Raw genomic sequence first — 44,940 nt, 5'->3', positions numbered from 1 at the left:
TGCCTCAGCGCCGAAACGTCACGACACGGTCCAGCCCCAACTGCACGCAGAACGTCCGCTGCGAGTCCGGAACCGACAGCCAACCCGATCGCTGGACGACGTTCCGAGGCCGGCTCGATGCAAGCTGGCGATGCCCGCACCGGCTTCGGCATGTCATCGAAGGGTCATGCGCCGGTCATTGCCATGACGCCCGATTTGCCGAGAATGGCCGCTCACTCACCACAAGAGGAGACAGGCCCATGGACCCCATCCGCTCGAATGCCGGGACGCCCCGCGTCGCCACCGTGCTGGCAACCACCCTGCTCGGGGCCGCGGCCCTGCTGGCCGGCTGCGGCGGAAGCGACGAGGCGCCGTTCGGCTCGGCCGAGGCCCGGCCTCTGGTCATCGGCCACCGCGGTGCCAGCGGCACGGTGCCCGAGCACACGCTCGAGTCCTACCGCCGTGCCATCGAGATGGGTGCCGACGTCATCGAGCCCGACCTGGTGTCCACCAAGGACGGCGTGCTCATCGCACGCCACGAGCCCAACATGATCGCCACCACCGACGTGGCCGACCGGCCCGAGTTTGCGACGCGCCGCAAGACCATCAAGGTCGATGGTGTCGACGACACCGGCTTCTTCGCCAGCGACTTCACGCTCGCCGAGATCAAGACCCTGCGCGCCAAGCAGGCTTTCGCCGACCGCGACCAGACGCAGAACGGCAAGTACCAGATCCCCACCTTCGACGAGGTGATCGCCCTGGCGCAGGAGCGCGGCAATGCGCTCGGCCGCACGATCGGCATCTACCCCGAGACCAAGCATCCCACCTGGCACGTCGAGCAGGGCCTGCCGCTCGAGGACAAGCTGCTGGCCTCGCTCGACAAGGTGGGCTGGAACCGCGCCGATGCGCCGGTGTTCATCCAGTCCTTCGAGACGGCCAACCTGAAGGCGCTGCGCCAGCGCACCAAGGTTCGTCTGGTGCAACTGGTGGACGCCGACGACGTGAACCCGCGCACCGGCGCCATCACCTACGCCGCGCCCTTCGACCGGCCCTACGACTGGACCAAGGCGGGTCGCACCGGCTTCTTCGGCGACCTGCTCACGCCCGCCGGCCTGGACGAGGTGAAGACCTACGCCGACGGCATCGGCCCGTGGAAGCGCTACCTCGTCACCGTGAAGGCCACGCTGAATGCGGCGGGCAACCCGGTCGACGCGAACGGTGACGGCGCCATCAACGAGGCCGACTTCGCGGCGGTGGCCGACGACACCATCGTCCGCAACGCCAAGGCCCGCGGCCTGATCGTGCACACCTGGACCTTCCGCAGCGAGCCGCGCCGCCTGGCGGCCACCTACGCCAACGACCCGGCGAAGGAATACGAGCAGTTCTTCACGCTGGGTGTGAATGGTGTGTTCAGTGATTTCCCGGATGCCGCCGTCGCGCAGCGCAACGCGTGGTGGGCGCGTCGCAACTAGTGTGTGAATGAGTGGGTGAGCAGGGCGCGTGCCACGACCCGTGGAACCGCCCTGTCAACCCCGCGACCCGGTGCCCGACATCGATGCAAGCGCCCCCCGCGCGCGCCGGCAACAAATCAGAATCGGCCATCGCCAACCCACCACAGGACCTCCCATGCGAACTTCTCTTCTGCGCTGCCTCGGCACCGCGTCGCTGCTGTGCTTCACCACCCTGGGCCTGCAGGCCGCGCCGCTGACGCTGGCGGGCTCGGGCGCCACCGTCGATTTCTATTACGACGCGGCTTACTGGGGTGCTGCGCCCAGCTTCACCATCAGCGGCGACAACATCACTTTCAACCGCATCGGCCTGACCGCGTTCACGCCGGGCGAGAAGGATTTCGGCGGCGACGACGCGCAATCGCGCGACGCCGCGCTTGGCGAGGCGGCACTGATCGCCGTGGCCCGCGCCGGCTTCAGCTTCGCCGGCGGCTACAGCGCCAGCCTCGGCTTCAGCGGCAGCTACGAACTGGACGGCAGCGGCCTGGTGGCGGCCGTCCACGGTTCGGACCTGCACGCCGGCAGTTTCGGCGGCGGCGTGTTCAGCACGGCCAGCGTGCTGGGCAGCCTGTTCTCTGATGCGGTCGAGGCGTCCAGCGGCGCTGGCCCGCTCAGCGGCACCAGTGCCGCGCTGGCCGGCACCGCGGGTGCGGGCCAGGTGCTGGCCCTGGTCGACCTCTTCGCCAATGTCGCGGCCTTTCAGGACGACCTGGGCGACACCGGCGCCACGATCGACAGCCTCAACTACACGATCAGCGCGGCCCGGCTGAATGCCGTGCCCGAGCCGGCATCGTTGTTGCTGGTGCTGACGATGCTGGCCGGCCTGGCCGCCGTGCGGCGTCGCTGACGCTGACGCTGCGGCCGCCGCCGCCCCTTTCCTTCACCGTCCACCCGATCGGAACCCCCCATGGCAGGCCCTACCTCCGTCCGCATCACCACGCTGCGCGCCATCCTGGCCGAATCCACGCTCGTCGCGCCCAGCACCACGGTGGCGCTGATCAGCCTGCTGGGCCCGGTCGGCCCGAACAACATCGTCACGCTGTCGGGTGACGATGCGGCGCTGTTCGACGTGAAGTTCCTCACCACCCGCAGCTGGAGCCTGGTGCTCAAGCAGGGCGTGGTGCTCGACTTCGAGACGAACCCGAGGCTGGATGTGACGGTGAGCGCACGCGACGCCGCGGCGCCGCCGACGGCGGCCGTCAGCGCCAGCTATGCGGTGGCCATCACCGATGTGAACGAGGCGCCGGTCATCACCCATGCCGGCGGCGGCGATCAGGCGCTCGTCGCCGTCGACGAGAACACCGCGGCCACGCTCGCGTTGACGGCGGTCGACCCCGAAGGCGGCGCCATCGCCTGGTCGCTGTCGGGCGCCGACGCGGCGCTGTTCTCGGTGGACGCCGCAGGCGCGCTGAGCTTCATCGCGCCGCCCGATTTCGAGACCCCGCTCGACGCCGACGGCAACAATGTCTACCAGGTCGCCGTCACGGCCACCGACCCCACCGGCCTGGCCGACACGCAGGCGCTGTCGGTGCAGGTGAACGACGTCATCGACGCCAACCAGATCACCCGCATCTCGGCCATCCAGGGCGACGGCGCGGCCTCGCCGCTGGTGGGCCAGACCGTCAACGTGCAGGCCCGCGTCACCGCGTGGCTGCCGAACTCTCGCCTGTTCTTCGTGCAGGAGGAGGCCACCGACCAGGACGGCAACGTGGCCACCTCCGAAGGCGTGGCCGTGTTCTACGGCAACGGCGCCTCGCCGGTGAATGCCGACAGCGTGGGCGACATCGTGCGCTTCGGCGCCCGCATCGCCGAGTTCAACGGCCTCACCGAGCTGACCACGCTCAGCGGCTTCACCGTGGTGCGCGATGGCACCGCGGCCGATCTGGACGCACCGGTGTCGGTCACGCTGCCGCTGGCCAGCGCCGCGGTGCTCGAGCAGGTCGAGGGCATGCACGTCACGGTGTCGGCGGGCGGCGGCGGTGCGCTGCACGTCGGCGACACCTTCACCTTCGCCCGCTTCGGCGAGATGACCCTGCACGCCGGCGGCGTGCCGGTGCAGTACACGCAGACGAACCTGCCCAGCGTCGCCGGCTATGCCGCCTTCAACGCCGCGCTGACGCTGAACACGCTGCAGATCGATGATGGCAACACCGCGCAGAACCCCACGCTGGCGGCGCTGAACAGCGGCACCCGCATCCTGCGCGACGCCACCGACGACGGCATCGCCAACGGCGCGCCGCTGGCCGCCGGCAACTTCCTGCGCGTGGGCGACACCACAGATGCCGTCACCGGCGTGCTGAGCTTCGCCTTCAGCGCCTACGAGCTGCACCCCACCGACACGCTGGCCCTCACCGCCACACCGCGGCCGGCTGCGCCCGACACCGCGGCCCTCAACGCCACTGGCGTGGCCGAGATCAAGGTGGCCAGCTTCAACGTGCTGAACTACTTCACCACGCTCGACGCGGGTGGCGCCACCTTCACCAACCCGCTGGGCACCAGCCACCAGCCGCGCGGCGCCAACACGGCCGCCGAATTTGCGCAGCAGCGCGACAAGGTGGTGGCCGCCATCCTGGGCACCGGCGCGCAGGTCTTCGGCCTCAACGAGATCCAGAACAACGGCTTCGGCGACGAGACCAGCGCCATCGACGACCTGGTCGACGCGTTGAACGCGGCCGTCGGCTCCGCGCGCTTCGCCTATGTGGCCGGGCCCTACGGCACCGGCAGCGGCAGCGTGGCCACCGCGGGCGACGACGCCATCATGGTGGGCATCCTCTACGACGCCACCGCGGTGCAGCCGCTGGGCAGCGCCCAGGTGCCCGACACGGCCATCTACACCGCCTTCCAGGATTCGAGCCGCGTGCCGCTGGCGCAGACCTTCGGCTACGCCGACGACCCCAGCAAGCAGTTCACGCTGGTCGTCAATCACCTGAAGAGCAAGGGCTCGCTGTCGAGCAACTTCGGCGGCGACCTCGATGCTGGCGACGGCCAGGGCAACAACAACCCGACGCGGCTCGAAGCCGTGGTCGACCTGGCCCGCTGGCTGGACACCGACCCTACGGGTTATGACGACGGTGACGTGCTGCTGGTCGGCGACTACAACAGCTACGCGATGGAAGACCCGGTGCGCTTCCTCAGCGACGCTGCGTTCGATGCCGCAGCCGTGTACGGCGGCTATGACATCCCTGCCGCGGCCGAGGGCCTGGCCGGCCGCTACACCGACCTCAGCCATGGCGGCGACTACGGCTATGTCTTCGACGGGCAGCGCGGCTCGCTCGACCACGCCTTCGCCAGCGCCGGCCTGTCCGGCGAGGTCACCGGCATCACCCACTGGCACGTCAATGCCGACGAGCAGGTGGCCACCGACTACAACGACGAATTCAAGCCCGCCGACGTGCAGGGCCTGGCCGGCTCCGACGCCTTCCGCTCGTCCGACCACGACCCGGTGATCATCGGCCTGCGGCTGAACAGCGAGGCTGTCACGCCGCCCGGCGACAGGCTGGCGCCCACGCTGGGCAGCAGCACCCCGGCCGACAACGCCACCGGCGTGGCCGTGGGCGCCAACCTGGTGCTGGCCTTCAGCGAGGCCATCCGCGCGGTGGGCGGCAATGTCGAGATCCGCTCGCTCGACGGCGGCACCAGCCTCGTTATTGCGATCGACGACCCGCAGATCACGATCGCCGGCAACCAGCTCACCATCGACCCGGTGGCCAACCTGGCCGTGGGCGGCGACTACGCGGTGCGCATCGCCCCCGGCGTGCTGGAAGACCTGGCCGGCAACGACTTCGCCGGCCTGCTCGACGACGCCGTGTTGAACTTCAGCACCGTCGAGCCGGTGGTGGTGCAGCCGGTGCGCATCGACGAGGGCTTCGCGGCCTTCACCGGCACGGGCTTCGCGCCGGTGCCGGCCGCTGGGCAGCTGGATTCCGACCTGTGGCGCGTCACCGGCCTGAGCGACGGCGCGATGGCCTTCGGCGACACCCGCACCGCCGGCGACTTCGCGCGCGGCGCGGCCACCAACGCGGTCACCACCGGCGGCGTCTATGCCTTCCAGGTGGAAGCCGGCAACGTGGCCTTCGGCTTCCAGCCCGGTGGCGACGACGTCACCCCGGGGGCGCTGCAGTTGCGCCTGGTCAACACCACCGGCGCCAGCGTGGGCGAGCTGCGCCTCGACTACGACCTGTGGGTGCGCAACGACCAGCCGCGCGGCAACAGCGTGGCGGTGCAGTACTCGCTGGACGGCGGCGCCAGCTTCGTCACCGTGCCGGGCCTGGGCGCCACGTCGCCGGCCGCGGCACAGGCCGGCGCCACGTTTGCGCGCACGGCCTTCGACCTGCAGGTGATCGGCGGCCTCGACATCGCCCCCGGCGCTGCCGTCATCGTGCAATGGCTCACCGACGACGCCGGTGGCGCCGGCGCGCGCGATGAGTTCGCCTTCGACAACATCCTGGTCGAGCTGGCGGGGTTGCCGGCGGTGCAGCCGCTGGCCGACGCCGTGGGAGGCCTGGTCTGAGCCGCTGAAGGGTCGGTCGGCGGGCTCGGGCCGTGGAGGTCCGGGCGCCTGGGCGCGTGCAGGCGCTCAGGCGGGGCCCACCCCGCGCACCGCCGCAAAGAACGCCCGCAGCCGCCCCTCGTCGAGCCGACCGTCGCGGCGCACGCCGCTGCAGATGTCCAGGCCGTGGGGCTGCACCTGCGCGATGGCCTCGGCCACGTTGCCGGCGTTCAGGCCACCGGCCAGGTACACCGGCCGGTCGACCGCGCGGCACAGCCGGCGGCTGACCGACCAGTCGTGCGTGCGGCCGGTGCCGCCCAGCTCCTTCACCGCCGCGGCCGGGTTGCCCGAATCGAGCAGCAGCGCGTCGACCCAGGGCGCGGCGGCCAGCGCCTCGTCGATCGAGGCCTCGCCGGTGACGTGGATCACCTGCACCAGGCGCACGTCGGGCAGGGCGTCGCGCAGCCGCGGCAGTTCGTCGCCCGGCAGCGCGTCGACCAGTTGCAGCGTCGTGGTGCGGCAGCGGTGGTGCTGGTCGACGATCTCGCGTGCGCTCAGTTTGCAGGTCAGCAGGAAGGTGTGCACCGTGGGCGGCACCTGCGCCGCGATGGCGGCGATCAGCGCCTCGTCGATCACGCCCGGCCCGCTGGGCATGGCCGACACCAGCCCCAGCGCGTGCGCGCCCGCGTCGACGGCCAGGCGCGCCTCGTCGGCGCTGGCAATGCAGCAGATCTTGACCTGGGGCACCGTGGCCATCGTGCCGCCCTCAGCGCCGCGTCACCATCTCGCCGGGTTCGTAGTCGGCCACCTTCAGCGGGCTGCGGCGGGCGATGTAGGCGCGCAGCACGTCGGCGTCGACGAAGCCCGAATCGACATAGCCCGGGTGGCCGGTGATGCGCGGGTAGCCGTCGCCGCCGGTGGCGGTGAAGTTGGTCAGCGCCATGCGGTACAGGCGCCGCGGGTCGATCGGCTCGCCGGCGATGCGCGCTTCACTGAGCTGCCCGCCGACGATGCGCATCTGCACGCCCGCCGTCTGCGGGAAGGCGCCCGAGCCGGGGGTCATCGCCGCGGCGGCCTGCAGGTAGGCCAGCAGTTCGGCGCCAGGCATCTGCACCACCGCCACGGTGTTGCCGAAGGGCTGCACCTTCAGCACGTCGCGGTAGCTGATGGCGCCGGCCGGCAGCGAATCGCGCACGCCGCCCGAGTTGACCAGGGCCAGGTCGGCGCCGGTGCGGTCCATCATCGCGCGGGCCACCAGCACGCCCAGCGTGGTGGGCTGCGCGCGCACGCGGGCGCGGTCGCCGTCGAGCACGCCGTCGGACGATCCCACCGGCACGTTCAGCCGCGCCTCGCCGTTGGCCTGGAAGGGCTGCAGGAAGGCGCGCACGCCGGCGTCGGGCGCGATGGCCTCGGTGTAGGGCAGCTTGCTGCCGTCGGCCTGCTTCTTCACCAGGTTCACCGGCATCAGTTGGTACTTCACCAGTTCCACCTTGCCTGCGTCGATGACGAAATCGGCCCGGCCCACGTACTTGCCCCACTCGTGGGCCTGCACGATCCAGGTGCCGTTCTGGCGGTCGGGCGCGCAGGGCTGGCCGGGCACGTAGGCCTCGTTGCGCTGGTTTTCCGCGCGCATGCACACCGGGTTCTGGCTGTGGCCGCCCACCACCAGGTCGAGCCCGCGCACGGCGCGCGCCATCTCCACGTCGCCGGGGGCGTTGACGCCGCGCTGGCCGTCGGGGTAGTGGCCCATGTGCGTGACGGCGATCACCATGTCGGCCTGGTCGCGCACCTCGGGCAGCACCCGCGCCACCTCGTCGATGGGCTTGCGGAACTCGATGCCGCGGATGTTGTCGGGCAACACCATCTTCTGCGTGTCGTCGGTGGTCAGGCCGATCACCGCGATGCGGTGGCCGCCACGCTCGAAGACACGGTAGGGCTCGAACATCCGGGCGCCGTCGCGGTAGATGTTGGCCGACAGCAGCGGGAACTTGGCCCACTGGCGCTGCTTGGCCAGCACCGCGGGCGGCTTGTCGAACTCGTGGTTGCCCACCGCCGAGGCGTCGTAGCCCAGCAGGTTCATGCCCTTCACGTCGGGCTCGGCGTCCTGCAGATCGCTCTCGGGCACGCCGGTGTTGATGTCGCCGCCGTCCAGCAGCAGCGTGTGGCCGCCGGCCGCGGCCACCTCGGCGCGCACCCGCTCGACCAGGGTCTTGCGCGCGGCCAGGCCGTACTCGCCGTCGGCGTTGGGCCAGAAGCGGCCGTGGTGGTCGTTGGTGTGCAGGATGGTCAGCTTCAGCGGCTCGCGCGGGGCGAGGCCGGCGCAGCCGGCCAGCGCCAGCAGCGCGGCCAGGCCCAGCAGCGTGGCGGCCGGGCGCGCGGGTGAGGGACGGACAGGGCAGGGACGGGATGGCTTCACGGCGGCCTCGGGACAGGGACGGTGCACAGCCGGCCAGCATGCCACAGCGGCATGGCGCCGCCATGGCCGCGCGCCGCCACGGGCCCGCCGATCCGGGGACGCCCGCAGGGCCGCCCCGTGGCCCGGCCTGCCGCGCCGGGCGCTTGCGCTAGAGTCCTGGGGCGCCGGGGCCGTTGCGCGGCAAGCCGATGCCGTGCCGTGGCCCGTGCACCGCCGCCGTCGGCGACCGGCAGTGGCACCGCCCGTGGCGCGCCACTGTCCCGAGCCCCATGCCCACCGGGCTGCCACCGCGGCCCCCAGGAGCCCACCATGACCCTCGCTGCCCGCTGCACCGACCCCCTCGCTCAACCCGCTGCCGTGCTGCCCCGGCGCCAGCTGTTGGCCGCCGCGCTGGCCTCGCTGGCCGCACCCTGGGCGGCACAGGCCGCCCCGTCGCCGCTGGTCGAAGTCTGGAAAGGCCCCACCTGCGGCTGCTGCAACGACTGGATCGCCTACCTCGAAGCCAATGGCTTCACCGTGCGCGCCTTCGACACCGGCAACACCGACATGCGCGTCAAGCTGGGCATGCCGCTGCTCTACGGCTCGTGCCACACTGCGCGGGTGGACGGCTACGTGCTCGAGGGCCATGTGCCGGTGCGCGAGATCCGCCGCCTGCTGGCCGAGCGCCCCAAGGCGGTGGGCCTGGCGGTGCCGGCGATGCCGGTGGGCTCGCCGGGCATGGACGGCCCCGAATACCGCGGCCGGCGCGACCCCTACGACGTGCTGCTGGTCCGCAAGGACGGCAACGCCGCGGTCTACCAGGCCTATCGGTGAAAAGGAGCGATCGCATGATCCGTCACCCCCTGGCCGCTGCGCTGCTGGCCATGCTGTGCGCCGCAGGCGGCACGGCCGCCGCCCAGACCGCGGCGCCGGCCGCCCCTGCGAGCGCCGCGCAGGAGCTGACGGCCGGCGAGGTGCGCAAGATCGACAAGGCCGCGCGCACCGTGACGTTGAAGCACGGCGAGATCCGCAACCTCGACATGCCGCCGATGACCATGGTCTTCAAGGCCCGCGACGTCGCCATGCTGGCCAAGCTGAAGGTGGGCGACAAGGTGCGCTTCCACGCCGAGAAGTCGAAGGACGACCTGCTGTTGACGGTGCTGGAACCTGCCCGCTGACCCGGCGACGCGGCCCGACGACTTCCGCCGCAGCGGGCCAACGCGTCAGGCCGAAGCGTCAGGCCGTCCGCGCCGCGTGCCTGGCCGAGGCCCGGCGCCGTGGTGTCGGGTCTCGCAGCGCCCCCACGTCGTCCTTCACCGCCGCGAACAGGTCGTACAGCGGTTGCGCCGCCGGCGACAGCGTGCGCCCGGTGCGGCGGATCAGGCCGACGCGGCGGGTGACCACCGGCTGATCCAGCGGCACGCTCACCAGCAGCGGGTGGTCGGGCCCCGGCATCGCCAGCGAAGGCACGGCGGCCACGCCCAGGCCGGCCTCGACCATGCCCAGCAGCGTGGTCACGTGCTCGGCCTCGCAGACGATGCGCGGGGGGTCGGGCAGGCCGGCCAGCGCCTGGTCGAGCAGCAGGCGGTTGCCCGATGACTTGCCCACCGAGATGAAGTCGACCTCGGCCAGGTCGCGCCAGGCCACGCGGCGGCGGCGCGCCAGCGGGTGGTCGCGCCGGCAGGCCATCACGAAGCGCTCTTCGAGCAGCGTGTGGAACTCGAGCCCCGGCTCCTGGCTGCCGATGAAGTTGATGCCGAAATCGGCCTCGCCGCGCGACACCGCGTCCAGCACCGCCGCGGCGTTGGCGTCGAACACCTTGACGCGGATGCGCGGGTAGCTCTCGCGGTAGCGCTGGATCACGCGCGACGCGTGGTAGTACACGGCCGACGGCACGCTGGCGATCGTCACCTCGCCCATGCGCGTGGCGGCCACGCCGCGCATCGCCATCAGCGTGCCGTCCAGGTCGTCCAGCAGCGACTGCACCTTGTGCGCGAAGTCGCGGCCCACCGCGGTGAGGCTGACGCGCCGCGTGGTGCGGTCGAGCAGCCGCACGCCCAGTGCCTGTTCGAGCTTGTCGATGCGCCGGCTGAACGCCGGCTGCGAGATGTGCACCGCCTCGGCGGCGCGGCGGAAGTTGGACAGCTCGGCCACGGCCCGGAAGGCCAGCAGGTCGTTGAGGTCGAAGTTGATCGCCATGGGCGTGCTCCCGGCTGCACCTGGGCGCCGCGCACTGATGTGCCTGGCGCATCAATCGATCATAACTGTGCAATTCCCATGCATCGGTGGCATCGACATCATCCCGGCCATGGGTTCATTCACCATTCCTTGCGTCCTGATGCGTGCCGGCACCTCGCGCGGCCCGTTCTTCCTGCGCCACTGGCTGCCCGCCGACGAGGCCGAGCGCGACCAGGCGCTGATCGGCGCGATCGGCGCGTCCGACCTGCTGCAGGTGGACGGTGTCGGCGGCGGCAGCACGCTGACCAGCAAGGTGGCGATCGTCTCGCGCTCGGCGCAACCCGACTGCGATGTCGACTACCTGTTCGCGCAGGTCGGCGTCGGCCAGAAGTCGGTCGACACGCGGCCCAACTGCGGCAACATGCTGTCGGGCGTGGCGCCGTTCGCGATCGAGCAGGGGCTGGTCGACGCGACCGACGGCGAGACGACCGTGCGGGTGTTCAACGTGAACACCTCGTCGCGCATCGACGTCACCGTGTGCACGCCCGGCCGGCGCGTCACCTACGACGGCCTCACCGGCATCGACGGCGTGGCCGGCACCGCGGCGCCGATCCGGCTGAACTTCCTCGATGCCTGGGGCGCGGTCACCGGCTCGGTGTTCCCCACCGGCCAGCGCATCGACACGATCGACGGCACGCCGCTGACCTGCATCGACGCGGCCATGCCGCTGATGATCGTGCGCGCCGCCGACCTGGGCCTGGGCGGGCGCGAGTCCCCGGCCGAACTGGACGCCGACCGCGCACTGCTGGAACGGCTGGAGGCGCTGCGCCTGGCCGCCGGCCGCCTGATGGGGCTGGGCGACGTGGCGGGCAGCGTGATCCCCAAGCCGGTGATCGTGAGCCGCGGCGACGACGACGACAGCCTCACCTCGCGCTACTTCACGCCGCGGCGTTGCCATGCCTCGCACGCCGTCACCGGCGCCATCGGCGTGGCCACCGCCTTCGCGCTGCCCGGCACGGTGGCCAGCGGCCGTGATGGCGGGCCCGGTACGCGCCGCATCGCGGTGCTGCACCCGCAGGGCCGCATCGACGTCGAGGTGACGCTCGACGGCGAGGGCGAGGCCGCCCGCATCGAGCGCGCGGCGCTGGTGCGCACCGCCCGAAAGATCCTGCAGGGCGACCTGCACATCCCGGACTACGTGTTCTCGAAACCGATCGAAGGAGACCCCACCATGAAGCGACTCATCGCCCCGGCCCTGGCCGCCACCCTGGCCGCCGCCGCCCCCGCCGCGATGGCCTGGCCCGACAAGACCATCACCATCGTCGTACCCACCGCCGCCGGCGGCGGCAACGATGCAATGGCCCGCACCATCGCGCAGAAGCTGGGCCCGCTGCTGGGCCAGACCATCATCATCGACAACCGCGCCGGCGCCAACGGCTCCATCGCCAGCGAGTTCGTCGCCCGTGCGCCGGCCGATGGCCACACCATCATGTTCGGCTACATCGCCACGCACGGCATGAACCCGGCCCTGCAGAAACTGCGTTATGACCCGGTGGCCGACTTCGCGCCCGTGGGCCTGGTGGGCTATTCGCCGACGCTGATGGTGGCCAACGGCACCGTGCCGGTGAAGGACGTGAAGGACCTGGTGGCCCAGCTCAAGGCCAAGCCCGACAAGTACACCTACGCCTCGGCCGGCAACGGCACGGCGCCGCACTTCGCGGCCGAGCTGTTCAAGCTCAACGCCGGCGTGGTGATGCTGGGCATCCCCTACAAGGGCGCCGCGCCGGCCGTCAGCGACACCATCGGCGGGCAGACGCAGTTCATGTTCCCCAGCCTGTTCACCGCGATGCCGCACGTCAAGTCCGGCAAGCTCAGGGCGCTGGCGGTGGCGGGGTCCAAGCGCAGCGCGCTGCTGCCCGACGTGCCCACGCTGAAGGAGGCCGGCGTCGACGGCGTCGACGTGTCGCAGTGGTACGGCCTGTTCGTGCCGGCGAAGACGCCCAAGGCCGTGGTCGACCAGCTCAACAAGGCGCTGAACCAGGTGCTGGCCGACAAGGACATCGTCAAGCGCATCGAGGACCACGGCGCCGATGTCGAGGGCAGCACGCCCGAACAGCTGGGCGCACTCGTCAAGGGCGAGCTCGTGAAGTGGAAGCGCGTCGTGCAGCAAGCCAGGCTGACGGCCGACTGAGCGCGCAGCCAACCCAACACCCCAAGGAGACGACCCATGAACACCCCCCGCATCGCCAGCCTGCTCGGCCTGGCACTGCTGGCCGGCGCCGCCTCGGCGCAGGAAGTGACGCTGTTCGGCATCGCCGATGCCGCCTTCCGCCACGTCGACAACCAGGGCCGCGGCTCGGTCAACTCGGTGGTCAGCGGCTCCAATTCCACCAGCCGGCTCGGCCTGCGTGGCCGCGAAGACCTGGGCGGTGGCCTGTGGGCCGGCTTCCACCTCGAGCATGGGCTGCTGCTCGACACCGGCACGCCGGCCTCGGCCACGCAGTTCTGGGACCGCCGCTCCACCGTCAGCGTCGGCGACGCGCGCTGGGGCGAAATCCGCATCGGCCGCGACTTCGTGCCCAGCTACACCAACTGGTCGCGCTACGACCCGTTCTCGTACGTCGGTGTCGGCGGGGCCAACAACTTCGTCTCGGCCACGCCGGCCGGGCCCATCCGCTCGGCCTTCGGCACCTCGCCCAACACCACGGTGCGATCGAGCAACTCGGTGCAGTGGGTGATGCCATCGGGTTGGGGCGGCCTGGAAGGCGAGGTGATGTGGGCCGCGCGCGAGGGCGGCACCGCGGCCAACGGCCAGCACGACCTGCGCGGCCTGCGCGTGGGCTATGCCACCAAGGCCTGGGGCGTGTCGGCGGCCTCCACCCGCAGCACCAACGACCTCACCACGACCGGCGCCTTCAACGACAGCGCGGTGGGTGGCAACGTCGACCTCGGTGTCGTGCGCCTGTCGGCGGTGCTGCGGCGCTTCTCGCAGAACGCGGCGCGCCAGAACCACCTGCTGGTCGGTGCACGGGTGCCGATGGGCGTCGGCGAGATCAAGCTGTCGTACCACCGGGTCGACCTGTCCGGCCGCGTCGGCACCACCGCGATCGACGGCAACGATGCGCGCCAGTTGGCGCTGGGCTACGTCTACAACCTGTCCAAGCGCAGCGCGCTGTACGCCACGCTCTCGCGCATCGACAACAGCGGCGGCGCCACCTTCGTGGTGCCCGGCGGTCCCACGGGCCTGGCCGGCGGTGCCTCGTCCACCGGCACCGAGTTCGGCGTGCGCCACAACTTCTGATGGCCATGGACGACCTCAGTGCCTGGATCGGCCGCAGCGAGACCGTGCGCGACCCCATCGGCGCCACGCCGGTGCGCGCCCTCGCCGCCACGCTCGATCACCCCGCCGCCGAGGTGCCCGACGGCAGCGTGCTGCCGCCGCTGTGGCACTGGCTGTACTTCCTGCCGCTGCACCGCCAGTCGGCCATCGGCCCCGATGGCCACGCGAAGCGCGGAGGCTTCCTGCCGCCGGTGCCGCTGCCGCGGCGCATGTGGGCCGGCAGCCAGTTCGAATGGCACGCGCCGATCCGGGTCGGCGACGCGGTCGAGCGCACCTCGACCATCGCGCGGGTCAGCGCCAAGTCGGGCCGCACCGGCGAGCTGGTGTTCGTCACCGTGCGACATGACCTGCGCTGCAACGGCGCGGCCGAGCCGGCGCTGGTGGAGCACCACGACATCGTCTACCGCGGGCCGAAGCGGCCGGACGATGTGGAGCCGCCACCACAGAGCCCGCCCGCTGGTGCCGCGTGGCACCGCGAGCTGCTGCCCGACGACGTGCTGCTGTTCCGCTACTCGGCGCTCACCTTCAACGGCCACCGCATCCACTACGACCGGCGCTACGTCACCGAGGTCGAGGGCTACCCCGGCCTGATCGTGCACGGCCCGCTGATTGCCACGCTGCTGCTCGACCTGCTGCGGCGCGAGCAGCCCGCGGCGCAGGTGGCGAGCTTCCGCTTCAAGGCGCTGCGCCCCACCTTCGACGGCCGGCCGATGGCCGTGCACGGCCTGCCTGCCGCCGACGGCTGCAGCGTGCGCCTGTGGGCCACCGACCACGAGGGCTGGCTGACCATGGACGCCGAGGCCCAGCTGTGCTGAACGACAGGAGACGATCGCCATGCAACCCTTGAAGGGCCTCACCGTGGTCACGCTCGAACACGCGATCGCCGCGCCGTTCGCCACCCGGCAGCTCGCCGACCTGGGCGCCCGCGTCATCAAGGTCGAGCGGCCCGGCACGGGCGATTTCGCCCGCGGCTACGACGCCCGCGTGCGCGGCCTGGCCTCGCACTTCGTCTGGACCAACCGCAGCAAGGAAAGCCTCTCCCTCGACCTGAAGCACCCGCAGGCCGCCGCGCTGCTGCGCCGGCTGGTGGTCGAGCAGGCCGACGTGCTGGTGCAGAACCTCGCGCCCGGCGCCGCCGCGCGCATGGGCCTGTCGCACGAGGCGCTGGCCGCCGACCGGCCCGGGCTCATCGTCTGCGACATCTCGGGCTATGGCGACGACCCCGTCCACCCCGGGCCCTATCGCGACAAGAAGGCCTACGACCTGCTGATCCAGAGCGAGGCCGGCTTCGTCTCGGTCACCGGCACGCCCGACGAGCCCAGCAAGGCCGGCCCGTCGATCGCCGACATCGCCGCCGGCATGTACGCCTACAGCAGCATCCTGGCGGCGCTGCTGGAGCGCCAGCACACCGGCCGCGGCCGGCGCATCGACATCTCGATGCTCGAGTCGCTGGGCGAGTGGATGAGCTACCCGATGTATTACGCGTTCGACGGCGCCCAGCCGCCGCCGCGCACCGGCGCCAGCCACGCCACGATCTACCCCTATGGCCCGTTCCCGGCCGGCGACGGCGGCACGGTGATGTTGGGCCTGCAGAACGAACGCGAATGGCAGTCGTTCTGCCAGGGCGTGCTGCAGCAGCCGGCACTGGCCACCGACCCGCGCTTTGCGGGCAACGCCCGCCGGGTGGCCGAGCGCGCGGCGCTGCGCGCGCTGATCGTCGAGGCCTTCTCGTCGCTCACCACTGCGCAGGTGGTCGAGCGGCTCGAGGCGGCGCAGATCGCCAATGCCCAGGTCAACACCATGGCTGGCCTGTGGGCGCACCCGCAGCTGGCCGCCCGCCAGCGCTGGCGCGAGATCGGCTCGCCGGCCGGCCCGCTGCCTGCGATGCTGCCGCCCGGCAGCTGGGACGACGGCGACCCGCGCATGGACCCCGTGCCGGCGCTGGGCCAGCACACCGACGCGATCCTCGGGGCCCTCGGCGTCGACGCCGCCGGCCTGGCGGCGCTGCGCGCCGACGGCGCGATCTAGCCGCGATCCTGGCCTGTCCACCGATACCATCCCACCGAACCGCGACGCAAGGACCTCACGCCATGGCCGCCAGCATCATCGACTCCAGCATCTTCCAGGGCATCTTCTCCAGCGACGCGATGCGCGCCGTGTGGAGCGACGAGAACCGCACCCGCAAGTACATCGACGTGGAGCGCGCGCTGGCCATCGTGCAGGCGCGGCTGGGGCTGATCCCGCAGGAGGCGGCCGACGAGATCGTGAGCCACTGCCAGCTCGAGCAGATCGACATGGCGCGGCTGCGCCAGCAGACCGAGCGCATCGGCTACCCGATCCTGGGCGTCGTCACGCAGCTCAACCAGCTGTGCCGCGACCAGCTGGGCGAGTACGTGCACTGGGGCGCCACCACGCAGGACATCACCGACACCGCCACGGTGCTGCAGATCCGCGAGGCGCTGGTGCTGGTGGACGACGAACTGGCCGCCATCGCCGCCGCGCTGGCCAAGCTGGCGCGTGAACACCGCCTGACGCCCGTCATCGGCCGCAGCAACCTGCAGCAGGCTATTCCCGTGACCTTCGGCTACAAGATGGCGGGGCTGCTGAGCGCGGTGCTGCGCCACCGCGAGCGCCTGGCGCAACTTCGCGAACGGGTGCTGGTGGGCGAGTTCGCCGGGGCGGCCGGCACGCTGGCCTCGCTGGAGCGCGGCGCGATGGAGACGCAGGCGGGCCTGTGCGCCGAACTGGGCCTGGCCCAGCCGGTGATCGCCTGGCACACCATCCGCGACAACATCGCCGAGGTGGGCGCGGTGCTGGGGCTGATCGGCGGCACGCTGGGCAAGCTCAGCATGGACGTGAAGCTGATGATGCAGACCGAGGTGGCCGAGGTCTTCGAGCCCTACCACCATGGCCGCGGCAGCAGCAGCACGATGCCGCAGAAGCGCAACCCGATCGCCAGCTGCTACATCCACGCCGCCATCTCGGTGGTGCGCCAGCACGCCGCCTCCCTGATGGACGCGATGGTGGCCGACCACGAGCGCAGCACCGGCCCCTGGGAGATCGAATGGATCGTGCTGCCCGAGGCCTTCTGCCTGATGGCCGGCGCGCTGAAGCAGTCGCGCGCGGTGCTCGAGGGGCTGGAGGTGGACCCGGTGGCCATGCGCCGCAACATCGACATGACCGGCGGCCTGGTGATGAGCGAGGCGGTGATGATGGGGCTGGGCCCTTACATCGGCCGCGAGCACGCGCACGATCTGGTCTACGACCTGTGCCGCGAATCGCTGGCGCAGCGGCGCCCGCTGATCGACCTGCTGGCCGAGCACCCCGAGATCCGCGCCCATGTCGACCGGGCCGCGCTCGAACGCATGCTCGACCCGGCCCACTACCTGGGACAGAGCGGCGTGATGGTCGACCGCGTGCTCGCGCGCATGTAGGGCTCTCGCGGAGTGCCACGGCGCCCGGGCCACCGTACAGTGCCCGACAGAAGACCACCTGGAGACGAGCGCCATGACACTGACCCGCCGCACCGCGATGAGCGCGCCGATCGCCCTGCTGCCCGGCTGGGCCGCGGCGCAGGCCGCCTGGCCGAGGCAATCGGTGCGCTTCGTCGTGCCCTTCGCGCCCGGCGGCACCAGCGAGATCGTCGCCCGCACGGTCGCGCATGAGCTGACCAAGCAGCTGGGCCAGACGGTGTTCGTCGACAACAAGGGCGGCGGTGCCGGCCTGCCGGCGATGACCGAGGTGGCCAAGGCCGTGCCCGATGGCCACACCATCATCCTGGGCCATGTCGGCTCGCTGGCGGTGAACCCGTACATCTTCCCGAACCAGCCCTACGACGTGAACAAGGACTTCGTCCCCGTCACGCTGCTGGCCAAGGTGCCCAACCTGTTCGTCATCCACCCCGACGTGCCGGCGAAGGACTTCAAGGAGTTCGTCGCCTACGTGCGCAAGAACCCGGGCCAGCTCAACTACGGATCGGCCGGCAACGCCAGCGCCGGCCACCTGGCGATGGAGTACCTGAAGCTCGTCACCGGCATGTTCATCACCCACATCCCGTACCGCGGCACCGGCCCGCAGCTGACCGATCTGCTGGCCGGCCGCACCCAGGCCAGCAGCGCCGGGCTGCCGGCCCTGCTGCCACACATCCGCAGCGGCAAGCTGCGCGCCATCGCCGTGGGCACGCCGCAGCGCCTGCCAGCACTGCCCGACGTGCCCACGGTCGCCGAGATGGGCTTCAAGGATTTCGAGACCTCGCAGTGGTACGGCATCCTGGCCCCGGCCGGCACCCCTCGCGACATCGTCAAGCGGCTGCAGGAGGAGTCGTACAAGGCGCTCAAGTCGAACAGCGTGACCGAGCGCTTCGCCAGCGACAGCGCGGTCGGCGGCGGCGGCCCGCCGGAGGAGTTCGCGGCCTTCATCGCGCAGCAGCAGAAGATCTGGAAAGAGATCGTCTCGCGCGCCGGCATCAAGCCCGACTGATCGTGTCGATGCGCCCGGGCGGTGGATGCCGTGCACTTCAAGCGCTGACATGATCGATGTGCTCGTCATCGGCGGCGGCAACGCCGCGCTGTGTGCCGCGCTCACCGCCCGCGAGGCCGGTGCGTCGGTGCTGATGCTCGAGGCCGCGCCGCGCGAATGGCGCGGTGGCAACTCGATGCACACCCGCAACCTGCGCGCGATGCACGACGCACCCGAGGACGTGCTCACCGAGGCCTACCCCGAAGAGGAGTTCTGGCAGGACCTGCTGAAGGTCACTGCGGGCAAGACCGACGAGGCGCTGGCGCGGCAGGCGATCCGCGATTCGGCGCAGGTGCGGCCGTGGATGCGCCGGCACGGCGTGCACTTCCAGCCCTCGCTGTCGGGCACGCTGCACCTCAGCCGCACCAACGCCTTCTTCATGGGCGGCGGCAAGGCGCTGGTCAATGCCTACTACCGCAGCGCGCAGGCGCTGGGCGTGCAGGTGCGCTACGACACGCCGGTGGCCCGGATCGAGCTCGAGGGCAACCGTTTCGTCGCCGCCGTCACCACGTCCGGCGAGCGCCTCGCCGCGGGCAGCGCCGTGGTGGCCAGCGGCGGCTTCGAATCCAACCGCGACTGGCTGCGCGAGGCCTGGGGCCGCAACGAGCGCGGCGAGTGGCCGGCCGATGCCTTCCTGATCCGCGGCACGCGCTTCAACCAGGGCGTGCTGCTGAAGGACCTGCTGGCCCAGGGCGCCGACCCCATCGGCGATGCCACGCAGGCGCACATGGTGGCCATCGACGCGCGCGCGCCGCTGTACGACGGCGGCATCGTCACCCGCGTCGACTGCCTGTCGCTGGGCATCATGGTCAACCGCGAGGGCCGTCGCTTCTACGACGAGGGCGAGGATTTCTGGCCCAAGCGCTACGCGATCTGGGGCCGGCTGGTGGCGCTGCAGCCCGGGCAGGTGGGCCATTCGGTGATCGACGCCAAGGCGGTCGGCCGCTTCATGCCGCCGGTGTTCCGCGGGGCGCGCGCCGACACGCTGGAAGCGCTGGCGCGGCAACTCGACCTGCCGGTCGAGCCATTCGTGCACACCGTGCGCGAGTACAACGCCGCCTGCCGCGTCGGCCACTTCGACCATGCGGTGCTCGACGACTGCCACACCGAGGGCCTGTCGCCGGCCAAGACGCACTGGGCGCTGCCGATCGACACGCCGCCCTTCCATGCCTACACGCTCAAGCCCGGCGTCACCTTCACCTACCTCGGCCTGAAGGTCGACGGGCGCGCCGCGGTGCACTTCGGCAGCCGGCCCAGCGGCAACCTGTTCGCCGCCGGCGAGATCATGGCCGGCAACGTGCTGGGCCAGGGCTACACCGCCGGCGTGGGCATGACCATCGGCACCGCCTTCGGGCGCATCGCCGGGGCCTCGGCGGCCCAGGCGGCGCAGCAGGCCGCCGCTCCGGAGGGCCAGCGTGCCGCCGCCTGACACCACGCCGCGTCCGGCCCTGCGCCGCGTGATCCCGATCGCCTCGGCCACGCCCGCGCAACGCTCGCCGGTGGACGAGGTGGCCCGCGTGCTGCAGATCTGCAATGCCTGCCGATACTGCGAGGGCTTCTGCGCGGTGTTCCCGGCGATGGCGCGGCGGCTGGAGTTCCCGGCCGCCGACGTGCACTACCTGGCCAACCTGTGCCACCAGTGCGGCGCCTGCCTGCATGCCTGCCAGTACGCGCCGCCGCACGAGTTTGCGGTGAACGTGCCGCGCGCGATGGCGCGGGTGCGCGCCACCACCTACGCCGACTTCGCCTGGCCGGCGCCCGCCGCGCGGCTGTACCGGCGCGCCGGCCTGACGGTGGCGCTGGCGCTGGCCGCGAGCCTCGCACTGTTCATCGCGCTGGTGCTGGCGCTCACCGGCGGCCTGTGGCACGCGCCGCTGGCCGGCAACTTCTACGCGGTGCTGCCGCACGGGCTGATGGTGTGGCTGTTTGCGCCGGTGTTCGGCTGGGCGCTGCTGGCGCTGGGCCTCGGCGTGGCGCGCTTCTGGCGACTGGCGCCGCCGGGCGCGTCATCGGCCGACGCATTGGGCGAGGCGGTGTCGAATGCCTTGCAGCTGAAGTACCTGGACGGTGGCCACGGCCAGGGCTGCCACGACGAGGACGATCGCTTCACGCTGCGCCGCAGGCGCTTCCACCACGCCACCTTCTACGGCTTCATGGCCTGCTTTGCCGCCACCGTGGTGGCCACCGGCTACCACTACCTGCTGGGCTGGCCGGCGCCGTATCCCGTGACCAGCCTGCCGGTGCTGCTGGGCACTGCCGGCGGCCTGGGCCTGCTGGTCGGGCCGGCGGGCCTGGCCTGGCTGAACCTGCGCCGCGACCCGCAGCAGGGTGAGCCATCGCAGCGGCCGATGGACCTGGGCCTGATCGCGCTGCTGTTCGGCACCAGCGCCACCGGGCTGGCCCTGCTGGCCGGCCGGGACACCGGCGCGATGGCGCTGCTGCTGGCGCTGCACCTGGGCTGCGTGATGGCGTTGTTCATCACCATGCCCTACGGCAAGTTCGCGCACGGCGCCTACCGCGCCGCGGCGCTGCTCAAATGGGCCATCGAGCGCCGCCTGCCGAGCCGGCTGCGGCTGGGGTCGGAATGAGCCCGCACCAGACACCGGGGAGACCGCGATGACACCGCACGACTTGCTCAGCCACATCGACAACGGCCGCCCCTGGGCGCCGGCCGGGCCGTCGACCTCGTTCACCGACCCGGCCGCCGCCTACCAGGCGGCTCTGGCTGTGCGCACGCTGCGCCTGGCGCGGGGCGAGGTGCCGCGCGGCTTCAAGATCGGCTTCACCAACCGGACCATCTGGGCGCGGTACCAGGTCTTCGCGCCGATCTGGGGCACCGTGTGGGACACCACCTTGGCATTTGCGAATGACCAAGGCGAGGGCACCCTGTCGCTGGACGCCACCTGCCAGCCGCGCCTGGAGCCCGAGGTGGTGTTCGGCCTGAAGGCCACGCCGCGGGCCGAGGCCACGCTGGACGACTTGTTCGACGCGCTCGACTGGGTGGCGCCGGGGTTCGAGGTGGTGCAATCGCACCGGCCCGGCTGGACCTTCAGCGCCGCGGACACCATGGCCGACAGCGGCCTGCATGCGCGGCTGCTGGTCGGCCGGCGCGTGCCGGTGTCGCAGGTGGCCCGCGACGCCGCGCAATTGCATGCGGTGCTGGCCGGCGCCCGCGTGGGCCTGTACCGAGGCGACACCTTGGTGGAGGAGGGCGTCGGCGCCAACGTGCTCGACAGCCCGCTGCACGCGCTGGCGCACTTCCTGAAGGAACTGCGCGCCTGCCCCGGCGCGCCCGACCTGCAGCCTGGCGATGTCGTCACCACCGGCACCTGGACCGACGCCTGGCCGGTGCAGGCCGGCGAGCGCTGGACGTCGACGCGCGGCGCGCCGCTGTCCGATCTGTCGGTCACGTTCCGCTGAGCGTGGTGGCCAGCGTGCAGCGGGTGTCGGTGCCGGTCGAGCGATGCCGCCGATGAAGGCCGGCCCGGGCCTGCACCTTCGCCGCCGCACCCTGCTGCACCTGTCGGCGTGCGGCCTCGTCCCGGGCCGCGCAGCGGGCGCCGACGCGCCGACTCGCTTCCCCGAGCGGCCGATCACGCTGGTGGTGCCGTTCGCACCCGGCGGCATCGCCGACCTCACCGCGCGCGCGGTGGCCGAGTCGATGGCCCTCCGCCTGGGCCAGGCGGTGGTGGTGGACAACCGGCCCAGCGCGGGCAGCATCGTCGCCTCGCAACTGGTGGCCGCGGCCCGGCCCGACGGCCACACGCTGCTGCTGATGAGCAACAGCCATGCGCTCAGCGCCTCGCTGTTCAAGCAACTGCCCTACGACGCGCGGAAGGATTTCGCACCGATCTCGACGCTGGGCTTCTTCGACCTCGGCCTGTTCGTGCCGGCGGCCTCGCGCTTCGCGACGCTGGGCGAGGCGCTGGCCTTCGCGAAGGCGCAGCCGGGCCGCCTGACCATCGGCACCATCGCGGTCGGCAGCACGCAGCACCTGGCGGCCGAGTGGTTCAAGACGGCCGCCGCGGTCGACGCGCTGGTGGTGCCGTACAAAGGCTCGCCGGCGGTGCTGGGCGCGCTGCGCGGCGGCGAGGTCGATCTGGCCTTCGAGATCGTCGGCCCCATGCTGCCGCAGGTGAGCGCCGGCGTGGTGCGCGCGCTGGCGGTGTCGTCCGACCGGCGCCACCCGGCCTGGCCCGCGGTGCCCACGGTGCAGGAGGTGGGCGTGCGCGGCTATTCGGTCGCCTCGTGGAACGCCCTGGCCGCGCCGGCGGGCACCCCGGCGGCGGTGCTGGAGCAGCTCAATCTCGCGGTGCGCGAGGCGGTGGCCTCGCCCGCGGTGCAGCAGCGCCTGGGCGCGATGGGGGTGCGGCTGGCGGCGGGCTCACCGGCAGAGCTGCAGGCGCTGCTGGACGCCGAGATCAGGCGTTGGGCGGCGGTGATCCGGGCGGCGAAGATCCAGCCGGAGTGAACCCTGTGGCCAGCCCGGCCCCGGGGGTACTCAGTACTTGCAGGCGTTGTCCGCCATGTAGTCGGCGACCTTGATCTTGCCGGCGATGATGTCGGCCTTGGCGGCGTCGACCCTCTTCTTCATGTCGGCGGTGGCCAATTTCTCGTTGTGCTTGTCGAGCGCTTCGCCGACGCCACCTTCCTTCAGGCCCGGATCGCCGACGCGACAGTCGGGACGAGGGCCACGATGGACCGCCCACTCCTGCTGGCGGCGGTGAGATGAGCAGCACATGGCGGCAGCTCGACGACGGCCTACCTGAAGGCGGCGCAGCCCAAGGCCCCTCTCGCTCAAAGCGGTGATCCCCAGGATCCAAGCCCCGGCGACGATTCCTCGGGTGATTTGCGAATTCGCAATCGCAGCGCCTGCTCCCGAAGGCACCGGTGAGCACACTCAACAAGATGCCCGGAGCCAATGCCTAAGGTGTGCGCATCGGTTGGGCAGGAAATGCGAAACATGGCAAAGCAGAAATGGAGCGGGTGCGTGATGCGCCGGCCCGCTGATCACTGTGCACAACCGATAGCGCACCATTCGTTCAGCAGGTTTCGTTCCGGCTTCGGTCGATACAGGAGTCCGGAAGTAAGCCGGGACAAGCTTGCCGCGTGCTCGTTCACTCAAGGAGAAAACTGATGACCAAGGCACATGAACTTCCGCGCACGCTTTCTTCGATCGCTGTGGCTGCAGCGTTCGCGCTCGCCGCGCCTGCTGCGATGGCCCAGGGCAAAGGGGTTCCCGGCGGCGGTGGGAAGCCTCCGGCCGGGGAGACCGCGGTCAACAATCTGTCGTACCCCGCACTCGATCTGGATGTGACGACATCCCCGGTGGCATGGTTCTTCACCATCGCACCCAGCCCCGTGCCGGAGTTGGGCAAGACCTTCTCCTATGGTTGCGATAAGAAGGAAACCATCGGTACGACGGAGTACCCGAACACGTCTTGCACCGCAGTCAGCGGATCGATCGTGACGTACTTGACCGCGGCACAGTGCGTTGCGCCTGCGGCGCCCTGCAACGGCCTGTCGGTGGAGAAGATGTTCTGGCAGAAGATCCCGGCCAATGACTGGTCGTCGGATTCGCGCAAGCTCCTGAGCGGGGAGTCCTTGCCTGCCATCGCGAGCCATGTGGATTGGGGTGACAACCTCGAGAGCCGCACCTGGCCTTCAACATCGGTGCTGCGCGTCGAGGTGACTCCCTATGCCGACCGGACGACGTTGGAGCCGATGTACAAGGGTCTGCAGATGTGGCACGTCTATGGCCAAGGGTCAACCGAGATCTGGGGTGTTCGCGCGCGCGACAGCGACAACGCGCCGTTCGCGTATCTGTCGCCTTATGCGATTCTCCGCACGATGAACGCACGGCTGAACTTGACCAAGATCGTGCTCGGTACTGCCGCGTGCCCCACCGCCGCACAAGGCAATGTGCGGCCCGATCTCGTCTGGAACGGCACGGCGTGGGTCGACACCGGTGGCGGCGCGAGCACGACCTGGCTGCTGCGGGACATTGGCTTCACGCCTGAACTGAACGTCGGCGGTAAATGGGTTTATGGCTACAACTGGCAATTGCGGCGTGACGGCGTTCCCGCGAACGTCAGCAAGGCGGGCTGGTGGCGACTGACCTTCCATTCGTCGCCAACCGCGGTCGGGTTCAGCTTCAACACTGTGACGGCGCCACCGGTCATGTCGGGCGTGCCGGAGCCCGTGTTGCTGTCGCTCGCGCCATTGAGTGCATCGGTACCGCTCAAGGGGCCGGGCGGTGGCGGAGGTGAAACCGGCGGCGTGTACAAGCCGGTGGTCGATCCCGTCAATCAAATCACCTACCTCGACATCTGCCTGAATTGATTCCATGTCGAAGGGTGCAGTGGGTGGGCGTTGAACGCCCACTCGCCCGGGCCAAGGAGAGCGACATGGGTTCTTCGCGTTTGTCGGGGTCGTTGATCGCGATTGCCGTTTCGTTGCCCGTAATGGTCGATGCGCAAGATCGCGCCTTTGGGGTAACGGCAACACGAGCGGACGTGCAGGCCAAGCCTCGGGAACGGGATGGCGAGCGGATCTATGGCAACGACCTGATGAACCCGCAGGAGCGCGCGGAGTATCGACGTCGCATGCGCGAGGCGAAGATCAACGAAGAGCGCGAGCAGATCCGGAAGGAGCATCACGAGCGCATGACGTAACGCTCGAAGGAGCATGGCGTGAAGATTCCAGACGAGCCGCCGGTGCAAGGCCGCAGGACGGGCCCGTGCTACGGCGAGGGACACGGCGCGGGTACTGCCGCACCGCGCTCGGACGGTAGCGCCGGCAAGGGCCGGTAACGGTTGAATCAACGGAGGTCCAACATGTGGACGAACAAGATACTGAGGACGATCGGCGCGGTGAGCGCCTTGGCGCTTGGCGCATGCGGCGGTGGCGACAGCACGCCGGCCCCTGGCGCGCTGAGCACGGTTGTCGGACCCATCACCGGGTTCGGCAGCGTCATCGTCAATGGCGTGCGGTTCGACGATGCCAACGCGACGGTGACGATTGACGATGCGTTGCTGACACGAGATCGCTTGCGCCTCGGCATGGTCGTTCAGGTGCGTGGCCGTGTTCAAGCCGACGGCACAGGTGTGGCTGACAGCATCCGCTACGACAGTTGCGTCGAAGGCCCGATCACCGCGATGAACCGCGTGCAGAACACGGTCACGGTGTTGGGGCAGACCGTCCATGTCGACGATGGAACCGTCTTCGACGGCGTGACCTTGCGCGACATGAACTCGTTCGCGATCGGCGATCTGGTCGAAATCAGTTGTTTGCCGGACCCGGCGAACGACGGGTGGCGAGCCACCCGCATGGAGCGCAGGGGAACGTTCGTGACCGGGGTTTCCGAGGTAGAGGTCGGGGGCTTGGTGAGCAACCTGAACCTCGCCCTCGGGACCTGCTTGGTAGGTGGGACGCCGGTGGACTTCTCGGGCATCGCCCCAGCCGATCGGCCGGCCGGATTGGCCAATGGCATGACGATCGATGCGAAGGGCCGCCAGGACGCCAACGGGATCGTTACCGCGGACCGATTGCGCGATCGGGATCGTGATCGCATCAACACTTCGGACGGCGATGGCATGGAAGTCGAAGGCTATGTGTCGAGCTTCGTGTCCTTGTCGAACTTCAAGGTGGACAGCCAGGCTGTGAACGCCGCCAATGCCGTGTTCGCGAACGGCACTGCGGCCGATCTGCGCAACGGACTCAAGGTCGAGGTTGAAGGTACGCTGAGCGGTGGCGTGCTGGTGGCGAAGCTCGTGGTGATCAGGCTGCAGTCGAACGTCCGCATCGAGGCGGGCATGCAGAAGAAGGATATGACGGGTGGCACGGTGACCCTGCTCGGGCGCCCGGTCCGCGTCAACGCCGACACGGTGCTGATCGACCGCACCGCAGACCGCAACCAGCCCAGGACCATCACGCTGGCAGCGTTGAACGTCGCCGACCGCCTGGAGGTCAAGGGGTACAAGGACGGCGCCGGCAATCTGGTTGCCGCGTACCTCGAACGCACCGAGGCTGATCCGCTGGTGGTGGTTAAGGCCGCAGCCGATGCCAAGACACCGACCACGCAGTTGACGCTTGCCGGCATCAACGTTGCGACCGGTGCGAGCACGCGCTACCGAGACGTGGACGGCAACCTGATCGACGCGACCAGTTTCTATCGCGCGGTACAGGTACCGCCAGCCGTGCCCACCAGCGTGCATGCGCGTGGCGTGGTCGCGAATCTGGCAACGAACGTGGTCGATGCGACTCGCAGCACCAGCACGATCGGCGAGTTGGAGATCGGCGAGGACTGAGGCGCGCGCGAGGGCGACACTCCGGCGGCTGGTTCAGCCGCCGCCGGAGATGCGCGCCACTGCCATCACCCCCCCAGGTCAGAGGAAGCAGGTCGGGAACGACGCCCCACCGCTCATCAGGTGCCTGCCCTGATCCGGGGCTGAGCAGCCCGACGGAGCTTCGAGAGACGGCACGACATCGACGCAGTGGGTGCTGATCAGGCGCTGCCGGTGACCCTCCGCCTGGAATCGGGGTCGTCGCCCGCGCAGCGCCGACCGTCGCTGGCCCGAGGCTGCAGCGCGCCGAGAAGTTCGGGTGCGTTGTCGCTCAGGTGGCCGGCAGCCAAAGTCGCAACCAGCCCGGCACCCTCGATGCGAACAACTCCGCTCGAGTCAGCGAAGGGCCGTTCCCGAGCTGGCCAACCAGCCTGGGCGGGCGCATGACACGCGTTGTCGGACTGCGACGTTTTCAGGAAGGCGTGGCCCGGCCACATTCCTTGAGTCCTGCGGGGCAGGGGGTCGGAGCCAGCCGGCCTTGGGCGTTCAATACTTGCAGGCGTTGTCCGCCATGTAGTCGGCCACCTTGATCTTGCCGGCGATGATGTCGGCCTTGGCGGCGTCGACCCTCTTCTTCATGTCGGCGGTGACCAGCTTCTCGTTGTGCTTGTCGAGCGCGTAGTCGACGCCGCCTTCCTTCAGGCCCAGCGCCGTGAACGCCCCGGGCGTGGTCTTCTTGAACAGGTTGTTCACGGCCACGTCCACCCGCTTGACCATCGAGGTGAGCATGGTGCCGGGCTGCAGGTGGTTCTGGTTGCTGTCGACGCCGATGGCCAGCTTGCCGCCGTCCTTGGCGGCCTGGTAGACGCCGATGCCGGTGCCGCCGGCGGCCGCGAAGATCACGTCCACGCCCTTCGAGAACTGGGCCTTGGCCAGCTCGCTGCCGCGGGCCGGGTCGTTCCAGGCCGAGCTGGTGGTGCCGGTCATGTTGGCGCTGACCTCGGCCTTGGGGTTCGCGTACTTTGCGCCTTGCTCGAAACCGCACTGGAACTTGCGGATCAGCGGGATGTCCATGCCGCCGATGAAGCCCACCTTGCCGGTCTTGCTGGCGATGGCGGCCATCATCCCGACCAGGAAGCTGCCTTCCTGCTCCTTGAACACCACCGATTCGACGTTGGGCTGCTTGACCACCATGTCGATGATGGCGAACTGCAGCTTGGGATAGTCCTTGGCCACCTTCTCCACCGTGCTGGCCATCGAGAAGCCCACCGCCACCACCGGCGTGGCGCCCTTGTCGGCCATGCGGCGCATGGCCTGCTCGCGCTGGGCCTCGTTGCCGATCTCGAAATCGAGGAAGGGCTTGCCGGTTTCCTTCTTCCAGCGCTCGGCGCCGTTGTAGGCGGCCTCGTTGAACGACTTGTCGAACTTGCCGCCCATGTCGTAGATGACGGCGGGCTGCGCCTGGGCGATGGCGGTGGCCGAGGCGAGGCCGAGGAGGGCGACGAGCGCGTTGGACATGATGGGCGGCACCTGCGGAGCGTGGTTGAACGTGGGCGGCAGGATAGCAAGTTGCAGGCCGCGGGCCATGAGGGATAGCCTGCCCCGGCAACGGCCGACACCGGGCAGGGGTTGACGACGAGGCCACCTGGGCCGGCGCTGCACTAGCATCGCGCCATGCCCGACCCCGCCCGCCATCCACGCCCGAGCGCTGCTGCCGAAGCGGCCATCGCCCACCGACTGCCGAAGGTGCTGCTGCACGAACACCTCGACGGCGGCCTGCGCGTGGCCACGCTGTTCGACCTGCTGCGCGAACGCGGGCTGGCCGCGCCGGCCGGCGACGTGCCGGCGCTGGCGGCCTGGTTCGAGGCGCGGGCCCATGCCGGCTCGCTGGTCGAGTACCTGCGCGGCTTCGCGCTGACGGTGGCGGCCATGGCCACGCCCGAGGCGATGGCCCGCGTGGCCTTCGAGGCCGCCGAGGACGCGCGGGCCGATGGCTGCGTGCTGGCCGAGTTCCGCATCGCGCCGCTGCTGTTCGAGCCCTTCGGCGTGTCGGGCGAGGCGGCGGTGGAGGCCCTGCTGGCCGGCCTGGCGCGCAGCCCGCTGCCCAGCGGGCTGATTGTCTGCGCGATGCGCCACCTGCCCACCGACGAGGTGGGCCGCAGCGCCGCGCTGGCGCTGCGTTACCAGGGCCGGGGCGTGGTCGGCTTCGACCTGGCCGGTGCCGAGGCCGGCCACCCGGCCACCGACCATGCGGCCGTGCTGCGCCGCGTCCAGGACGGCGGCCTGCCGCTCACCTTGCACGCTGGCGAGGCCGATGCCGGCGGGCGCGTGCTGGAGGCCGCCCGCCTGGGCGCGCGTCGCATCGGCCACGGCGTGCGGCTGGCCGACCTGCTGGACGGGCCGGGCGACCCCGCACCGCTGCTGGCCGAACTGGCCGAGCGACGGGTGCACCTCGAGGTCTGCCCGACCAGCAACGTGCACACCGGTGCCGCGCCGTCGCTGGCCGCGCACCCGATCCGCTCGCTGGCCCGGCACGGGGTGTCGCTGTCCTTCCACACCGACAACCGGCTGATGTCCTGCGTCGACATGAGCACCGAGGCGCTGCAACTGCACCGCGAGGCCGGCTTCGGCTGGGCCGACCTGCAGCGCATGGGCCTGGCCGCCGCCGAGGCCTCGTTCCTGCCCGAGCCGGTGCGCGTGCGCGCCCGCGACGCCTTGCTGGCGTTCGACCCCGCCGATGCCACGGCCTGAACGTTCCCCAAGATGAGCCCTTCGATGCGCCCCCACCCCTTCGGCGTCCGCCGTGCCGCGGCCCTGGCCGCCCTGGCCGTTCTGGCCACGACCGCCTGCGCCCCGCTGGCCCCTCCGGCGGCGGCGCCGGCTGCGGCCAGGGTGCCGATGCCCACGTCGGTGTCGCTGCGCGTCATCGCCTTCAACGACTTCCATGGCCACCTCGAAGCCGGCAGCCTGAGCCTGACGCTGCCCGACCCGGCCCAGCCGGGCCAGGTGCTGCGCGTGCCGGCGGGCGGCGCAGCCGCGCTGGCCGGGCTGGTGAAGGTGCTGCGCGAGCAGGCGCCGGGCGGCGCCGCGCACAGCGTGGTGGTGGCCAGTGGCGACCAGATCGGCGCCACGCCGCTGGTGTCGGCGCTGTTCCGCCACGAGTCCACCATCGAGGTGCTCAACACGCTGGGCGTCGACGTGGCCACCGTCGGCAACCACGAGTTCGACGCCGGCCAGGCCGAGCTGGCGCGGGTGCTGGGCGGCGGTTGCGCACCGAATGGGGCCGATGCCGCGCAGCGCTCCTGTGCGCTGCATCCCTACACCGGTGCGCGTTGGGCCACCGTGGTGTCCAACGTCGAGACGGCGGACGGCCGCACGCTGTTCGCGCCGTCGTGGATCCTGCCGGTGGGCGGCGTGCGCGTCGGCTTCATCGGGGCGGTCACGCGCAGCACGCCGGGCATCGTCGTGGCCTCGGGCGTGGCCGGGCTGCGCTTCGGCGACGAGGCCGAGGCCATCAACCGCGCCGCCGCGGCGTTGGAGGCGCAGGGCGTGCGCGCCATCGTCGCCACCGTGCACGAGGGCGGCGAGATCGGCGGCGCGCAGCAGCCGGCCGACTGGAACGACACCCGCTGCCCGGGCTTCCGCGGCGACATCGTCGACATCACCCGGCGGCTCAGCCCGTCGGTCGACCTGGTGCTCAGCGCGCACACGCACCAGGGCTACCGCTGCCTCGTCGACGGCCGGCCGGTGCTGCAGGCGTTGTCCTACGGCCGCGGCGTGTCGGTGGCCGACCTGGTGATCGACGCGCGCACCGGCGAGGTCGAGCGCGCCCATGGCGACAGCCGCAACCTGCCGGTGTTCAACGAGCGCACGCCGGCCGCCCAGCGCGAGGCCATCGCCGCCGGCCAGCCTGGCGTCTGGGCGAACGCGCTGCGGGCCGCGCAGCCGCTGCCGGCGGTGGCGCAGCAGGTGGCGGCCTACGCGGCCGCGGCCGCGCCGAGCGCGCAGCGGCCGGTGGGCCGCATCGGCGGGCCGTTCGACCGCAAGGGCCGCACCGACAGCGCCGCCGGCCGGCTGATCGCCGACGCCCAGCTGGCGGCCACGCGCGACCCCGCCCGCGGCGGCGCGCAGCTCGCGCTGATGAACCCCGGCGGCGTGCGCAGCGACCTGGCCTGCGCCGGCACGCCGCCCTGCGAGGTGAGCTATGGCGAAGCCTTCACGATGCAGCCCTTCGGCAACAGCCTGGTGGTGATGACGCTCAGCGGCGCCGAGCTGAAGGCGCTGCTCGAGGCGCAGCAGGGGCCGGGGCGCGACGCGCCGTCGGTGATGTCGCCGTCGGCCGGGCTGCAGTACCGCTGGGTGGCCCGCGCGCCGGCCGGCCAGCGCGTGCAGGCGCTGACGCTCGACGGGCGCCCCGTGCAGCCCGGCACCGACTACCGGGTGGTCGTCAACAGCTTCATGGCCGAAGGCGGCGACGGCCTGGCCGGCCTGCGCCGCGGCCGAGACCGGCTGGGCGGCCCGCAGGACCTGGACGCGCTGGTGGCCCACCTGAAGACCACGCCCGCGCCGGTGGCCACCCCCCGCGTCGAGTGGGTGGAGTGACGGCATCGGGGTGTCCGACTGTCATGGCCCTGCCATGGCCGCGCGGCACCATGCGCGGTTTCGTGGTCTGCGACTTGCTAGCCGACACACAAGTTCACAAAGCGGGTCGGGCAGCAAGCCGGGTTTTCTCGGGCCGCGAATGACGTGAAAGCAACGCCGGCCGTCTGGCCGGGGTGATAGATTTTTCGATCAACGAACTTGAAGCCAGAGAGGGGTGCGGGATGAACAGTGATCGCTTTTCCGTGTTTGCGAGGACGGCGCTGAGCGCCGCGGTGGCCATCGTGGCGGCCGCGCCGGTGCTGGCCCAGAACACCACCGCCGGCATCGCCGGCCGCGTGACCAGTGCCAACGGCGCGCCGGTGGCCGGTGCCTCGGTGAGCATCCTTCACGTCGAGTCGCGCTCGGTCAGCACCGCCACCACCGACGCCGACGGCCGCTACTCGGCCCGCGGCCTGCGCGTGGGCGGCCCCTACACCATCACCATCAGCAAGGCCGGCCAGACCGACCAGCGCGAAGGCGTGTTCCTGGCGCTGGCCGAGACGCTGGCCCTGGACGCCACGCTGGGCGCGCCCACCACCACCGTGGTGGTCACCGGCCAGGCCGGGGGCCTGAACACCGGGGCCGTCGGCGCCGGCACCGCGCTGGGCAGCCGCGAGCTGAACGCCTATGCCTCCATCCGCCGCAGCCTGCAGGACTACGCCCGCATCGACCCGCGCGTGGCGCAGACCGACAAGGAAACCGGCTCCATCTCGGCGCTGGGCCAGAACATCCGCTTCAACTCCATCACCATCGACGGCGTCACCGTCAACGACACCTTCGGCCTCGAGGGCAACAACCTGCCCACGCTGAAGCAGCCGGTGTCGATGGACGCCATCCAGTCGGTGCAGGTGAACCTGGCCAACTTCGACGTCACGCAAAAGGGCTACACCGGCGCCAACATCAACGCGGTGACCAAGAGTGGCACCAACGACTTCAAGGGCAGCGTCTACTTCGTCCACCGCGACGAAGACCTGGCCGGCCAGCGCTACAACCGCACCACCCGCGCCTACGCCGACCCCGCGGCCTTCAAGGAACAGCTCAAGGGTGCCACGCTGGGCGGCCCCATCATCAAGGACAAGCTGTTCTTCTTCGCCAGCTACGAAGAACTGGCCAGCTCGCGCACCACGCCCAGCTTCGGCCCGGTGGGCAGTTCGCTGACCAATGTGCGCATCACGCCGGCGCAGATCGCCGCCATCCAGAACGTCGCCAAGACCACCTATGGCATCGACCTGGGCAGCATCGACGTGCCCTCCGGCACCGAGCTGACCGTGAAGGACACGCTGATCAAGCTCGACTGGAACATCAGCGACCGTCACCGCGCCAATGTCCGCTGGACCAAGACCGAGCAGACCGACCCCAAGTTCAACGACATCAACCAGGACGCGCTGTCGCTGTCGTCGTACTACTTCAACGAGATCAAGACCATCGACATGCTGGTCGGCCAGTGGTTCGCCGACTGGTCGGACACCTTCTCCACCGAGTTCAAGGTGTCGAAGCGCGATTTCGAGAGCGCGCCCACGGCGTTCTCCAACCTGCCGCGCATGAATTTCGTGTTCCCGGCCGATGCCACGGCCAGCCGCGACCGCACGCTGAACACCGGCACCGAGAACAACCGGCACTTCAACGCGCTGCGCACCAACACGCTCGACGCCTACGTGGCCGGCACGCTGACGCTGGGCCAGCACGAGGTCAAGCTGGGTGCCGACTGGCAGGACAACGACATCTTCAACGCGTTCCTGACCAACACCAAGGGCTTCTACACCTTCCGCGGCGCAGACCCGGCGGCCCTGTTCGCCGCCGGCACGCCCACGGGCTACCAGGTGCAGTTGCCGCTGGCCGGCCGCACCATCGACGACGGCGCGGCCAACTGGACGCTGCAGAACCTGGGCGTGTTCCTGCAGGACACCTGGGCCGTCGCGCCCAACCTGTCGGTGCAGCTGGGCGTGCGGGTCGACAAGACCGGCGTGCCCGACAGCCCGATCCGCAATGCGGCGGCCTCCAGCTTCTTCGGCTTCGACAACACCTACACCATCGACGGCGAGACCCTGGTGCAGCCGCGCCTGGGCTTCAACTACAAGCTCGACCTGGGCGAGAAGCGCAAGGGCCAGCTGCGCGGCGGCGTCGGGCTGTTCCAGGGCGCGGCGGCCACGGTGTGGCTGTCCAACCCGTTCTCGAACACGGGCGTGGCCACGGCCAACTTCACCTGCAACAACACCGGTGGCACGCCCTGCCCGGCGGGCCTGAGGTTCTCGGCCGACCCCGCCAACCAGCCTGCCATCACCGGCCAGCCGCCGGCGGCCGCGGTCGACTTCATCGCGCCGGGCGTGCAGCAGCCGTCGGTGTGGAAATTCAACCTGGCCGCCGACGCCGAACTGCCGCCGCTGCTGGGCATCGGCGGCCTGGTGGCCGGCGCCGAATGGGTGCACACCGAGACCAAGCAGGGCCTGTTCTACCGCAACCTCAACCTCGGCAAATCCACCGCCACCGGTATCGACGGCCGACAGCTCTACTACAACGCCGCCGCGCTGAATGCCGCCACCTGCTGGACCGATGGCGGCACCGCGCTGCGCGCCGGCTGCGGCGGCCAGAACCGGGCCAACCGCAACACCGCCTTCGGCAACGTGCTGCTCACCGATTCCACCAGCCACGGCGCCGGCGATGCCATCACGCTGTCGCTCAGCAAGCCGGCGCGCAGCGGCTTCGGCTGGCAGATGGCCTACACCCGCACGCGGGCCAACGAGGTCAGCCCGCTCACCTCGTCGATCGCCAATTCAAACTGGCAGAACATGGCAGTGTTCAATGCCAACGAGGAGTTCGCGTCCAACTCCAACTACCTGATCCGCGACCGCGTCAGCGCCGCGGTCAACTGGTCCAAGGCCTTCATCGGCAACTACCGCACCACGGTGGGCCTGTTCTACGAAGGCCGCTCGGGCCGGCCCTACAGCTGGATCTTCAACAACGACGCCAACGGCGACGGCGTGATCAGCAACGACCTGCTGTACATCCCGAAGGCCCCGGGCTCGGGCGAGGTGATCTTCCGCGCCCCCAACGCCGACCGGCTGACCGCCGCGCAGGCCGAGGCCAAGTTCTGGAGCATCGTCGAGGCGCACCCGGCGCTCAACGGCGCGCGCGGCCAGGCGGTGGGCCGCAACACGGCCTTCGCCAAGTTCGTCAACACCTTCGACATGCGCCTGAGCCAGGAACTGCCCGGCTTCCTGCCGCAGCACCGCGGCGTGCTCACCTTCGACATCCTCAACGTCGGCAACCTGCTCAACAAGCGCTGGGGCCGCATCGACGAGGTGCCCTTCCCCAGCGTGCGCCGCTTCGTCAACTTCGCCGGCCTGCAGGACGGCAAGTATGTCTACAGCGTCAACAACCCCGAGGACGTGACCACCCGGCAGAACGCCGGCGAGTCGCAGTGGGCGATCCAGGTGACGGCGAAGTACGAGTTCTGATGCGCACCGGGGCCGCACGCGGCCCCGGCCGCCTGAACGCGCCGCGCGCCGAACTGGTGGCCTCGGCGCATTGGCGCTGACCGGTACTTCGCAGCTGCCTTGCCCTATGAGGCGCGCGGGTGCTGCACGATGTGTTGCGACGGCCCATGCCCTTGCCAGTCGTGGCGCCCACGGGTCTTCCGGCAGGGATCAAGTCGTGCCGCCGGGAGGCTTGCATTCGTGGGTGTCTGTGGTCGGCCACGTCCTGACACTGACCAGAGGCAGCTCACGGGAAGGTCGCTTTGCCTTCCCTGCGCGCGCCATCGTTCATTGACGCCCCGCCGGGGATACGCCGCGAAGCACGGGATCGAGCGCACCATGAAAGTAGAACATCGCGCCGACATCGCTGGTTTCACCAAAGTGCGTGCCTCCGGCAGGCGCGAGTTGGTAGTCACCGGCGCGCAGCAGTATGTCGCCGAGGAACATCTCGCCCTGCAGTACCAAGCAGTCTTCGTCCAGCGCATGGCCGTGGTCGGGCACGCAGGCGCCTGCGGCAAAGCGCACCAGCATCGAGATGACCTCGGTGTCTCCACGCAACGGCAGCACATCGACGCCTTCGGTGATCGAATGCCAGCGCTTGCGTCCCGGGTCGACCCACCCAGAACTGGCGCACGCAAGCTCCCACCATCGGGCTTCCAGCGCAGGCAGCTGCGCTCCGTCGACGAGCAGATGACGGACATAGGCTGTCGCGTCGGTGGCCGCAACCAGCGGCGCGTCCGCGTCGGACCGTGGCCTGACGATGTAGCCTGCCGCGCCGGGCACGCCGATCGGTGAAGCCACACAACCGGCAATCGACAAGGAGCCATCCAACAGGAGGATCTCCTGCGCCCTGGCATCGTCGGGCCAAGGCAGCGTTGCGCCGGGGCTCAGCCGCTGGACTTCCACGCGCGTACCGGCGTCGCTGCGCAGCAGTCGCCGGTCGACGCCCCTTGCTGCATGCACCCACTCTCCATCCTCCATGCGGATGGTCGTGTACTCGCGGTGCGCAAGCACGCTCGAATGCACCTGATGGAGAACGTGCGTGCGCAGGTCTTTCGCTCGATTCGGCGCTGGGCGCATCCCGGTCAGCCGCGTCGCGACCATGCCGCACAGCTGCGATAACTGGTCGGCCGTGGAAGTGTCGCTGGGATGATCAGGGACCTCGGGCAGTTTTGAGTTTTCCATCGCGTGCCGAGCCTTTTCAGCTTGCATGAACCGGTTCGACACGACGATAGCCCCGGTTGGCGCAGGCATCCTCAGGATGCGCTGCAGTTTCTGGCCGTAGGGCACCGGCAGCGCTTCTCATCGGTGAGTCATTCCAGACCATTCGCGCAGGGGAGCACTTGTGCATTCCAGTGCGACGCCCATGTCCCGTGCGCATGCTCTCATGCGGCCAAAGTGACTGCGCTCGAGCACGAGGCAAGCCAGTGATCGCAACAGGGCTGGGTTCGCAAGAAAGGGGCGGACCTCCCAACGGCAAGTCACGTCGCACCCGCCACTCGCAGCGGCGGCAAGTACCCAGGTCAGATTGCCGTCGATGTCGCCGCGAATCTGCCACTCGATCAGTTGACAGGGTTCCGAAAGGCGCGCCCCGACGAGCAGCCGCAACGGCCGGCCAAACAGGGCCCGCCACGCCCGCCACTGGCCCATAGGCTCGGCAAGCCGCGGCAATGGGCCAACCGACGGAATCGATCGCCACCACCTTGGCCAGCGGTGCGCGTCGGCGACCAAATTCCAACACGCCTGCTGCGAGGCATCGAGCCACCATGCGCTCGTCATCACGAAAGTTGGGCTCATCGGGCCAGTGGCTGTGCCGCTGCTGAAGAAGATTCTCCATTCGAATTACGGTCACGGTGCCTGCTCGGATGCGGAAGGGGGAATGGCGCCGTGAAAGTAGAACAGGCCGCCGAAGTCGCTTGCGATACCGACATGACGGCAGCCCTGGGGAGCCAACTGGTAATCGCCTCCACGCATCAGGATGTCGCCCAGGAACATCTCGCCTTCGAGCATGAAGCAATCTTCGTCGAGATCGTGCCCGTGGTCAGGAACGGCGGCGCCTGGGGCGATCCTGACCAGCATCGAAGCCACATCTCCCTGGGCATGCAATACGGCGGCATCGACCCCTTCAAGGTAGCTCGACCAGGGGCAGTCGATCCCTGCTGCCGAAAGTGACGCGCCTTGGGCCGCTCGCCACCACTGCGCTTCGCCTTCCGGCAAGCGCGCGAGATCAACGACGCGGCTGCGCATGTACAAGCTTGCACCCGTTCTTCCTGCCGTCATGCCCCAACCCCCGGATTGCTCCAGCACCACGTGATTCAGCGGTGACAGTTGAATCGTCGGCGCAAGCCTGGCACCCAGAGCCAGCGTGCCACCGACCACCAGCACTTCCTGGGCCTGGGCATCGAACTGCCAGGGAACCGCGGCTGATGGTGCCACTTCCAGAAGATCGATGCGCAGTCCGCCTTTGGCGTTCAAAGTGAAATGGCGAACACCCGGGCTGGTTTCCGCCCAGGTGGCGTCCTCGCGTCGAATGGTGGTGAAGTGCCTGTGCACGTCCGCACTCTGGCGGACACGGTCCAACACGCTGCGCCTGAGTTGCTCTTCACGTCCGGCGACGAACGACATGGGCTTGAGTTCTGGAGCAATGGCCATGGTGAACTCGAACGAATCCTCCACCGCGGAATCGGGCATGCGCGTGCGCATCACGGATACCTCAGCTGAAGCTGGTTGAAGTCGGCGCCGAGCGCCGACTGCAGCGCGGCCAGGGTTCGTCGGACGTGAGACTTCACGGTGCCCAACGGCAGACCCATGTGATCGGCAATCTCTTCGTGTGTCAAGCCACGGAAGAACGCCAATCCGATCAGCTGGCGCAGCAGGGGGTCGAGCTTGGCCAACTCTTCATGCAACACGCCATCGCGCCTGACCGCCTGCAACAGGTCGAGGGGGTCGTCGGCAGCTTCATCCGGGAACGGGTCTTCCTCGTCGATGGGGTGCTGGCTGGATTGCACAGGGTCGCGCGACCGGGCCCGAACGGCGTCCAGTGCCCGCGACCGCGCCATCATCATCACCCAGGCGATCGCTGAGCCCCTGTTCGGATCGAAACGCGGGGCCTGGCGCCAGACCTGCCAGAAGGTGTCCTGCATGACTTCCTCGGCGCAGGAGACCCGACGCGTGATGCGCAGCGCGACGGCGTAGACCCGACCGGACAGTTGCTCGTAGAGGCTGGCCAGAGCCGATTCGTCCTGTCGCATGACGCGCCCGATCAACTGTGCCAGCGCCAGGTTGTCCAGTGATTCGACGGCGCAAAGCGCGCTTGTGCGAACCGAGTCACCCGAAGGAGCGCCGCCGTCTCCTTCAAACTCAGCCTGCTCGTCGGCAGGCATGGCTGGGTTCGGATCGTCCCCATCCTGTTTCGCTGGAAAACATGGAGCAAGGATGGGACCGGCCTCGAGACGTGCAGCACTGGGGTCCATCGTGGGTAACTCCGGTTACGTTACGTCTCGAGAGGCACCAGGCTGGCGATTCACGCACGTCCGCACGCCTCCGCCGGAAACCGGAGCCTGGATGCATACACGACAAATGTAGTCGGATTACGTTGGCGCAGCGTGACGTGCGAACCGCGATGGCTTTCTCGATGCACGCCTGCCCCAGCAGCACCCGGCGACCGCTCACAGCTACCTGCAAGGCCGTGAGGTCCTCTCTGCCGGCTCAACTTCCTTGGCACGTATTGCCGCAGACCGACAGGCTGTTGTCGGCGCTGACAGCCAACAGGCAGGTGCCGGTCAGGACTTGGCGGCCGCGGTGGGTAGGTTCCTGGCAGCTCGTCTTGTCGGCGCGGCATCGCAGGCGATCGCTGACTGATCGACGGGGCCTCGCCGCAGCCACCCACATGCAGCCGTCAAAGCATTGGCCTTCTGACCGACGCGCACTCGGCAGAGACTGAAAGCTTCCCAAGCCCTTGGTCATGACAACCCTGTCGGCCCTGGTTCGCGGTCGCCACGATGCCCCAGGCCTGGTCCCGGGCGGTGCCTGAACGCTTGTTTGCAGGAGTCTCTTGCCATGAAGACGACCCTCGGTCTCGTGGACCTGGCAGCCGGCCTGTGGTGCACAGGGGCAGCCGCGCGAACCATGGCCTTCGACATGCAATCGCATCGCGGCGGGCGCGGCCTATGGCCCGAGAACACCCTGGTCTCGTTTGGCAACGCCGTGCGTCCGGGCACCACCACACTGGAATCGGATGCCGCCACCACCGCCGACGGCGTGGTGATGATCTCGCACGAGCACACGCTCGATGCGGCCCGCACCCGCGACGCTTCTGGCCAGGTTCTGAAGGAACTGGGCTCGCTGACCCAGTCGCTGAGCCTTGCGCAAATGCAGGCCTACGATGTCGGGGCCCGCCCTTGCCCCAGGGTGTGGGCAAACCAAAAGGCAACGCGGCGGGGTCGCTGCAAACAGGCCGTCCGGCCGCATCTGGACAACGAGCCAAAGAAACCGGGTGTTGCCGAAGGGTCGATGGCGTGCGGCCAGCGCCCCGCCGTCAGCGCTCTGAACCGGTCCTTGCCGCCAGACAGGACGATGGCCTGAGCCGGGCCCGGTCGCGGCGACAGTCCTTGCCAGCATCACCGCCAGCGCTGTCCCGCAACGGGTGGCCCATGCGCCGCCGATGCAAGTGACCTCGGTCGAAAGCTCGTTCGCTTGATGACGACATGGCCCGTCGCCCCAACGGACGCCTGTCAGTCGTCACCGGTCCGGCGGCTCACCGGGTGGGCGTTTCGATCGATCGACGTGTTCGCACCGCGTGCGTGCTATTGGAAACCACGCGGCGGCAGCCCCGGCCCACGCCGCAGCCAGTTGGCCGGCGACCAGGCGCTGGCCGCATCGGTGGCGTGCAGCGTGTAGGCCATGCGCGAGCGGTCCGACCGGTTCGGCGCGCTCCAGTGCGGCAGCAGACCGTGGAAGACCACCAGCGTGCCGGCCGGCACCTCCAGCGCCACCGCGCTGGCCTCGTCGGGCCAGGGCGTGCGGTCGAGCACCTCCATGCGCACCGCATCGCCCTCGCGCACGAAGCGCTCGCGCAGCGGGCCGCGGTGGCCGCCGGGCTGCACCCACAGGCAGCCGTTGTCTCGTGTGGCGTCTTCCAGCGCAAACCAGAAGCCGGTGACGGTGCAGGGCGTGGTGTCGAGGAAGGTGGCGTCCTGGTGCCACTTCACCTCGCCGCCGATGCCCGGCGGCTTGAAGATCAGCATCGACTGCCACACCAGCGGCCGCGCCAGGCCCAGGTCGGCGGCCAGCGAGGCCAGCGCGGGGCCGTGCGAGAAGCGCTCGAACACCGGGTCGAGGTCGTGCATCGCGTGGCCGATCTTGTTGACGGCCTGGGCCTTGGGGCGGGTGAGGCGGCCTTCGGCATCGAAGGCCTCTTCCTCGAAGAAGCAGTGGATGCGGTCGCCCGAGGCCAGGAACTCGGCGTCGGCCGTGCGCGCCTGGTCGTGCGTGGTGAACACGCTTTGCCGGTCGCCGGGCTCGAAGGCCTCGACGAGTTGCAGCGCGCGCTGGCGCAGCGCCGCGATCTCGTCGGCCGACTTGAAGCCCGGCAGCACCAGGCAGCCATCGGCGTGGTACTGCCCGATCTGAGCGTCCGTCAGCATCAGCTGGCCGCGGTGATGCCGCGCATCTGGATGATGCCGCCGAGCAGGCCGGTGTCGGCTCGCATGCGGTTGGCCAGGCCTTCCGGGGCGGTGCCCACCGCCTGCCAGCCGGCGTTGAGCAGGCGTTGCCGGGTGTCGGGCGCGCGGATGGCCTCGACCAGCGCGGCGCTCAGCCTGGCCACGATGGGCTTGGGCAGCGTGGCCGGCGCGGCGGCGGCCGTCCAGATCTCGAGGTCGGCGCCGAAGACGTCGGCACTGCGCAACGTAGGCAGCTCGGGCACGAGCGAGCTGCGCACCGGCGAGGTGATGCCCACCACCTTGAGCTTGCCCGTCTTCACGTGCGGCAGCGCCAGCCCCGGCGGCAGCAGCGCCAGCTGCAGCTGCCCGCCGAGCAGCGCGTTGACCACCTGCGGGTTGCCCGGGAAGGGCACGTGCGCGGCGGCGATGCCGGTCTTGCTCTTGATGAGCTCCATGCCCAGGTGGCCGACGGTGCCGTTGCCCGGCGTGCCATAGTTGCCCTTGTCGCCCAGGTTGCGCGCCCACAGCAGCAGCTCGGTCGGCGTGGTGCCATTGGCGCTGCCGACGGTGACGAGCACCAGCGGCGCGACACCGATCAGCGACAGCGGCGCGAAATCCTTCGCCGGGTCGAAGGGCGTGGCCGGGTTGAGCATCTTGGCCACCGTGAGGTTGCCGTTGATCAGCACGCCGATGGTGTGCTGGTCGGTGCTCTTGGCCATCAGGTCGGCGGCGATGTTGCCCGACGCACCGGGCTTGTTTTCGACCACCACCGGCTGGCCCAGCAGCCGGGCCAGCGGCTCGGCGATGGCGCGCGCGGCCAGGTCGGGCGTGGAGCCGCCGGGAAAGCCGACCAGGATCTTCAGCGGCCGGGTGGGCCAGGGCGACACGGCGGCGGCCGACGCGGCGCGGCGGGTCTGCGCGAAGGCGGCGCCCCCGAGCACGGCAGGGGTGGCGGCCAGCAGTTGCAGCAGGTGGCGGCGGGAGGTCATCGGGGAGGGATCCTTGTGAACGAGAGGGAACGACAGGTCAGCGGCCGAGCCAGGCGCCTTGCGATTCGAGGTCGGCCTGCACGCTTTCGGCGGACACCTCGCGCACCGGCCGGCCGGTGCCACGGGCCCGCGCGGCGGTGACGCCGGCGGCCTCGCCCATCACGAAGCAGGCCCCGCTGACCCGTGCCGCCGACTGGCCGGCATGGCTCATCGACGCACAGCGGCCGGCCACCAGCAGATTGTCCACGACCTGCGGCACGATCATGCGCCAGGGCAGCTGGTTGTAGCCGCGCAGCCGCGGGATGTCGGGGAAGGTGAAGACCACGTCGCCGGCCACGTGCGCCTCGATCGGCCAGCCGTTCACGCCGATGCTGTCGTCGAAGCTGGCGCAGCCCAGCACATGGGCCTCGGTGAGCACCGCTTCGCCGACGATGCGCCGGGTTTCGCGGATGCCCACCTGCGGCGCGATCTCGAGCAGGTAGGCCTGCTCGAAGCCCGGTGCCGATTCGCGCATGAAGTCGAAGAACTCGACGATCTGGCGCCGGCCCTCGACCTCGGCCGCGCTGAGCTGCCAGGCGTCGGTGCCGTCGACCGCCGAGCCGTCGGGGTTGGCAAGCTGGGTGACGTTGGCGCGCCATTCGCCCGGGTGCTTCTGCGGCCGCACGATGGGCGCCCGCCGCGCGAACTTGCGGCCGCGCGCCTCGGCCTCGGCCATCAGCAGGCCGAAACGGTTCCACGCATCACCGGCGCGCGCCGCATCGACACCGTGCACGCGGAACATGGTCGACGGGTAGAGCAGCGCGGGGCCTTTCTCGAACGGTGCGCCGGACCAGGCCGCCAGGTCGGCATCGCCCGACGCGTCGATGAAGGTCTCGGCGCGGATGGCGCCGCGGCCCGAGCGCGTCTCGACCAGCAGGGCCTCGATGGCGCCGAGCCCGCGCATCGACACGCCCACCGCCTGCGCATGCAGCAGCAGGCGCGCGCCGTGGCCCAGCACCAGCTGATCGGCCGCCACCTTGAGCGCGGCGTTGTCGTAGGCCTGCGCGCAGATCTTGCCGCCGAACAGGGCATGCGGCTCGTTGAGCCCGCCCAGCCGGCGCAGGCGATCGAGCAGTTCATCGGCCAGGCCATGCACCACCTGCCGCAGTTCGCCGTGCACGTTGGCATGCAGGCCGCAGAAGTTGGTGACGCCGGCTGCGGTGCCCATGCCGCCAAGGAAGCCGTAGCGCTCGACCAGCAGCGTGCGGCAGCCGGCCCGCGCGGCGGCGGCCGCGGCGGACAGGCCGGCCGGGCCCCCGCCCAGCACCAGCACCTCGACCTCGGCGATCACCGGCGTGCGGCGGGCGGGTTCGAAGACGGCGTCGTCGGCGGTCATGGACGGCCTTTCATGGGTTCGCGGATTGGCGGCCGCCAGCCTACGCCAAAACGGTGCGTTGCTGGGGGTGGGCCTCGCGCCACGGGCTTGGGTTCGCATGGCTAGAATGATTCGCACAGGGACGTCCCGGCCAAAGACCATCCATCGCATGAAACTCATCGGATCGCTCACCAGCCCCTACGTGCGCAAAGTGCGCATCGTGATGGCCGAGAAGAAGCTCGACTACCAGCTGGTGCTCGAAGACGTGTGGGGCAGCGACGCCATCCTCGCGTCCAACCCGCTCGGCAAGGTGCCGTGCCTGGTGATGGAGGGCGGCGAGGCGGTGTTCGATTCGCGCGTCATCGTCGAGTACGTCGACACGCTGTCGCCGGTGGGCCGCCTGATCCCCGCCACTGGCCGTGAGCGCGTGGAAGTGCGCACCTGGGAGGCCCTGGCTGACGGCATGTGCGACGCCCTGATCCTGGCGCGCATGGAGCAGAACTGGGGCCCGCGCGAAGGCGCCCGCTGCCAGGCTTGGATCGACCGCCAGGTCAGCCGCGCCCAGGCCGTGCTCGAGGCCATGAGCCGCGGCCTCGGCGACAAGCCCTTCTGCCAGGGCACGCACTTCAGCCTGGCCGACGTGGCGGTGGGCGTGTCGCTGGCCTACCTCGACTTCCGCTTCGCGCACATCGACTGGCGCACCCAGCACCCCAACCTGCGCAAGCTGGCCGACAAGCTGGCCACGCGGCAGAGCTTCATCGACACCGCGCCGCCCACCTGAGCGGCAGCACGCAGCGAATCTGATCGGCCGCGCGCACGGCGCGTGACCGGTCGTGTGCGATCTGGCCCGGCGCTCAGCGCGCCGGCGACAGGCTCAGGTCACCCGCGCGCAATCCCCACTGCATCTTGCGGTAGATGGTGCGCACGCGCGCCGCCAGGTCGCGCGGGGCCAGGCCGATCAGCCGCGCCACGTCGCTGATGCGCTGGCCGATCGACAGCTGCCGCAGCAACTGCCGCTCTGCCGCGGTCAGTTCCAGCGGGCCGGCCATCGCGTCGGGCGACGCGACATGCGGCCGCGTCGCGGTCTGCGCCTCGACGCCGAAGTGGTCGAGCAGCCGGCGTGCGATCCAGGGCGCAATCTCGGCGCCACCGCTCAGCGTGTCGAGGGCCTGCTCGGCCAGGCCGGGGGCCTTGGCGTCGTCGAGGTCGTGGAAGTTGTCGGCACCGGCCTGCAGCGCGTCCAGCAGCGCAGGGTCCTGCCCGCGGGCCACCACCAGCACCTGCGTGCCCAGCGGGCTGGTGCCCGAGCGCAGCACGCGCACCATGTCGACGGCCAGGCCATCGGCCAGGTGCAGGTCGGTGATCAGCAGCGCGGGGTCGTGGCGGTGCAGCAGCACGCGCGCGGTGGCAAAGCTGTGCGCCGGCGGCAGCACCTGCCAGGCGCCGGCGGCGCGCAGTTCTTCTTGCCATCCCGCGGTGCGCATGGCGTCGCGGCCGGCCAGCAACACGGTCCTGGTGGAAGTGGCGGTCATGGTGCCCAACGAGTCCTTGTGGTCGATGGGCCCATTCTTCGCGCCGGCCCCGGCGCCGGCATCCCCGTGGTGCGGGGGCTCCCCCGGGTTCACCGGTGGGGCATTGCCGACCGGCGTGAACTGCCTCACGCCAGCGGCGTGGTGCGCCTCACACGGTGGGCACCGTCGGTGCCGAGGTCGTCGTCGCCGCGCGACGGTCCGGCCCGGGCCTGGCCGCCACGCTGGCCACCGCCGCGTGGTTGGGCTGGAAGCTCGCACTGCTGGCCAGCGGCCAGAACACGCGGAAGGCGTTGTGCGGCCAGTCGGCCTCGCCGCGCTGCGCGGCCAGCAGCGAGCCCGGGGCCACGCTGGGCAGCAGGTTCGACAGCAGCCGCACCTCGTGGTCGGCCGTGCGGCAGACGATGTGCGCGGCGGTGATCTGGTTCGGGTGCAGCAGGCCGGCGGCCTCGACCAGTTCGCGCAGCGCCTGCAGCGTGTGGCGGTGGAAGCGCAGCACGCGCTGGGCCTTGTCGGGCACCACCAGGGCCTGCTGGCGCAGCGGGTCCTGCGTGGTCACGCCGGTGGGGCAGGCGCCGGTGTGGCAGTGCTGGGCCTGG

The 44,940-nt window shown here is 70.4% G+C and carries 37 protein-coding genes and 1 pseudogene (1 of these 38 only partly in view); 24 read left to right on the top strand and 14 right to left on the bottom strand.

Annotation, left to right across the window (positions count from 1 at the left end; genetic code table 11):
- Nucleotides 1-239: 239 nt before the first annotated feature.
- From EOINJALH_RS21005 to EOINJALH_RS20995, 3 genes are all read left to right on the top strand, one after another.
- The gene (locus tag EOINJALH_RS21005; RefSeq protein WP_088283647.1) at nt 240-1,451 is read left to right on the top strand and encodes a glycerophosphodiester phosphodiesterase; all 1,212 of its coding nucleotides are present in this window, start codon (nt 240-242) and stop codon (nt 1,449-1,451) included.
- A 154-nt stretch (nt 1,452-1,605) separates the two neighbouring features.
- Complete coding sequence (locus EOINJALH_RS21000) at nt 1,606-2,334, top strand: PEP-CTERM sorting domain-containing protein (protein WP_088283645.1); 729 nt, start codon at nt 1,606-1,608, stop codon at nt 2,332-2,334.
- A gap of 60 nt (nt 2,335-2,394) precedes the next feature.
- Nucleotides 2,395-5,997: an ExeM/NucH family extracellular endonuclease gene (locus EOINJALH_RS20995; protein ID WP_088283643.1), complete on the top strand. Its 3,603-nt coding sequence runs from the start codon at nt 2,395-2,397 to the stop codon at nt 5,995-5,997.
- A 66-nt stretch (nt 5,998-6,063) separates the two neighbouring features.
- Here the strand turns inward: EOINJALH_RS20995 and EOINJALH_RS20990 are convergent, their stop codons facing one another.
- Complete coding sequence (locus EOINJALH_RS20990) at nt 6,064-6,732, bottom strand: phosphoribosylanthranilate isomerase (RefSeq protein ID WP_088283641.1); 669 nt, start codon at nt 6,730-6,732, stop codon at nt 6,064-6,066.
- A gap of 10 nt (nt 6,733-6,742) precedes the next feature.
- The gene (gene ushA / locus EOINJALH_RS20985) at nt 6,743-8,392 is read right to left on the bottom strand and encodes a bifunctional UDP-sugar hydrolase/5'-nucleotidase UshA (RefSeq protein ID WP_199873440.1); all 1,650 of its coding nucleotides are present in this window, start codon (nt 8,390-8,392) and stop codon (nt 6,743-6,745) included.
- 309 nt (nt 8,393-8,701) lie between these two features.
- Here ushA and EOINJALH_RS20980 point away from each other — a divergent pair, with 309 nt between their 5' ends.
- Together EOINJALH_RS20980 and EOINJALH_RS20975 are read left to right on the top strand one after the other, a co-directional pair.
- Complete coding sequence (locus EOINJALH_RS20980; protein ID WP_088283639.1) at nt 8,702-9,205, top strand: DUF411 domain-containing protein; 504 nt, start codon at nt 8,702-8,704, stop codon at nt 9,203-9,205.
- Between the two features lie 14 nt (nt 9,206-9,219).
- Nucleotides 9,220-9,549 carry a copper-binding protein gene (locus EOINJALH_RS20975; protein ID WP_088283637.1) on the top strand — a complete coding sequence of 110 codons (330 nt, stop codon included), beginning with the start codon at nt 9,220-9,222 and terminating at the stop codon, nt 9,547-9,549.
- A 58-nt stretch (nt 9,550-9,607) separates the two neighbouring features.
- Here EOINJALH_RS20975 and EOINJALH_RS20970 read toward each other — a convergent pair whose 3' ends face one another.
- Entirely contained in the window at nt 9,608-10,570 is a 963-nt protein-coding gene (locus tag EOINJALH_RS20970) for a LysR family transcriptional regulator (protein WP_088283635.1), read from the bottom strand.
- Here EOINJALH_RS20970 and EOINJALH_RS33545 point away from each other — a divergent pair.
- The 11 genes and pseudogenes from EOINJALH_RS33545 to EOINJALH_RS20920 form a co-directional block, all read left to right on the top strand.
- Nucleotides 10,452-11,729: pseudogene (locus EOINJALH_RS33545) on the top strand (4-oxalomesaconate tautomerase); the annotation flags it as partial. The gene EOINJALH_RS20970 and the pseudogene EOINJALH_RS33545 sit on opposite strands and share 119 nt — an antisense overlap.
- Nucleotides 11,730-11,780: 51 nt before the next feature.
- Nucleotides 11,781-12,740, top strand: coding sequence for a tripartite tricarboxylate transporter substrate binding protein (locus EOINJALH_RS33540; protein WP_404872783.1), 960 nt, complete (start codon nt 11,781-11,783; stop codon nt 12,738-12,740).
- 36 nt (nt 12,741-12,776) lie between these two features.
- The gene (locus tag EOINJALH_RS20960; protein ID WP_088283633.1) at nt 12,777-13,850 is read left to right on the top strand and encodes a porin; all 1,074 of its coding nucleotides are present in this window, start codon (nt 12,777-12,779) and stop codon (nt 13,848-13,850) included.
- Nucleotides 13,851-13,855: 5 nt separating this feature from the next.
- Complete coding sequence (locus EOINJALH_RS20955; protein WP_088283724.1) at nt 13,856-14,704, top strand: MaoC family dehydratase N-terminal domain-containing protein; 849 nt, start codon at nt 13,856-13,858, stop codon at nt 14,702-14,704.
- A 19-nt stretch (nt 14,705-14,723) separates the two neighbouring features.
- A complete protein-coding gene (locus EOINJALH_RS20950) occupies nt 14,724-15,917 on the top strand; it encodes a CaiB/BaiF CoA-transferase family protein (protein ID WP_088283631.1) in 1,194 nt (397 codons plus the stop codon).
- A gap of 62 nt (nt 15,918-15,979) precedes the next feature.
- Complete coding sequence (locus tag EOINJALH_RS20945; protein WP_088283629.1) at nt 15,980-17,323, top strand: adenylosuccinate lyase family protein; 1,344 nt, start codon at nt 15,980-15,982, stop codon at nt 17,321-17,323.
- A 73-nt stretch (nt 17,324-17,396) separates the two neighbouring features.
- Nucleotides 17,397-18,368, top strand: a complete 972-nt coding sequence (locus tag EOINJALH_RS20940; RefSeq protein ID WP_088283627.1) for a tripartite tricarboxylate transporter substrate binding protein — start codon at nt 17,397-17,399, stop codon at nt 18,366-18,368.
- A 49-nt stretch (nt 18,369-18,417) separates the two neighbouring features.
- On the top strand, nt 18,418-19,836 hold the full coding sequence (tcuA, locus tag EOINJALH_RS20935; RefSeq protein WP_088283625.1) for an FAD-dependent tricarballylate dehydrogenase TcuA: 1,419 nt from the start codon (nt 18,418-18,420) through the stop codon (nt 19,834-19,836).
- A gap of 19 nt (nt 19,837-19,855) precedes the next feature.
- Complete coding sequence (gene tcuB, locus EOINJALH_RS20930) at nt 19,856-20,995, top strand: tricarballylate utilization 4Fe-4S protein TcuB (RefSeq protein WP_144290113.1); 1,140 nt, start codon at nt 19,856-19,858, stop codon at nt 20,993-20,995.
- Between the two features lie 28 nt (nt 20,996-21,023).
- The gene (locus tag EOINJALH_RS20925; protein WP_088283621.1) at nt 21,024-21,827 is read left to right on the top strand and encodes a 2-keto-4-pentenoate hydratase; all 804 of its coding nucleotides are present in this window, start codon (nt 21,024-21,026) and stop codon (nt 21,825-21,827) included.
- Between the two features lie 52 nt (nt 21,828-21,879).
- Nucleotides 21,880-22,878, top strand: a complete 999-nt coding sequence (locus EOINJALH_RS20920) for a tripartite tricarboxylate transporter substrate binding protein (protein ID WP_199873439.1) — start codon at nt 21,880-21,882, stop codon at nt 22,876-22,878.
- A 30-nt stretch (nt 22,879-22,908) separates the two neighbouring features.
- Here the strand turns inward: EOINJALH_RS20920 and EOINJALH_RS31345 are convergent, their stop codons facing one another.
- Complete coding sequence (locus EOINJALH_RS31345) at nt 22,909-23,148, bottom strand: hypothetical protein (RefSeq protein ID WP_199873438.1); 240 nt, start codon at nt 23,146-23,148, stop codon at nt 22,909-22,911.
- 395 nt (nt 23,149-23,543) lie between these two features.
- Between EOINJALH_RS31345 and EOINJALH_RS20915 the strand changes: the two genes are divergently transcribed.
- From EOINJALH_RS20915 to EOINJALH_RS20905, 3 genes are all read left to right on the top strand, one after another.
- Nucleotides 23,544-24,749, top strand: coding sequence for a hypothetical protein (locus EOINJALH_RS20915; RefSeq protein ID WP_144290110.1), 1,206 nt, complete (start codon nt 23,544-23,546; stop codon nt 24,747-24,749).
- A gap of 65 nt (nt 24,750-24,814) precedes the next feature.
- Entirely contained in the window at nt 24,815-25,081 is a 267-nt protein-coding gene (locus tag EOINJALH_RS20910) for a hypothetical protein (protein ID WP_144290109.1), read from the top strand.
- A 162-nt stretch (nt 25,082-25,243) separates the two neighbouring features.
- Nucleotides 25,244-26,716 (top strand): DUF5666 domain-containing protein, encoded by a 1,473-nt coding sequence (locus tag EOINJALH_RS20905; RefSeq protein WP_088283615.1) that lies wholly within the window; start codon nt 25,244-25,246, stop codon nt 26,714-26,716.
- A 522-nt stretch (nt 26,717-27,238) separates the two neighbouring features.
- Here EOINJALH_RS20905 and EOINJALH_RS20900 read toward each other — a convergent pair.
- Entirely contained in the window at nt 27,239-28,210 is a 972-nt protein-coding gene (locus EOINJALH_RS20900; protein WP_088283720.1) for a BMP family protein, read from the bottom strand.
- 156 nt (nt 28,211-28,366) lie between these two features.
- On the opposite strand from EOINJALH_RS20900, the gene EOINJALH_RS20895 reads away from it, so the two are divergent.
- The 3 genes from EOINJALH_RS20895 (at nt 28,367) to EOINJALH_RS20885 (ending at nt 34,788) form a co-directional block, all read left to right on the top strand.
- Nucleotides 28,367-29,443: an adenosine deaminase family protein gene (locus EOINJALH_RS20895; protein ID WP_088283613.1), complete on the top strand. Its 1,077-nt coding sequence runs from the start codon at nt 28,367-28,369 to the stop codon at nt 29,441-29,443.
- Between the two features lie 24 nt (nt 29,444-29,467).
- Nucleotides 29,468-31,294, top strand: coding sequence for a bifunctional UDP-sugar hydrolase/5'-nucleotidase (locus tag EOINJALH_RS20890; protein WP_158219839.1), 1,827 nt, complete (start codon nt 29,468-29,470; stop codon nt 31,292-31,294).
- A 221-nt stretch (nt 31,295-31,515) separates the two neighbouring features.
- Complete coding sequence (locus EOINJALH_RS20885; protein WP_088283609.1) at nt 31,516-34,788, top strand: carboxypeptidase regulatory-like domain-containing protein; 3,273 nt, start codon at nt 31,516-31,518, stop codon at nt 34,786-34,788.
- 306 nt (nt 34,789-35,094) lie between these two features.
- Here EOINJALH_RS20885 and EOINJALH_RS20880 read toward each other — a convergent pair whose 3' ends face one another.
- The 4 genes from EOINJALH_RS20880 to EOINJALH_RS20870 all read right to left on the bottom strand — a co-directional run bounded on the left by EOINJALH_RS20880 (nt 35,095) and on the right by EOINJALH_RS20870 (nt 38,279).
- The gene (locus tag EOINJALH_RS20880) at nt 35,095-36,096 is read right to left on the bottom strand and encodes a cupin domain-containing protein (protein WP_088283606.1); all 1,002 of its coding nucleotides are present in this window, start codon (nt 36,094-36,096) and stop codon (nt 35,095-35,097) included.
- A 12-nt stretch (nt 36,097-36,108) separates the two neighbouring features.
- Nucleotides 36,109-36,585, bottom strand: a complete 477-nt coding sequence (locus EOINJALH_RS33535; protein WP_404872782.1) for an SRPBCC family protein — start codon at nt 36,583-36,585, stop codon at nt 36,109-36,111.
- 69 nt (nt 36,586-36,654) lie between these two features.
- Entirely contained in the window at nt 36,655-37,509 is an 855-nt protein-coding gene (locus tag EOINJALH_RS20875; protein ID WP_088283604.1) for a cupin domain-containing protein, read from the bottom strand.
- Nucleotides 37,509-38,279 (bottom strand): RNA polymerase sigma factor, encoded by a 771-nt coding sequence (locus tag EOINJALH_RS20870; protein WP_199873437.1) that lies wholly within the window; start codon nt 38,277-38,279, stop codon nt 37,509-37,511. The genes EOINJALH_RS20875 and EOINJALH_RS20870 overlap by 1 nt, the downstream gene beginning before the upstream one ends.
- A gap of 586 nt (nt 38,280-38,865) precedes the next feature.
- Here EOINJALH_RS20870 and EOINJALH_RS20865 point away from each other — a divergent pair.
- On the top strand, nt 38,866-39,390 hold the full coding sequence (locus tag EOINJALH_RS20865) for a glycerophosphodiester phosphodiesterase family protein (RefSeq protein ID WP_088283600.1): 525 nt from the start codon (nt 38,866-38,868) through the stop codon (nt 39,388-39,390).
- Between the two features lie 221 nt (nt 39,391-39,611).
- On the opposite strand, the gene EOINJALH_RS20860 is transcribed toward EOINJALH_RS20865, so the two are convergent.
- The 3 genes from EOINJALH_RS20860 to EOINJALH_RS20850 are packed head-to-tail and all read right to left on the bottom strand — an operon-like array spanning nt 39,612 to nt 42,833.
- Complete coding sequence (locus tag EOINJALH_RS20860) at nt 39,612-40,451, bottom strand: phytanoyl-CoA dioxygenase family protein (RefSeq protein ID WP_088283598.1); 840 nt, start codon at nt 40,449-40,451, stop codon at nt 39,612-39,614.
- Nucleotides 40,451-41,458, bottom strand: a complete 1,008-nt coding sequence (locus tag EOINJALH_RS20855) for a tripartite tricarboxylate transporter substrate binding protein (RefSeq protein WP_088283596.1) — start codon at nt 41,456-41,458, stop codon at nt 40,451-40,453. Before EOINJALH_RS20855 ends, EOINJALH_RS20860 begins: the two co-directional genes overlap by 1 nt.
- 37 nt (nt 41,459-41,495) lie before the next feature.
- On the bottom strand, nt 41,496-42,833 hold the full coding sequence (locus EOINJALH_RS20850) for an FAD-dependent oxidoreductase (protein WP_088283594.1): 1,338 nt from the start codon (nt 42,831-42,833) through the stop codon (nt 41,496-41,498).
- Between the two features lie 148 nt (nt 42,834-42,981).
- On the opposite strand from EOINJALH_RS20850, the gene EOINJALH_RS20845 reads away from it, so the two are divergent.
- On the top strand, nt 42,982-43,593 hold the full coding sequence (locus EOINJALH_RS20845; RefSeq protein ID WP_088283593.1) for a glutathione S-transferase family protein: 612 nt from the start codon (nt 42,982-42,984) through the stop codon (nt 43,591-43,593).
- A 73-nt stretch (nt 43,594-43,666) separates the two neighbouring features.
- Here the strand turns inward: EOINJALH_RS20845 and EOINJALH_RS20840 are convergent, their stop codons facing one another.
- Both EOINJALH_RS20840 and EOINJALH_RS20835 read right to left on the bottom strand, forming a co-directional pair.
- Complete coding sequence (locus EOINJALH_RS20840) at nt 43,667-44,344, bottom strand: response regulator transcription factor (protein WP_088283591.1); 678 nt, start codon at nt 44,342-44,344, stop codon at nt 43,667-43,669.
- Between the two features lie 148 nt (nt 44,345-44,492).
- Nucleotides 44,493-44,940, bottom strand: partial view of an FMN-binding glutamate synthase family protein gene (locus tag EOINJALH_RS20835; protein ID WP_088283589.1) — the 3' portion only. Its footprint extends 1,289 nt past the window's final position; only the last 448 of its 1,737 coding nucleotides appear in the window; the start codon falls outside the window, past its right edge; it ends in the stop codon at nt 44,493-44,495.

The organism is Ideonella sp. A 288, assembly GCF_002198735.1.
Classification (GTDB): Bacteria; Pseudomonadota; Gammaproteobacteria; order Burkholderiales; family Burkholderiaceae_C; genus Pseudaquabacterium.
The sequence above is the reverse complement of the archived record's forward strand: the minus strand, read 5'-3'. Positions and strand labels throughout refer to the sequence as shown.

Bases quoted from the DNA above. Each gene is read 5' to 3' on its own strand.
- EOINJALH_RS21005 (WP_088283647.1), top strand. From the start codon at position 240: ATGGACCCCATCCGCTCGAATGCCGGGACGCCCCGCGTCGCCACCGTG.
- EOINJALH_RS21000 (WP_088283645.1), top strand. From the start codon at position 1,606: ATGCGAACTTCTCTTCTGCGCTGCCTCGGCACCGCGTCGCTGCTGTGC.
- EOINJALH_RS20995 (WP_088283643.1), top strand. From the start codon at position 2,395: ATGGCAGGCCCTACCTCCGTCCGCATCACCACGCTGCGCGCCATCCTG.
- EOINJALH_RS20990 (WP_088283641.1), bottom strand. From the start codon at position 6,732: ATGGCCACGGTGCCCCAGGTCAAGATCTGCTGCATTGCCAGCGCCGAC.
- EOINJALH_RS20980 (WP_088283639.1), top strand. From the start codon at position 8,702: ATGACCCTCGCTGCCCGCTGCACCGACCCCCTCGCTCAACCCGCTGCC.
- EOINJALH_RS20975 (WP_088283637.1), top strand. From the start codon at position 9,220: ATGATCCGTCACCCCCTGGCCGCTGCGCTGCTGGCCATGCTGTGCGCC.
- EOINJALH_RS20970 (WP_088283635.1), bottom strand. From the start codon at position 10,570: ATGGCGATCAACTTCGACCTCAACGACCTGCTGGCCTTCCGGGCCGTG.
- EOINJALH_RS33540 (WP_404872783.1), top strand. From the start codon at position 11,781: ATGAAGCGACTCATCGCCCCGGCCCTGGCCGCCACCCTGGCCGCCGCC.
- EOINJALH_RS20960 (WP_088283633.1), top strand. From the start codon at position 12,777: ATGAACACCCCCCGCATCGCCAGCCTGCTCGGCCTGGCACTGCTGGCC.
- EOINJALH_RS20955 (WP_088283724.1), top strand. From the start codon at position 13,856: ATGGACGACCTCAGTGCCTGGATCGGCCGCAGCGAGACCGTGCGCGAC.
- EOINJALH_RS20950 (WP_088283631.1), top strand. From the start codon at position 14,724: ATGCAACCCTTGAAGGGCCTCACCGTGGTCACGCTCGAACACGCGATC.
- EOINJALH_RS20945 (WP_088283629.1), top strand. From the start codon at position 15,980: ATGGCCGCCAGCATCATCGACTCCAGCATCTTCCAGGGCATCTTCTCC.
- EOINJALH_RS20940 (WP_088283627.1), top strand. From the start codon at position 17,397: ATGACACTGACCCGCCGCACCGCGATGAGCGCGCCGATCGCCCTGCTG.
- tcuA (WP_088283625.1), top strand. From the start codon at position 18,418: ATGATCGATGTGCTCGTCATCGGCGGCGGCAACGCCGCGCTGTGTGCC.
- EOINJALH_RS20925 (WP_088283621.1), top strand. From the start codon at position 21,024: ATGACACCGCACGACTTGCTCAGCCACATCGACAACGGCCGCCCCTGG.
- EOINJALH_RS20920 (WP_199873439.1), top strand. From the start codon at position 21,880: ATGAAGGCCGGCCCGGGCCTGCACCTTCGCCGCCGCACCCTGCTGCAC.
- EOINJALH_RS31345 (WP_199873438.1), bottom strand. From the start codon at position 23,148: ATGTGCTGCTCATCTCACCGCCGCCAGCAGGAGTGGGCGGTCCATCGT.
- EOINJALH_RS20915 (WP_144290110.1), top strand. From the start codon at position 23,544: ATGACCAAGGCACATGAACTTCCGCGCACGCTTTCTTCGATCGCTGTG.
- EOINJALH_RS20910 (WP_144290109.1), top strand. From the start codon at position 24,815: ATGGGTTCTTCGCGTTTGTCGGGGTCGTTGATCGCGATTGCCGTTTCG.
- EOINJALH_RS20905 (WP_088283615.1), top strand. From the start codon at position 25,244: ATGTGGACGAACAAGATACTGAGGACGATCGGCGCGGTGAGCGCCTTG.
- EOINJALH_RS20900 (WP_088283720.1), bottom strand. From the start codon at position 28,210: ATGTCCAACGCGCTCGTCGCCCTCCTCGGCCTCGCCTCGGCCACCGCC.
- EOINJALH_RS20895 (WP_088283613.1), top strand. From the start codon at position 28,367: ATGCCCGACCCCGCCCGCCATCCACGCCCGAGCGCTGCTGCCGAAGCG.
- EOINJALH_RS20890 (WP_158219839.1), top strand. From the start codon at position 29,468: ATGCGCCCCCACCCCTTCGGCGTCCGCCGTGCCGCGGCCCTGGCCGCC.
- EOINJALH_RS20885 (WP_088283609.1), top strand. From the start codon at position 31,516: ATGAACAGTGATCGCTTTTCCGTGTTTGCGAGGACGGCGCTGAGCGCC.
- EOINJALH_RS33535 (WP_404872782.1), bottom strand. From the start codon at position 36,585: ATGACGAGCGCATGGTGGCTCGATGCCTCGCAGCAGGCGTGTTGGAAT.
- EOINJALH_RS20875 (WP_088283604.1), bottom strand. From the start codon at position 37,509: ATGCGCACGCGCATGCCCGATTCCGCGGTGGAGGATTCGTTCGAGTTC.
- EOINJALH_RS20870 (WP_199873437.1), bottom strand. From the start codon at position 38,279: ATGGACCCCAGTGCTGCACGTCTCGAGGCCGGTCCCATCCTTGCTCCA.
- EOINJALH_RS20865 (WP_088283600.1), top strand. From the start codon at position 38,866: ATGAAGACGACCCTCGGTCTCGTGGACCTGGCAGCCGGCCTGTGGTGC.
- EOINJALH_RS20860 (WP_088283598.1), bottom strand. From the start codon at position 40,451: ATGCTGACGGACGCTCAGATCGGGCAGTACCACGCCGATGGCTGCCTG.
- EOINJALH_RS20855 (WP_088283596.1), bottom strand. From the start codon at position 41,458: ATGACCTCCCGCCGCCACCTGCTGCAACTGCTGGCCGCCACCCCTGCC.
- EOINJALH_RS20850 (WP_088283594.1), bottom strand. From the start codon at position 42,833: ATGACCGCCGACGACGCCGTCTTCGAACCCGCCCGCCGCACGCCGGTG.
- EOINJALH_RS20845 (WP_088283593.1), top strand. From the start codon at position 42,982: ATGAAACTCATCGGATCGCTCACCAGCCCCTACGTGCGCAAAGTGCGC.
- EOINJALH_RS20840 (WP_088283591.1), bottom strand. From the start codon at position 44,344: ATGACCGCCACTTCCACCAGGACCGTGTTGCTGGCCGGCCGCGACGCC.